The 42,204-nt window shown below is 68.8% G+C and carries 50 protein-coding genes; 23 read left to right on the top strand and 27 right to left on the bottom strand.

From position 1 onward, the window contains the following. Positions 1-38 precede the first annotated feature (38 nt). The 13 genes from acpS to rpoE form a co-directional block, all read right to left on the bottom strand. Positions 39-446, bottom strand: coding sequence for a holo-ACP synthase (acpS, locus tag PKE44_RS00655; protein WP_324547724.1), 408 nt, complete (start codon positions 444-446; stop codon positions 39-41). Continuing rightward, positions 443-1,201 (bottom strand): pyridoxine 5'-phosphate synthase, encoded by a 759-nt coding sequence (gene pdxJ / locus PKE44_RS00650; protein ID WP_324547723.1) that lies wholly within the window; start codon positions 1,199-1,201, stop codon positions 443-445. Before pdxJ ends, acpS begins: the two co-directional genes overlap by 4 nt. Beyond that, on the bottom strand, positions 1,198-1,953 hold the full coding sequence (gene recO, locus PKE44_RS00645) for a DNA repair protein RecO (RefSeq protein ID WP_324547722.1): 756 nt from the start codon (positions 1,951-1,953) through the stop codon (positions 1,198-1,200). The genes pdxJ and recO overlap by 4 nt, the downstream gene beginning before the upstream one ends. An 18-nt stretch (positions 1,954-1,971) precedes the next feature. Beyond that, positions 1,972-2,919 (bottom strand): GTPase Era, encoded by a 948-nt coding sequence (gene era, locus PKE44_RS00640; protein ID WP_324547721.1) that lies wholly within the window; start codon positions 2,917-2,919, stop codon positions 1,972-1,974. A 57-nt stretch (positions 2,920-2,976) separates the two neighbouring features. Continuing rightward, positions 2,977-3,669, bottom strand: a complete 693-nt coding sequence (rnc, locus tag PKE44_RS00635) for a ribonuclease III (protein ID WP_324547720.1) — start codon at positions 3,667-3,669, stop codon at positions 2,977-2,979. A gap of 13 nt (positions 3,670-3,682) precedes the next feature. After that, positions 3,683-4,045: a DUF4845 domain-containing protein gene (locus PKE44_RS00630; RefSeq protein ID WP_324547719.1), complete on the bottom strand. Its 363-nt coding sequence runs from the start codon at positions 4,043-4,045 to the stop codon at positions 3,683-3,685. A gap of 53 nt (positions 4,046-4,098) precedes the next feature. After that, on the bottom strand, positions 4,099-4,878 hold the full coding sequence (lepB, locus tag PKE44_RS00625; RefSeq protein ID WP_324547718.1) for a signal peptidase I: 780 nt from the start codon (positions 4,876-4,878) through the stop codon (positions 4,099-4,101). Between the two features lie 162 nt (positions 4,879-5,040). After that, positions 5,041-6,846 (bottom strand): translation elongation factor 4, encoded by a 1,806-nt coding sequence (gene lepA / locus PKE44_RS00620; protein WP_324547717.1) that lies wholly within the window; start codon positions 6,844-6,846, stop codon positions 5,041-5,043. Between the two features lie 72 nt (positions 6,847-6,918). Next, positions 6,919-8,280, bottom strand: coding sequence for a Do family serine endopeptidase (locus tag PKE44_RS00615; protein WP_324547716.1), 1,362 nt, complete (start codon positions 8,278-8,280; stop codon positions 6,919-6,921). A 138-nt stretch (positions 8,281-8,418) separates the two neighbouring features. Beyond that, on the bottom strand, positions 8,419-8,844 hold the full coding sequence (locus PKE44_RS00610) for a SoxR reducing system RseC family protein (protein WP_324547715.1): 426 nt from the start codon (positions 8,842-8,844) through the stop codon (positions 8,419-8,421). Then, positions 8,841-9,872: a MucB/RseB C-terminal domain-containing protein gene (locus PKE44_RS00605; RefSeq protein WP_324547714.1), complete on the bottom strand. Its 1,032-nt coding sequence runs from the start codon at positions 9,870-9,872 to the stop codon at positions 8,841-8,843. The genes PKE44_RS00610 and PKE44_RS00605 overlap by 4 nt, the downstream gene beginning before the upstream one ends. A 41-nt stretch (positions 9,873-9,913) precedes the next feature. Then, a complete protein-coding gene (locus PKE44_RS00600) occupies positions 9,914-10,453 on the bottom strand; it encodes a sigma-E factor negative regulatory protein (RefSeq protein WP_324547713.1) in 540 nt (179 codons plus the stop codon). 13 nt (positions 10,454-10,466) lie between these two features. Beyond that, positions 10,467-11,045, bottom strand: a complete 579-nt coding sequence (gene rpoE, locus PKE44_RS00595) for an RNA polymerase sigma factor RpoE (protein ID WP_324547712.1) — start codon at positions 11,043-11,045, stop codon at positions 10,467-10,469. A 204-nt stretch (positions 11,046-11,249) separates the two neighbouring features. On the opposite strand from rpoE, the gene nadB reads away from it, so the two are divergent. Beyond that, the gene (gene nadB, locus PKE44_RS00590; RefSeq protein ID WP_324547711.1) at positions 11,250-12,884 is read left to right on the top strand and encodes an L-aspartate oxidase; all 1,635 of its coding nucleotides are present in this window, start codon (positions 11,250-11,252) and stop codon (positions 12,882-12,884) included. Between the two features lie 17 nt (positions 12,885-12,901). Here nadB and PKE44_RS00585 read toward each other — a convergent pair whose 3' ends face one another. From PKE44_RS00585 to PKE44_RS00555, 7 genes are all read right to left on the bottom strand, one after another. Continuing rightward, positions 12,902-13,339 carry a protein YgfX gene (locus PKE44_RS00585; protein ID WP_324547710.1) on the bottom strand — a complete coding sequence of 146 codons (438 nt, stop codon included), beginning with the start codon at positions 13,337-13,339 and terminating at the stop codon, positions 12,902-12,904. Beyond that, positions 13,308-13,550, bottom strand: coding sequence for a succinate dehydrogenase assembly factor 2 (locus PKE44_RS00580; RefSeq protein ID WP_324547709.1), 243 nt, complete (start codon positions 13,548-13,550; stop codon positions 13,308-13,310). The genes PKE44_RS00585 and PKE44_RS00580 overlap by 32 nt, the downstream gene beginning before the upstream one ends. Positions 13,551-13,634: 84 nt before the next feature. After that, complete coding sequence (locus tag PKE44_RS00575) at positions 13,635-14,414, bottom strand: succinate dehydrogenase iron-sulfur subunit (RefSeq protein WP_324547708.1); 780 nt, start codon at positions 14,412-14,414, stop codon at positions 13,635-13,637. A 16-nt stretch (positions 14,415-14,430) separates the two neighbouring features. Then, entirely contained in the window at positions 14,431-16,221 is a 1,791-nt protein-coding gene (sdhA, locus tag PKE44_RS00570) for a succinate dehydrogenase flavoprotein subunit (RefSeq protein ID WP_324547707.1), read from the bottom strand. An 8-nt stretch (positions 16,222-16,229) separates the two neighbouring features. Beyond that, positions 16,230-16,619, bottom strand: coding sequence for a succinate dehydrogenase, hydrophobic membrane anchor protein (gene sdhD / locus PKE44_RS00565; RefSeq protein ID WP_324547706.1), 390 nt, complete (start codon positions 16,617-16,619; stop codon positions 16,230-16,232). A gap of 13 nt (positions 16,620-16,632) precedes the next feature. Beyond that, positions 16,633-17,010 (bottom strand): succinate dehydrogenase, cytochrome b556 subunit, encoded by a 378-nt coding sequence (gene sdhC / locus PKE44_RS00560; RefSeq protein ID WP_324547705.1) that lies wholly within the window; start codon positions 17,008-17,010, stop codon positions 16,633-16,635. A gap of 294 nt (positions 17,011-17,304) precedes the next feature. After that, complete coding sequence (locus PKE44_RS00555) at positions 17,305-17,493, bottom strand: succinate dehydrogenase assembly factor 4 (RefSeq protein ID WP_324547726.1); 189 nt, start codon at positions 17,491-17,493, stop codon at positions 17,305-17,307. A gap of 212 nt (positions 17,494-17,705) precedes the next feature. On the opposite strand from PKE44_RS00555, the gene PKE44_RS00550 reads away from it, so the two are divergent. Beyond that, positions 17,706-18,668 carry a folate-binding protein gene (locus tag PKE44_RS00550; RefSeq protein WP_324547704.1) on the top strand — a complete coding sequence of 321 codons (963 nt, stop codon included), beginning with the start codon at positions 17,706-17,708 and terminating at the stop codon, positions 18,666-18,668. A 605-nt stretch (positions 18,669-19,273) separates the two neighbouring features. Here PKE44_RS00550 and PKE44_RS00545 read toward each other — a convergent pair. Next, entirely contained in the window at positions 19,274-20,473 is a 1,200-nt protein-coding gene (locus PKE44_RS00545; protein ID WP_324547703.1) for a thiolase family protein, read from the bottom strand. A gap of 513 nt (positions 20,474-20,986) precedes the next feature. Between PKE44_RS00545 and nifV the strand changes: the two genes are divergently transcribed. The 14 genes from nifV to PKE44_RS00475 all read left to right on the top strand — a co-directional run bounded on the left by nifV (position 20,987) and on the right by PKE44_RS00475 (position 30,258). Continuing rightward, positions 20,987-22,141 carry a homocitrate synthase gene (gene nifV, locus PKE44_RS00540; RefSeq protein WP_324547702.1) on the top strand — a complete coding sequence of 385 codons (1,155 nt, stop codon included), beginning with the start codon at positions 20,987-20,989 and terminating at the stop codon, positions 22,139-22,141. A 60-nt stretch (positions 22,142-22,201) separates the two neighbouring features. Then, positions 22,202-22,969: a serine O-acetyltransferase gene (gene cysE, locus PKE44_RS00535; RefSeq protein WP_324547701.1), complete on the top strand. Its 768-nt coding sequence runs from the start codon at positions 22,202-22,204 to the stop codon at positions 22,967-22,969. An 11-nt stretch (positions 22,970-22,980) separates the two neighbouring features. Then, the gene (locus tag PKE44_RS00530) at positions 22,981-23,313 is read left to right on the top strand and encodes a nitrogenase-stabilizing/protective protein NifW (protein ID WP_324547700.1); all 333 of its coding nucleotides are present in this window, start codon (positions 22,981-22,983) and stop codon (positions 23,311-23,313) included. Positions 23,314-23,362: 49 nt separating this feature from the next. After that, positions 23,363-24,208, top strand: coding sequence for an electron transfer flavoprotein subunit beta/FixA family protein (locus PKE44_RS00525; protein WP_324547699.1), 846 nt, complete (start codon positions 23,363-23,365; stop codon positions 24,206-24,208). A gap of 27 nt (positions 24,209-24,235) precedes the next feature. Further along, positions 24,236-25,330, top strand: coding sequence for an electron transfer flavoprotein subunit alpha/FixB family protein (locus PKE44_RS00520; RefSeq protein ID WP_324547698.1), 1,095 nt, complete (start codon positions 24,236-24,238; stop codon positions 25,328-25,330). Positions 25,331-25,341: 11 nt separating this feature from the next. Continuing rightward, on the top strand, positions 25,342-26,637 hold the full coding sequence (locus tag PKE44_RS00515) for an FAD-dependent oxidoreductase (protein ID WP_324547697.1): 1,296 nt from the start codon (positions 25,342-25,344) through the stop codon (positions 26,635-26,637). Next, positions 26,634-26,921 carry a ferredoxin family protein gene (locus tag PKE44_RS00510; protein ID WP_324547696.1) on the top strand — a complete coding sequence of 96 codons (288 nt, stop codon included), beginning with the start codon at positions 26,634-26,636 and terminating at the stop codon, positions 26,919-26,921. Before PKE44_RS00515 ends, PKE44_RS00510 begins: the two co-directional genes overlap by 4 nt. A gap of 10 nt (positions 26,922-26,931) precedes the next feature. Next, positions 26,932-27,486, top strand: coding sequence for a hypothetical protein (locus PKE44_RS00505; RefSeq protein WP_324547695.1), 555 nt, complete (start codon positions 26,932-26,934; stop codon positions 27,484-27,486). A gap of 115 nt (positions 27,487-27,601) precedes the next feature. Beyond that, positions 27,602-28,060 (top strand): ferritin family protein, encoded by a 459-nt coding sequence (locus tag PKE44_RS00500; RefSeq protein ID WP_324547694.1) that lies wholly within the window; start codon positions 27,602-27,604, stop codon positions 28,058-28,060. Positions 28,061-28,175: 115 nt separating this feature from the next. Further along, complete coding sequence (locus PKE44_RS00495; protein WP_324547693.1) at positions 28,176-28,703, top strand: hypothetical protein; 528 nt, start codon at positions 28,176-28,178, stop codon at positions 28,701-28,703. 108 nt (positions 28,704-28,811) lie between these two features. Beyond that, the gene (locus tag PKE44_RS00490) at positions 28,812-29,126 is read left to right on the top strand and encodes a hypothetical protein (protein ID WP_324547692.1); all 315 of its coding nucleotides are present in this window, start codon (positions 28,812-28,814) and stop codon (positions 29,124-29,126) included. Between the two features lie 130 nt (positions 29,127-29,256). Further along, positions 29,257-29,526: a hypothetical protein gene (locus PKE44_RS00485; protein ID WP_324547691.1), complete on the top strand. Its 270-nt coding sequence runs from the start codon at positions 29,257-29,259 to the stop codon at positions 29,524-29,526. Positions 29,527-29,628: 102 nt separating this feature from the next. Further along, on the top strand, positions 29,629-29,913 hold the full coding sequence (locus PKE44_RS00480; protein WP_324547690.1) for a hypothetical protein: 285 nt from the start codon (positions 29,629-29,631) through the stop codon (positions 29,911-29,913). Positions 29,914-29,988: 75 nt separating this feature from the next. Next, complete coding sequence (locus PKE44_RS00475) at positions 29,989-30,258, top strand: hypothetical protein (protein WP_324547689.1); 270 nt, start codon at positions 29,989-29,991, stop codon at positions 30,256-30,258. A 232-nt stretch (positions 30,259-30,490) separates the two neighbouring features. Here PKE44_RS00475 and phaC read toward each other — a convergent pair whose 3' ends face one another. Both phaC and PKE44_RS00465 read right to left on the bottom strand, forming a co-directional pair. Continuing rightward, positions 30,491-32,299, bottom strand: coding sequence for a class I poly(R)-hydroxyalkanoic acid synthase (phaC, locus tag PKE44_RS00470; RefSeq protein ID WP_324547688.1), 1,809 nt, complete (start codon positions 32,297-32,299; stop codon positions 30,491-30,493). 196 nt (positions 32,300-32,495) lie between these two features. Continuing rightward, the gene (locus tag PKE44_RS00465) at positions 32,496-32,759 is read right to left on the bottom strand and encodes a hypothetical protein (RefSeq protein ID WP_324547687.1); all 264 of its coding nucleotides are present in this window, start codon (positions 32,757-32,759) and stop codon (positions 32,496-32,498) included. A 218-nt stretch (positions 32,760-32,977) separates the two neighbouring features. Here PKE44_RS00465 and PKE44_RS00460 point away from each other — a divergent pair, with 218 nt between their 5' ends. The 7 genes from PKE44_RS00460 (at position 32,978) to PKE44_RS00430 (ending at position 38,665) form a co-directional block, all read left to right on the top strand. Further along, positions 32,978-33,418 carry a MerR family DNA-binding transcriptional regulator gene (locus PKE44_RS00460; protein WP_324547686.1) on the top strand — a complete coding sequence of 147 codons (441 nt, stop codon included), beginning with the start codon at positions 32,978-32,980 and terminating at the stop codon, positions 33,416-33,418. Between the two features lie 178 nt (positions 33,419-33,596). Further along, positions 33,597-34,775, top strand: a complete 1,179-nt coding sequence (locus PKE44_RS00455; protein ID WP_324547725.1) for an isovaleryl-CoA dehydrogenase — start codon at positions 33,597-33,599, stop codon at positions 34,773-34,775. A 19-nt stretch (positions 34,776-34,794) separates the two neighbouring features. Next, positions 34,795-35,970: an acetyl-CoA C-acyltransferase gene (locus tag PKE44_RS00450; protein ID WP_324547685.1), complete on the top strand. Its 1,176-nt coding sequence runs from the start codon at positions 34,795-34,797 to the stop codon at positions 35,968-35,970. 114 nt (positions 35,971-36,084) lie between these two features. Next, positions 36,085-36,285: a DUF1289 domain-containing protein gene (locus tag PKE44_RS00445; protein WP_324547684.1), complete on the top strand. Its 201-nt coding sequence runs from the start codon at positions 36,085-36,087 to the stop codon at positions 36,283-36,285. Between the two features lie 10 nt (positions 36,286-36,295). Beyond that, the gene (locus PKE44_RS00440; RefSeq protein ID WP_324547683.1) at positions 36,296-36,898 is read left to right on the top strand and encodes a DUF2889 domain-containing protein; all 603 of its coding nucleotides are present in this window, start codon (positions 36,296-36,298) and stop codon (positions 36,896-36,898) included. Between the two features lie 109 nt (positions 36,899-37,007). After that, a complete protein-coding gene (locus tag PKE44_RS00435) occupies positions 37,008-38,012 on the top strand; it encodes a restriction endonuclease (protein WP_324547682.1) in 1,005 nt (334 codons plus the stop codon). A gap of 44 nt (positions 38,013-38,056) precedes the next feature. Beyond that, positions 38,057-38,665 carry a DUF924 family protein gene (locus PKE44_RS00430; RefSeq protein ID WP_324547681.1) on the top strand — a complete coding sequence of 203 codons (609 nt, stop codon included), beginning with the start codon at positions 38,057-38,059 and terminating at the stop codon, positions 38,663-38,665. A 446-nt stretch (positions 38,666-39,111) separates the two neighbouring features. On the opposite strand, the gene PKE44_RS00425 is transcribed toward PKE44_RS00430, so the two are convergent. From PKE44_RS00425 to PKE44_RS00410, 4 genes are all read right to left on the bottom strand, one after another. Continuing rightward, complete coding sequence (locus PKE44_RS00425; protein ID WP_324547680.1) at positions 39,112-39,786, bottom strand: flagellar basal body L-ring protein FlgH; 675 nt, start codon at positions 39,784-39,786, stop codon at positions 39,112-39,114. Positions 39,787-39,797: 11 nt separating this feature from the next. After that, positions 39,798-40,583: a flagellar basal-body rod protein FlgG gene (gene flgG, locus PKE44_RS00420; RefSeq protein WP_324547679.1), complete on the bottom strand. Its 786-nt coding sequence runs from the start codon at positions 40,581-40,583 to the stop codon at positions 39,798-39,800. A gap of 14 nt (positions 40,584-40,597) precedes the next feature. Continuing rightward, positions 40,598-41,332, bottom strand: coding sequence for a flagellar basal-body rod protein FlgF (flgF, locus tag PKE44_RS00415; protein WP_324547678.1), 735 nt, complete (start codon positions 41,330-41,332; stop codon positions 40,598-40,600). A gap of 45 nt (positions 41,333-41,377) precedes the next feature. Then, positions 41,378-42,204: flagellar hook-basal body complex protein (locus tag PKE44_RS00410; RefSeq protein ID WP_324547677.1), on the bottom strand; the 827-nt coding region annotated here is incomplete at its 5' end.

Here is a 42,204-nt window from a genome sequence, read left to right as displayed (position 1 = left end):
GCAGCGTCCGCGACGCCGCCGGCCGCCGCGAGCCTGGTTCAGGCCGGCGCGCGGCCGGGCGGGCCGGCGTCGCCCTCGACGATCACCACCGCCAGCGCGTATTCGCGCTCGTCGCTGATGCTGACGTGCGTGGCGCTGGCGCCGAGCGCCTGCAGGCGTGCGGCCGCAGCACCGCTGAGGATCAGGTGCGGGCAGCCGAGCGCGTCGTGGCCGAGGCCGACCTGCGCGAGCGTCAGGCCCTGCTGCACGCCGGTGCCGAGCGCCTTCAGCGCCGCCTCCTTGACCGCGAAGCGCTTGGCGAGCAGCCGTGCCGGGTGGCGGCTGGCGCGGTACTCGTCGAGCTCGTCGGCGGTCAGCACCTTCTCGGCGAAGCGTTCGCCGTGGCGGGCGATGATCTCCTCCATGCGCGCGACGCGCACGATGTCGGTGCCGAGCCCGAGGATCATCGGCCGGCGACCCTCGCGCGGGCCTCCAGCATCCGCTGCTTCATGTCGCGCACGGCCTGCGCGAGACCGTCGAACAGCGCCTGCGCGACGATGGCGTGACCGATGTTGAGCTCGTGCAGCTCGGGGATCGCCGCGATGGCGGCGACGTTGTGGTAGTGCAGGCCGTGGCCGGCGTTGACGACCAGACCGAGCGCATGCGCCTGCGCAGCGGCGGCGCGCAGGCGCGCGAGTTCGGTCGCGAGCTCGTCGGCGGTGGCGGCCTCGGCGTAGCGGCCGGTGTGCAGCTCGATCTTCGGCGCGCCGCTGCGCGCGGCGGCGTCGATCTGCTCCGGGTCGGCGTCGATGAACAGCGACACCGCGCAGCCGGCTTCGGCGAGCCGCTCGCAGGCCTCGCGCACGCGCGGGAAGCCGCCGGCGACATCCAGCCCGCCCTCGGTGGTCAGCTCCTGACGGCGCTCCGGCACGAGGCAGACATCGGCCGGGCGCAGGCGCGCGGCCAGCGCCAGCATCGGTGCGGTGACAGCCATCTCGAAGTTCATGCGCGTCTGCAGCACCTGCGCGATCAGCTCGACATCGCGATCCTGGATGTGGCGGCGGTCCTCGCGCAGGTGCAGCGTGATCGCGTCGGCACCGGCCTGTTCGGCGACCAGCGCCGCCTGCACCGGCTCCGGGTAGCGCGTACTGCCGCGCGCCTGGCGCAGCGTCGCGACGTGATCGATGTTGACGCCGAGCAGCAGCGGGGTCGGGGCGTTCACGCGGGTTTTCCTCCGGCGGGGGCGGCGAGGCTGCGGAAAGCGCGCGCGAGTTCGCGCGTGCGCACCGGCCGGCCGCCGAGACAGTGATCGATCAGCGAGCGCGTCAGCGTGCGCGCCTCGCGCAGCGTGTCGCGGTCCGGACAGGTGAATGATTCGGCACCGGCGGCGAGCGCGAGCAGCGTGCGGCCGCTGAGCTCGACGCCGCCGGCCGGCGCTTCGGCGAGGCCCGGCAGCCGCCGGGCGCCGGCATCGGGCCGGTAGTGATAGCGGGCATCGGCCTGCAGCGGCTCGCCGTCGGTATCGACCGCCAGCGCCGGTGCGTAGCCGAGCGCGGTGAGCAGCTCGCACTCGAACACGCGCAGCGCCGGTTCCGGGTCGGCAGGTTCGGCGAGCGCCACCAGCGCGGCGCGGTAATGGCCGAGCAGCAGCGGCTGCGGATCGTCGCGGGCGAGCAGCTTCAGCAGCAGTTCGTTCAGGTACAGGCCGGCGACGGCGCGCTCGCCGGCGAGCCAGAAGGCGGCACCGGCGGCCTCGGCGCTCGTGAGGGTCGCCAGTTCGCCGCGCCCGGCAAGCCCGACCAGCAGCGGCTGGAACGGCCGCAGCCAGCCGCGGCTGCGCGAACGCGGTCCGCGCGCGCCACGCGCCACCGCGCCGACCCGGCCGCGCGTCAGCGTCAGCAGTTCGAGCAGCAGGCTGGTGTCGCGGTACGGTCGCGTGTGCAGCACCCAGGCGGGTTCGAGTCCGGGAGACATCACGCCAGCCGCCCGGCTTCAGTCCTCCGACTCGTCGAAGCCGAGGCTGCGCAGGGCTTTTTCGTCGTCGGACCAGCCTTCGCGCACCTTGACCCAGGTCTCCAGGTGCACCTTGGCGTCGAACATCTCTTCCATGTCGAGGCGCGCCAGCCGCCCGGCTTCCTTGAGCGTGCCGCCCTTGTCGCCGATGACGATGGCCTTCTGGCCCTTGCGCTCGACCCAGATCACCGCCGAGATCCGGTGCAGCCGGCCCTCGACCTCGAACTTCTCGATCTCGACGGTCAGCGCATACGGCAGCTCGTCGGAGAGCACGCGCGTGAGCTTCTCGCGCACCAGCTCGGCGGCGAGGAAGCGCTTGCTGGCGGTGGTGATCTGGTCCTCGTCGAAGAAGAACGGATTGGCCGGCAAGTGCTTCGCGATCTCGGTTTCCAGCGCCGCGGCGTTCGTGCCCTTCTGGGCCGACAGCGGCACGATCGCCGCGAACGCGCGCTTTTCGGCCATCTGCTGCAGGAAGGGCAGCAGCTTCGGCTTGTCGGTGACGCGATCGACCTTGTTGACGGCGAGCAGCACCGGGCCGGCGTAGTCGGCGAGGCGTTCGAGCACGGCGGCATCCTCGTCGGTCCAGCGCAGCGCCTCGATCACGAACACCACGGCATCGACGTAGCCGAGCACGTTGCCGGCGGCGCGGTTCATGTAGCGGTTCATCGCCTTGCGCCCGTTCAGGTGCAGGCCCGGCGTATCCACATAAACGATCTGCGTGTCGGCGAGCGTCTGGATGCCGAGGATGGTGTGGCGCGTGGTCTGCGGCTTCGGCGAGGTGATGCTGAGCTTGAAGGCGAGCAGGCGGTTCAGCAGCGTCGACTTGCCGACGTTGGGCCGGCCGAGCAGCGCGACGTAGCCGGCACGGGTGTTCGGGGCATCGGCGTCGCTGTCCGGCGTTGCGGTCGGTTCGGTCGGTTCGGTCATGGTCACGGCATCCGGACGGGCGCCGCCGGCAGGGCGGCGCGACAGGGAAAGGAATGTTCAGTGGCCGCCAGCGGTGAGCGTCGCCAGCATGCGGCCGGCGGCTTCCTGTTCGGCCTTGCGCCGGCTCGTGCCGCTGGCGACGACGGCCGGCAGGCCGCTGCAGGTGCATTCGACCGTGAAGGTCTGCGCGTGCGCCTCGCCGCTGACCTCGACGATGCGGTAGGCCGGCAGCGGCTGCTGGCGGGCCTGCAGGTATTCCTGCAGCCGCGTCTTCGGGTCCTTGAGTTCGGACGGCGATGGCAGCGCATCGAGCCGCGGACCGAACAGCGCCAGCACGACGCGGCGGCAGGTTTCGAAGTCGCTGTCGAGGTAGATCGCGCCGATCAGCGCCTCGAAGGCATCGGCGAGGATCGAGGCGCGCCGGTAGCCGCCGCTCTTCAGTTCGCTGCCGCCGAGGGCGAGCGCATCGCCGAGCGCCAGCTCGCGCGCCAGTTCGGCGAGGGTCGCCTCGCGCACCAGCAGCGCGCGCAGCCGCGTCAGGTCGCCTTCGGGCGCACGCGGCAGGCGCTGGTACAGCGCCTCGCCGATCACGCAGCCGAGCAGCGCATCGCCGAGGAATTCGAGGCGCTCGTTGTTGCTGCCACCGGCCGAGCGGTGCGTCAGCGCCGCGTCGCGCAGCGCCGGGTCGCGGAAGCGGTGGCCGAGCGCCGGCTCAAGACGCGCAGCCGCGCTCGGCAGGCCGGTGTGCATGCCGGCGCCCGCCTCAGAGGCCGGAGGCAGAGGCGATCTTGACACGCTGTTCATGCGTGAAATGCGCAACCACGTCGAGGTTGTAGATCAGCGGCCGGCGGGTCTCGTATTCGATCGAGATCACCAGTTCGCCGGCATCCTTGGTGACCTTGACGTCGCTCGACTTGATCGCGTCGATGTCGTTGACGTCGAAGTGCCGCTGCAGGCGGTTGCGGATCTCGTACGCCGACATCCGCGCCAGATTGGCTTCCTGCTCGATGCCCTTCATCGCGCTGCTGACCGTCGCGTCCGCGATGTAGATCGGTGCGATCCGGAACACCATCAGCATGCAGAAGCCGATCACGCCGCAGATCAGCAGCACGGTGATCGGCGACATGCCGCGCTGGCCCGCCCGCAGCGCGCGGGCGCAGGGACGGGGCTGCTGCCTTCTCATTCGATCCTCCTGCCGATGCGGCCGCAGTGGCCGTTGCCGGTCACGCAATCCCAGTTCATCCAGATCATGAACGCCTTGCCGATCAGGTTCTCCGCCGGCAGGTAACCCCAGTAGCGGCTGTCGCGGCTGTTGTCGCGGTTGTCGCCCATCGCAAAATAGTGGCCCGGCGGCACGACGTACTCGCGCGCCCCGCTGTCGAGCATGCGCGGCGCCACCTGGATCAGGTGCTTCACGTCGCCGAGCTGTTCCTGGCGCGCCTCGAACCCCGGTTCGAGGTCGCTGACCGGGCCGGGCAGCTTCGTCTGCTCGACCGCCTGCCCGTTCACGAACAGCTGCTTGTCGCGATAGACCAGCCTGTCGCCGGGCAGGCCGACGATGCGCTTGATGAAGGCCGTCGACGGGTCTTCCGGATAGCGGAACACCGCCACGTCGCCGCGCTTCACCTCTCCGGTCGACAGGATCTCGGTGTTGCTGACCGGCAGGCGCAGGCCCCACGAGAACTTGCTGACCAGGATGAAGTCGCCGGCGCGCAGCGTCGGCAGCATCGAGCCGGACGGGATGCGGAAGGGCTCGACGATGAAGGAGCGCAGCAGCAGCACGACGACGATGACCGGGAAGAAGGATCGCGACCAGTCGACGTACCACGGCATCGGCCGCGGCCCGCCGACCCCGCCGGCGGCGGCCCGGGCCGGTGCCAGCTTCCAGACATCGAGGGCATAGACCAGACCGGTCACGAGTGCGGCGAGCACCAGCGCGGCAGCAAAATCGAAAGTCATCGAACCGGATTCCTCTTGCTTGCGGGCGTGGAGTCTGGCGCCGGGAGCGGCGGCTCATGCCGTCCCCGGCGGAAGGAAGCCACCGACGATTTCAGCCCCCTGCGCTCACCGCAGGGCGGTCGGGAAACGGGGGAAGGCCAGGCATGCCCGGTGCGGCCGGCATCACTTCTTGTCGACCTGCAGCACGGCGAGGAAGGCCTCCTGCGGGATGTCGACCTTGCCGACCGATTTCATGCGCTTCTTGCCTTCCTTCTGCTTTTCCAGAAGCTTGCGCTTGCGCGACACGTCGCCGCCATAGCACTTGGCCAGCACGTTCTTGCGCAGGGCCTTGACCGTCGAGCGCGCGATGATGTGGCTGCCGATCGCCGCCTGGATCGCGACCTCGAACATCTGGCGCGGGATCAGATCCTTCATCTTCTCGACCAGATCACGGCCGCGGTACGGCGCCTGCTCGCGATGCACGATGATCGCCAGCGCATCGACCTTCTCGCCGTTGATCAGCACGTCGAGCTTCACGAGCGGCTCGGCCTGGAAGCGCTCGAAGCTGTAGTCGAAGGACGCGAAGCCGCGCGACACCGACTTCAGCCGGTCGAAGAAATCCAGCACGACCTCCGACATCGGCAGTTCGAAGGACAGCTGCACCTGACCGCCGGCGGCGTAGTGGAGGTTGCGCTGCACGCCGCGCTTCTCGATGCACAGCGTGATGACGTTGCCGAGGTAGTCGGCCGGCACCAGGATGTTGGCGAGAATGATCGGCTCGCGGATCTCGTCGAGGTAGTTCGACGCCGGCAGCTTGTCGGGATTGTCGATGTAGGCGATCTCGCCGGCGGTGGTCAGCACCTCGTAGACCACGGTCGGCGCGGTGGTGATCAGGTCGAGGTCGTACTCGCGCTCCAGCCGTTCCTGGATGATCTCCATGTGCAGCATGCCGAGGAAGCCGCAGCGGAAGCCGAAGCCGAGCGCCTGCGAGGTCTCGGGCTCGTAGTGCAGCGAGGCGTCGTTCAGGCGCAGCTTCGCGAGCGCCTCGCGCAGGTCCTCGTACTGGTCGGATTCGATCGGGAACAGCCCGGCGAACACGCGCGGCTGCACCTTCTGGAAGCCGGGCAGCGCCGCCGCGGCCGGATTCTGCGCATCGGTGATCGTGTCGCCGACCGGCGCGCCGTCGATCTCCTTGATGTTGCCGATCACGAAGCCGACCTCGCCGGCGGCGAGCACCGGCTTGTCGAAGCGCTTGGGCGTGAACACGCCGACCTTGTCGACCTGGTAGACGCGATCGGACGACATCATCCGGATCTTCTGGCGCGGTGCGATGCGTCCGTCGACGACGCGCACCAGCGACACGACGCCGACGTAGGCATCGAACCAGGAATCGATGATCAGCGCCTTCAGCGGCGCATCGGGATCGCCCTTCGGGGCCGGGATGCGCTCGACGAGCTGTTCGAGCAGGTCGACGACGTTCAGGCCGGTCTTGGCCGACACGCGCACGGCGTCGGAAGCGTCGATGCCGATGATGTCGCCGATCTCGTCGATGACACGCTCGGGCTCGCACTGCGGCAGGTCGATCTTGTTCAGCACCGGCAGCACTTCGAGGCCCTGCTCGATCGCCGTGTAGCAGTTGGCGACCGACTGCGCCTCGACGCCCTGCGCGGCATCGACCACCAGCAGCGCGCCCTCGCAGGCGGCGAGCGAACGGCTGACCTCGTAGCTGAAGTCGACGTGACCGGGCGTGTCGATGAAGTTGAGCTGGTAGGTCTCGCCGTTGCGTGCGGTGTAATCGAGCGACACCGACTGCGCCTTGATCGTGATGCCGCGCTCGCGTTCGAGGTCCATCGAGTCGAGCACCTGCGCGGACATCTCGCGCTCCGACAGGCCGCCGCAGATCTGGATGATGCGGTCGGAGAGCGTGGACTTGCCGTGATCGATGTGGGCGATGATCGAGAAGTTGCGGATGTGATCCATCGAGGCCATGGGTGCGAAGGTTCCGGCGGGCCCGCGCAGGGACTGCGCAGGCGAAGGGAGAGCGGGCCGGCGCTTGCCGCGTCAGGGCACGCGCAGGGCCAGATAGGCGGGTCCGGAGCGGCGCAGCACCAGCAGCGCGATGGCACGGCCGGCCGGCAGGTCTTCGAGCGTGCGGTCGAAGGCATCCGGATCCCGAATCTGCGCGCCGTTGAGCATGCCGAGCACGTCGCCCTGGCGCAGGCCGGCACGGGCGGCACGGCTGTTGTCGACCTGCTCGACCAGCACGCCGCCGTCGGGAATGCCGAGCTGGCGGCGCAGCTCCGGCGGCACCGGCGCGACGCGCAGGCCCAGCCGGTCGAGCGGCCGCTCGGAGGTGACGACCGGCTCGGTGCTCGCGACCGGCGGCTCGTTGTCGGGCAGCGCCGCGATCTGCACCGCCAGCGTCTGCGGCTTGCCGCCGCGCATGATCGCGAGTTCGACGCGCCGGTCGACGCCGGTCGCGCCGACCAGCGGCGGCAGCGCCGTCGACAGGTCGATCTCGTGGCTGTCGAAGCGCGTGATCACGTCACCGGTGCGCAGGCCGGCCGCGGCCGCCGGACCGTCCGGGAACACGCGGCTGACCAGCGCGCCGCGCGGGCTCGCGAGCCCGAAGGATTCGGCCAGATCGCGGGTCAGCGGCTGCACCAGCACGCCGAGCCAGCCGCGGCTGACGTGACCGCTGTCACGCAGCTGGCGCGCCACGTCCATCGCCGTCTCGATCGGAATCGCGAACGACAGGCCCATGTAGCCGCCGGTCTGGCTGTAGATCTGCGAGTTGATGCCGATGACCTCGCCGCGCAGGTTGATCAGCGGTCCGCCGGAGTTGCCGGGGTTGATCGGCACGTCGGTCTGGATGTAGGCGACGTAGGGCTCGCTCGGCAGGCTGCGGCCCTTGGCACTGACGATGCCGGCGGTCACCGACTGCTCGAAGCCGAACGGCGAACCGATCGCGAGCACCCACTCGCCGACTTCCAGCGCATCGGCCCGCCCGACCGTGGCCGGCTGCAGGCCGTCGGCGTCGATCTTCAGCAGCGCGAGGTCGGTGCGCTCGTCGGTGCCGATCACGCGCGCCGGCAGTTCGCGCCGGTCCGGCAGGCGCACGACGATGTCCTCGGCATCGGCGATCACGTGGCGGTTGGTCAGCAGCCAGCCGTCGGCCGCGATCACGAGGCCGGTCCCGAGCGCATCGGCAGCGTCCGGAGAAGCGTCTTCGTCACCGTCATCGCTGTTGTCATCGGCCGCCGGCTCGGTCGCGGCCGCGAGCTTGCCGATCGAGCTGATGTTGACGACGGAACCGGCATTGCGCTTCACGAGTGCCGGAAAATCGGGCAATCCGGCCGCCAGTGCACCGGCACACCCCAGCAGCCACAGCACGCCCGCCAGAGCGCCCCGCCACACGACCATGCACGACTCCCGCCGTCACGACGAACCAGAACTGGACCCGCGAGCCGCGGGCCGGAAAGCGGCGAGTATACCTGCGCACTCCGGAGGACTGTGAATAGCCTTCCCGGCAGCTGCGGCGGGGATCAGGGGTCCCGGGATTCAGAGCCGGCGCAGGATGACCGGCTGGAAGCGCGGGTCCAGTGCCATGCGCCGGGCGCGCCGGCGCGTCCACAGCAGCGCGAGCAGCAGGCCGGCCATACCGCTCGCCGCGCTCGTGCCTTGCCCGAACGGCGAGCCGGCGAGCGCCCCGCCCAGCAGGCCGAGCAGCGGCACCAGGTACAGGATCGCCGATCCGGCGAGCAGTGCGCCTTCGGCCAGGCCGAGTTCGACGTGCTCGCCGCTGCGGTAATCGGCATCGGCGAGCGCGGCAACGACGTTGCGCCGCCCGCCGGTGACCTTGCCGATCGCAGCCGTGCCGCAGCCGGCCTGGGCCTGACAGCTGCCGCAGGCGCTGCGCCGCCGGGTTTCGACCAGCAGCCGGCCGTCGGCAGCCGGACCGAGCACGATGCCTTCCTCGACGATCAAGGCTTGGTTTCCGCCGTCTTGTCGGCCGTGCCCGCCGTGGTGGCCGTGCTGGTGACGGGCGCCGGTGCGAACTTCAGGCCCTGCGCGAACGCAGCCACCGTCGCCGCCGGCACCTCGCCGACCACGACCGCCTGGATGCCGTCGACGACCTTGCCCCAGGCGTTCATCGCGCCGATGCGCGACGGCCCTTCGAGCAGGCTGCGGCCCGGCGTCACGCGCTCGATGAACAGCGAGATCGTCGCCAGCCCGTCGCTGTAGACGACATGCTCGGTCGGGCGGCCATCGCTCTGGCGCTGGAAGCGGTTGTGCTGCACCTGCTCGAAGCCGGCCGGCGGGCTGGCGAGGCTCCACTGCGCGACCGGCGCCACCTCGGCGACCGTCGACACCGGGGTTTCGCCGCTGCCGGGATCGCCGGCCCCGGCCGCCTGCAGCTCGGCCGCACTCGGTGCGGGCGGCGCCACGTCCAGGAAGCGCAGGTCGGTGTACATCATCTGTTCGAGCGGCGCGCCGTCGGAGCCGACCAGCATCGTGCGCACGATCATGCCGGTGTTCTTTTCGAGCCACAGCCGCAGGCCGTAACGCAGACCGTCACGCGGCGTGACGGCAAGGATGCGGGCCTCGTGGCCGGCGACGCGGTCCTCGCCCTGCAGCCCGAAGGCGTAATGGCGTTCGAGGCGGTCGATGTCCTTCGGCAGACTGACCGGGAAGCTGGTCACGCGGCGACTCTTCAGCGTGATCTGCCCTTGCGGCAGCGAGCAGGTGAGGTCGCGATTGGCCAGCAGCACCTCGCGCTTCGGACCCGACAGCGAGTTCAGGCGCTGCCATTCGCCGGTGTCGGCCCGACCATGCGTGATGCGCATCGATTCAACGTGCGAGCCCTGCACGTACACGAAGGTGCCTTCGAAGTTCAGCCGCTCGACACCGCCGAGCGTACGCTCCAGCCACTGGCGCACCTCGCCGGCCGCCCGGGGCTGTCCGTCTTCCGCAGCCCCGGCGGTCGTCGCCACCAGCACCGGCAGCAGCAGCACCGCCGCGCAGGCGGCTCGCTTACATACTGTGCCGGCGCTGATCAACGCTCCTCCTCGTAACCGACCATACGGGCATACGGGATGACACCGCTCATCTGGTTCATCGTCGCCGATTCGTTGTGGCTCATCAGGAACTCGTTCAAACGCGCGTTGCGCTCCCAGTCGACCTGGGCGACCTGTCCGGCGGCTGCACCCGGCAGCTTCTCCGGCGTCTGCACGGCGACCGGCGCCCCCGCCTCGGGCTGCAGCGCCTGTTGCGGCGGCAGGCCGATCAGTGCGGCAGCCGCGATCGAGGCCGCCAGTGCCAGTCCGACGACCGGCCGCTTCCAGCCCCGGGTGGCGACGGCCGGCGCAACGACCGGCGCTTCCTCGGCGATCGCCGCCGATACCCGGGCGGTGAGGTCGAACGGCAGTTGTTCGGGCAGGTTGTTGCGCATCGCCTCGCCGATCAGGTGATAACGCGTCCAGCGCGCGGCGAGTTCCTCGTCGCGCTCCAGCCGGCGGACCAGCAGATCGAGCTCCTGGGAGTCGAGCTCACCGTCCGTCAGCGCCGAAAGCTGTTCAGCAGTCTTGTCCGTCATGTCTTCAGCCCTGCTAACCGTCCACCAGTGGACGAAGGTGTCTGTCGATGGCCTCGCGCGCGCGGAAGATGCGGGAGCGGACCGTACCGATCGGGCAGCCCATGGACTGCGCGATCTCCTCGTAGCTCATTCCTTCGATCTCGCGCAGCGTGATGGCCGTGCGCAGATCCTCGGGCAAAGCCTCGATCGCCCGGAAGATGGTTGCCTCGATCTCGTCCCTGAGCAGCAGCCTCTCCGGCGTGTCGATCTCCTTGAGCAGCGCAGCACTCTCGTACTGCTCGGCCTCGGTGGCATCGATGTCCGATCCGGGCGGTCTGCGCCCCTGGGCCACGAGGTAGTTCTTGGCAGTGTTGATCGCAATCCGGTACAGCCAGGTATAGAACGCACTGTCACCACGAAACCCGGACAGTGCGCGGTACGCCTTGATGAAAGCTTCCTGCGCGACGTCCAGCGCCTCCGTCTGGTCGTGAACGTAGCGGGTGACGAGCTTGACGATCTTGTACTGGTACTTGCTGACCAGGATGTCGAACGCACGCTTGTCCCCTTTCTGTACCCGAAGGACCAGTTCCTGATCTGCCACTGACTCGCCCATGCGGGCAAACCCCTTTGACCGTAAGGCATCGTCCGTGCGAGTCACCTGGTAGACCGCGTCAACGGCCCCGGGTTCGCACCGATACCGGGAAGTTGATTAAGATGATTTGAAGCAGCGGACGCCGGGATATAGCAGAAGACATGCCATGTCGCCCGGCTGGCGACGCGGCTCAAAGTACCCCACGCCCGAGGCCCCCTCAAGATCATGACCGGTCACTTTGCTTTCGACGTGCTGATCATCGGCAGCGGTGCCGCCGGCCTCAGCCTCGCCCTGAGACTCGCCGAACACGCAAAGGTTGCGGTACTCGCCAAGGGACCGCTGTCCGAAGGCAGCACCAACTACGCCCAGGGCGGCGTGTCGGCGGTGTTCGACGCCGCCGACTCGATCGAATCGCACATCCAGGACACGCTGATCGCCGGTGCCGACCTCTGCCACGAGGGTGCGGTGCGCTTCACGGTCGAGCACGGTCCGGCCTCGATCCGCTGGCTCAGCGAGCAGGGCGTGCCGTTCACGCTCGAAGCGCGCGACGACGGCTCGCGGGAATACCACCTGACGCGCGAGGGCGGCCACAGCCACCGGCGCGTCGTGCATGCCGCCGACGCCACCGGCCGTGCGATCCAGACCACGCTGGAGGAACGCGCCCGCGCCTGCCCGACGCTCAGGCTGTTCGAGAATCACGTCGCCGTCGATCTGGTGACGACCCGCAAGCTCGGACTGACCGACAACCGCTGCGTCGGCGCCTACGTGCTCGATCGCGACAGCGGCCGCATCGAGGTGATCGCCGCGCGCTTCGTGATCCTCGCGAGCGGCGGTGCGAGCCGCGTGTATCTGTATTCGAGCAATCCGGACGGCTCGACCGGCGACGGCATCGCGATGGCCTGGCGCGCCGGCTGCCGGATCGCGAACATGGAATTCATGCAGTTCCACCCGACCTGCCTGTACCACCCGGCGGCCAAGTCCTTCCTGATCACCGAGGCGGTGCGCGGCGAAGGCGGTCACCTGCTGCTGCCGGATGGCACGCGCTTCATGGAGCGCTTCGATCCGCGCCTCGAACTCGCTCCGCGCGACATCGTCGCGCGCGCGATCGACCACGAGATGAAGCGCCTCGGCGTGCCCTGCCTGTACCTCGACATCAGCCACAAGCCGGCGGCCTTCATCGAGGAGCACTTCCCGAACGTGCTCGCGACCTGCCTCGATTACGGCTTCGACATGCGCCGCGAACCGCTGCCGATCGTGCCGGCCGCGCACTACACCTGCGGCGGCGTCATGACCGACTTCGCCGGCCATACCGACCTGCCCGGCCTGTATGCGGTCGGCGAGGTCGCCTTCACCGGCCTGCACGGGGCCAACCGCATGGCGTCGAACTCGCTGCTCGAATGCCTGGTGTTCGCGGCCTCGGCCGGTCAGGACATCCTGACCCGGCTCGCCGACGTGCCGCCGCCGCCGCCGCTGCCGGACTGGGACGAGAGCCGCGTGACCGATTCCGACGAGGAGGTCGTCGTCTCGCACAACTGGCTGGAGCTGCGGCGCTTCATGTGGGATTACGTCGGCATCGTGCGCACCGACAAGCGCCTGGCGCGCGCCCGGCATCGCGTCGAACTGCTGCTGCGCGAGATCGACGAGTACTACGGGCACTTCCGCATCAGCGCCGACGTGATCGAGCTGCGCAACCTCGCGCAGGTCGCCGAGCTGATCATCCGCTGCGCGCTCGCCCGCCAGGAAAGCCGCGGCCTGCACTACACGCTCGATTACCCGGACACCGACACCGCCCACCCGCCGCGCGACACCGTGCTCGTACCCGGCAACTGGGCGCTGGCCGAGCGCATGCCGGGCTGGTGAACCGGCGCGGGCCCGTTTCAGGGCTCGACCGCGGTGTACAGCCGCAGCCGCACGCGCAGGCGGCGCAGCGCCTGCGTGTCGGCGGCGTCGGCTGCGATCAGCAGCGCCCGCGGCCACCAGCCGTCGCTGCCCGTCACGTAGCGCACGATCACCAGCCACGGATGCACGTACGCCGACACCGGCGTCAGTGCAATCCGGCTGCCGTCGTCCGCCACCAGCGTCCAGCCGCCGGCATCGGCGGCGAGCGCCCGCCACCGCGGCCGGCGGTAGCGATCGAGCTCGCGCCCGAACGACGCAAGCACGACGCCGGCCAGCCCCCAGGAGAGTCCGCCCGGCAGCCGGCAGACGCCGATCGCGAGCAGCGCCAGCGCGTGCAGCACCGCCTGCAGCAGCAGCAGCCGTGGCGAGCGGCCGATCGCGATCTCAAACGGCGGTGGCGGCCTTCGCGAGGACATCGGCCATGACCGGATCCTGCGGCTGCTCGCGGCCGGTGACCCAGCTCCAGAGCTGCGGATCCTGCACGTCGAGCAAGGCGATGAAGGCCTGTCGCTCGGCCTCCGGCGCTGCGTCGTAGTGGTGATCGAGGTAGCGCAGCATGACGATGTCGAGTTCCTTCATGCCGCGGCGGCAGCGCCAGTACAGCTTGGACTTCGGGGGATTTTCCACGGACGGATGACCTTGCGGATCGCGGAAATGCACAGGGCGGCCGTGTGCGGGCCGCCCTGCGGGTGAGACAACGCTACGCCGGGATCAGAGGCTGCGCTGCAACATCAGCTTCTTGATCTCGCCGATCGCCCTGGCCGGGTTCAGGCCCTTCGGGCAGGTGCGGGCGCAGTTCATGATCGTGTGGCAGCGGTACAGGCGGAACGGATCCTCGAGGTCATCGAGGCGCTCGCCGGTGAACTCGTCACGCGAATCGATGATCCAGCGGTAGGCCTGCAGCAGGATCGCCGGGCCGAGGTAGCGATCGCCGTTCCACCAGTAGCTCGGGCACGAGGTCGAGCAACTGGCGCACAGGATGCACTCGTACAGGCCGTCGAGCTTGGCGCGGTCTTCCTTGGACTGCAGGCGCTCGCGCTCCGGCGGCAGCGTGACGGTCTGCAGCCAGGGCTTGATCGACGCGTACTGCGCATAGAAGTGCGTCAGATCCGGCACGAGGTCCTTGATCACCGGCATGTGCGGCAGCGGGTAGATCTTGACGTTGCCTTCGACCTCGTCGATCGCCTTGATGCAGGCGAGCGTGTTCGTGCCGTCGATGTTCATCGCGCACGAACCGCAGATGCCTTCGCGGCAGGAGCGGCGGAAGGTCAGCGTCGGGTCGATCTCGTTCTTGATCTTGATCAGCGCGTCCAGAACCATCGGACCGCAGGCGTCGAGATCGATGTCGTAGGTGTCCAGCCGCGGGTTCTGGCCCGAGTCCGGATCCCAGCGATAGATCTGGAAACTGCGCACGCGCTTGGCGCCGGTCGGGGCGTGGTAGGTCTTGCCCGAACCGACGATCGAGTTGGCGGGAAGCTTGAATTCGGCCATCGTCTGTCGCCCTCTGTCAGTACGTGCGCTTCTTCGGCGCGATGTACTCGATCTCGTCCGTCAGCGTGTAGGTGTGCACCGGGCGATAATCGATGCGCACCTGCCCGCCGTCCTCGACGTAGGTCAGCGTGTGCTTCATCCACTCGCCGTCGTCGCGATCCGGGTAATCCTCGTGCGCGTGCGCACCGCGGCTTTCCTTGCGGTTCAGCGCCGAGGTCATCGTCACCAGCGCGCAGCCGAGCAGGTTCTGCAGCTCCAGGGTTTCGACCAGATCGGAGTTCCAGACCAGGCTGCGGTCGGCAACCTTCACGTCCGCGAAGCTGTTGTACAGCTCGGTGATCGCGGCCACGCCCTGCGCGAGCGAGGCGTCGGTGCGGAACACCGCGGCGTCGTTCTGCATCGTGCGCTGCATCGCGGCGCGGATCTGCGCGGTCGGCTTCGAGCCGCTGGCGTTGCGGATCTGGTCGAAGCGCTCGACCAGCGCATCGACGGTGCCGGCCTTCAGCGGCTTCTGCGGCGCACCGGCCTTGACCGTCTCGGCGCAGCGGTTGGCGGCGGCGCGGCCGAACACCACCAGGTCGAGCAGCGAGTTGGAGCCGAGGCGGTTGGCGCCGTGCACCGACACGCAGGCGGCCTCGCCGATCGCCATCAGGCCCTTGACCACGGCGTCCGGGTTGCCGTCGACGAGGTTGACGACCTCACCGTGATAGTTGGTCGGGATGCCGCCCATGTTGTAGTGCACGGTCGGCAGCACCGGGATCGGTTCCTTGGTCACGTCGACGCCGGCGAAGATGCGCGCGGTCTCGGCGATGCCCGGCAGGCGCTCGTGGATGACCTCGGGGCCGAGGTGCTCCAGGTGCAGGTGGATGTGATCCTTCAGCGGGCCGACGCCGCGGCCCTCGCGGATCTCGACGGTCATCGAGCGCGAGACCACGTCGCGCGAGGCGAGATCCTTGGCGTTCGGCGCGTAGCGCTCCATGAAGCGCTCGCCGTTGCCGTTGGTCAGGTAGCCGCCCTCGCCGCGGCAGCCTTCGGTCAGCAGGCAGCCGGCGCCGTAGATGCCGGTCGGGTGGAACTGCACGAACTCCATGTCCTGCAGCGGCAGGCCGGCGCGCAGCACCATGCCGTTGCCGTCGCCGGTGCAGGTGTGGGCGGAGGTCGCCGAGAAGTAGGCGCGGCCGTAACCGCCGGTGGCGAGCACGGTCTGCTGGCCGCGGAACACATGCAGCGTGCCCTCGGCGAGATCCCAGGCCAGCACGCCGCGGCACTCGCCGTCTTCCATCAGCAGGTCGAGCGCGAAGTATTCGATGAAGAACTCGGCGTTGTGGCGCAGCGACTGCTGGTACAGCGTATGCAGGATCGCGTGACCGGTGCGGTCGGCGGCCGCACAGGTGCGCTGGGCCTGACCCTCGCCGAAGTTCGTGGTCATGCCGCCGAACGGGCGCTGGTAGATCTTGCCTTCCTCGGTGCGCGAGAACGGCACGCCCTGGTGTTCGAGCTCGATGATCGCCGGGATCGCCTCGCGGCACATGTACTCGATCGCGTCCTGGTCACCGAGCCAGTCGGAGCCCTTGACCGTGTCGTACATGTGCCACTGCCAGGAGTCCGGCCCCATGTTGCCGAGCGCGGCCGAGATGCCGCCCTGCGCGGCGACCGTGTGCGAGCGGGTCGGGAAGACCTTGGTCAGGCAGGCGGTGCGCAGACCCTTCTGCGCCATGCCGAACGTGGCGCGCAGGCCGGCGCCGCCGGCACCGACCACGACCACGTCGTAGGTGTGTTCGATGATCTTGTAATCGGTCGTAGCCATGAAAATCCTTAGCCTCCGAAGGCGATCTTGAGGACGGAGATGACGGCGGTGGCACCGGCGACGATGACGACAAGATTCATCGCCAGCAGCGCACCGAGCTTCACCAGCTCCTCATGGACGTAGTCCTCGATCACCACCTGCAGGCCGAGCCGCGCGTGATAGAACATCGCCGTCAGCAGGACGACGAGCAGCGCGGTGTTGAACGGGCGCGAGACCCAGGCCTTCATCGTCGCGTGGTCGGCATGGGCGACCGACAGCAGCGATACCGCGAACCACAGCACCAGCGGCACCAGGATCACGGCGCTCAGGCGCTGCAGCCACCAGTGGTGGACACCGCTACGGGACGAACCGAGGCCGCGGACATGGGCCAGCGGCGTGCGCAGACTGCTCTTGCTCATCGTGTCTCCCCCCTCAGGTCACGATGATCCAGCAGACGAAGGTCAGCGCCGTCGCGGCGCCGAGAACCGTCTTGCCGGTCTTGTAAACGGTCGGAATGTCGAAGCCGTGGCCGGCGTCCCACAGCAGGTGCCGGATGCCGTTGCACAGGTGGTAGAACAGGGCCCAGGTCCAGCAGAACAGGAACAGCTGGCCGAGCATCGAACCGAGCACGTGCTGCGCACGCTCGAAGGCTTCAGGGCCGACGGCGGCGGCGGCCAGCCAGTAGACGATCAGCAGCGTTCCGATCGACAGCGCGACACCGGTGCCACGGTGCAGGATCGAGAGGACCGAGGTCATCTGCGGTTTGTAGACCTGAAGATGCGGCGACAGGGGCCGCTTGTCCGTTGCCATGTATGTCCACCTCGAGATGCGGGCTTGACGCTGGTTTATCGTTCTGTCCGGCCGTCTGGCGACGGCCGGCGATTTTGCCGGTGTCTAATGTGTCGATGGAACGCATTAGAGTCCGGCACCCCCTCGGCCTGCGGCCACCGTAATCCGGTCACTGAAGCGTCATTGCAACCGGAATCCGGGATAAGGAATTCGAATTTCGTGATTCTGAATTCCCGGACCGTCAAAGCCAAAAAACGCGCGCAATATCGCAAACCGCCGCCCGCCCGGGCAAGCATGGCAGCAGCGGAATGCGGTTCAGAAATCGATGCAGCGACCGTTCTTCTCCCAGTCGCCATAGCGGGTCGGTTCAGGGCCGGCGCGACCACCGTACTCGGTGGTGGTGGCGGGCGGCGGCGTTTCGTCGAGGCTGTCGGGATGCCCGGCAGGGGCGGCCGGCGGTACAGGTTCGACTGCCGGCGACGGCTCGTCGCACGTTACGCTCATATGTCCTTGATCTCCGCCGCAAAAGCTGTCGGCCGTCACGACCTGATTCCAGGATCACGGTCGCCGGTACGGGCTTTTTTTCGATGATCGCGCATTATGCGGACCGGGCAGTACGCTTGCAACGCAAGGGCGGCGCCACCCGGGCGCCGGGATGACGCCATCCCCGGCCCTCCGCGCCGCCTTCCCCTTCGCCGCCCGCCAGATCCCCGAAGATGACCGACGATACCGATCCGACTGCCGACACCTGCCTCCATCCCCTGCCCGCCCCCGGCCTGATCCGCGTGGCCGGTGCCGAGGCATCCGCCTTCCTGCAGGGCCAGCTGACGCAGGACGTGCGCCGCATCGACGCGACGACGACGCTGCGCGCCGCCTGCTGCAACCCGAAGGGCCGCGTGCTGGCGACGCTGCGGCTGTTCGCGCGCGATCAGGCGCTGTGGCTCTGGCTGCCGGCCGAGCGCGCGGCCGCGCTGGCACAGCGGCTGAAGATGTACGTGCTGCGCGCGAAGGTGGAACTGAGCGACGTGAGTCCGCAGTTCGCCGCCCTCGGCGTGAGCGGTGCAGGCGCCGGCGCACGGCTTGCCGGGGTACTGGGCGTGCCGGTGCCGGAGCAGGCGGACCGCGCGCTGACGCACGATGGCCTCACCGTGCTCGGCCTGCCCGCAGCGCCGCCGCGTCTGGCCGTGATCGGCGATCCGGCCCGCATCGACGCCCTGCAGCAGGCGCTGCTCGCAGCCGGAGCGCGTGCCGCCACGGCCGAAGACTGGGCGACGCTCGACATCGCCGCCGGCATCGCCGAGGTGCACGGTCCGCTGGTCGAAGCCTTCGTGCCGCAGATGCTGAACCTCGACCGCACCGACGGCATCAGCTTCAGCAAGGGCTGCTACACCGGCCAGGAGATCGTCGCGCGCGTGCATTACCTCGGCCAGATCAAGCAGCGGCTGTACCGGGCGCACGTCGATGCCCCCGCGGCACCGGCCGTGGCCGAGGCGCTGATCGCGGATCAGGCCGGCCCGAACGAGCAGGCCGGCCAGATCGTCAGCGTCGCCGCCGACCCTGCGGGCGGCTGGCAGATGCTGGCCGTCGTCACGACACAACTCGCCGCCCGGGACGCCGTCCGGCTCGCCGACGGCACGCCGCTGCGCCTGCAGCCGCTGCACGCCGGACAGGACACCTGACTCGGACGTTCCGCGCGCGGCCGGCCCGGGCCGGATTACGGAGGCGGTTCCATGGAGGTCATGGAGGCCTCCCGCACATCATTACGCCCGCACATCGCTGAAATCCTGCGGACAAGATGATTACGGCCCCGCCCCGGCAGCCTGGCGCGATGCTCATTCGCCACCATGGCGGCAACCGGAAATCCGGCTGATTCCGCAGGCCCTCATCTGCAGACGCGATCAGACGTTTGACGGCATAATCATCAACTTACAAAATATTAAGCTTGTAATTCCGCCGCCGCCCCGCTGAAACGGCCCGGTATTTCCGCAAGCGCCGATGGCAGGCGGAACCGGAAGCTGGCGTTTTACGGCATGCACTTTCCGGAAGATGTGCGCTGCACATTCCTTCCGGAAACAGGTATCGGAGTCGCCGGTGAATTCCACCGGAAGCCGGGATGGCTTCCGTGCCCGGCCGGCGCAGCCGTGCATCCCGAGAGTCAGTTGCCATGGGCGGCAGCCGCATGAAAACCGGGGGCCGGACCTGCACGGACCGGCCCCCGGGGTCGGGCAGATTCAGGCCTGCCGGGCGCACGGCCCGCCCTGCGGGCCCCGCCGCCGGCAGCGCCTCACGGCCGTTCCAGCGCCAGCGCGATGCCCTGACCGCCACCGATGCAGAGCGACACGATGCCGCGCTGCCCGCCGGTGCGCGCCAGCGCGTGCGCGAGGCGCACGATCAGGACCGCGCCGGTGGCGCCGATCGGGTGACCGTGGGCGATGGCGCCGCCATCGACGTTGAAGCGCGCCGGATCGATGTCGAGCTGCTGCTGCGCGACCAGCGCCACGGCCGCGAAGGCTTCGTTGACCTCGACGCGGTCGATCTCGCCGACCGACCAGCCGGTGCGCGTCAGCACCTTCCGGATCGCCGGCACCGGCCCGTAGCCGAACAGACCCGGTTCGACGCCGACCACAGCGCTCGCGCGCAGCACCAGCATCGGCGTCAGCCCGTGCGCATCGGCCCAGGCGCGCTTGCAGACCACCATCGCCGCCGCCGCGGCATTGACGCCGGGCGCGTTGCCGGCGGTGATCGTGCCACCGTCACGGAACGCCGGCCTGAGCTTCGCGAGCGATTCGAGCGTCGTTTCCGGGCGGTTGCCCTCGTCGGCGGCAAACAGCGCCGGACCCTTCTTCGTGCGGATCTCCAGCGGCTCGATCTCGGTGACGAAGTGGCCGGCGGCCTGCGCGGCCGCGAAGCGCTGCTGGCTGCGCGCGGCGAAGGCGTCCTGATCGGCGCGGCTCAGGCCGAACTTCGCGACCAGATCCTCGGTATGCCAGCCGGAGTGCTCGCCGGAGAAGGCATCGTTCAGGCCGTCGCGCAGCATCGCATCGATCGCCTGGGCGTTGCCCATGCGCGCGCCGTGGCGCATCGCCGGCAACAGATAAGGCGCGCGGTCCATGTTCTCGGTGCCGCCGGCGATCACGACCTCGGCCTGGCCGGCGAGGATTTCGGCCGCGGCACTGGCGAGCGCCTGCGCGCCGGAGCCGCAGACACGGTTGACGGTCAGCGCCGGCACGCCGACCGGCAGCCCGCCGCCGATCGCGGCCTGACGCGCGAGGTTCATGCCGTTGCCGGCCTGGATGACGTTGCCGAACACCACCGAGTCGACCTGCGCCGGATCGAGTCCGGCGCGGCGCAGGCTGGCGGCGATCACATGCGCGCCGAGCGCGGCGGCCGGCACGTCGACGAGGCTGCCGCCGAAGCGGCCGATGGCGGTGCGGACCGGGGCACAGACGACGATATCGTCGGAACGGGCGGATGACGAACTCATGGCACGGCACTCCTCAGGACCCGGCGGCCGGGTCGGTCAATGAGGCACGGCCGCTCGTGACGGCCGCACCGGGGGATGCGGGACTGACAGCGGATCGGTGAAGGCATCCGTCAGTCACTTTCATGTTGAAAGTAAGTTTGAGGTTCATCCCCTTCGCCAGCAAGCCGGTCGCGGACTGGCAGCGGTGCAGCGATCGCCGTGCCGGCAGGCTGGCGACCCGCCTCCGGTCGGCCCTGGGCCGGCGGCGATCACGGTCCGGCGGCCGGTGCGCAGCTCTGCATCTCGCCTGCCCGGAGCCCGACCGCTGCCCGCTGCGGGCAGCGGAACACGCTGCGCAGGCAGGCTGCCGATGCCACGGTCCCGAGCGTCGCAAACCCTACATTACCCACTGCTGCACTCGGCATTGTCGGCTGAACAAATCCGACACAGACCATCATATAGCTGTTTTTGAACGATTATTTTGTTGGCACGCCTGATGCTTAGGTCCTGCCCATGAACCGGAGGACCGGAACCATGGACCGCAGCATCCTGATCCACGACACCACCTTGCGCGACGGCGAGCAGACGGCCGGCGTGGCCTTCAACCGGGCCGAGAAGCTCGCGATCGCCGCCGCCCTCGATCTCGCCGGCGTGCAGGAACTGGAGATCGGCATCCCGGCGATGGGCGCCGAGGAGCAGGACGACATGCGCGCGATCGTCGGCCTCGGCCTGCAGACGACGCTGGTGGCCTGGTGCCGGATGAGCCGCAAGGACCTCGACGCGGCGCTGGCCACCGGGGTGCGCGCCGTGAACCTGTCGACGCCGGTCTCCGACACCCAGATCCAGCTCAAGCTCGGCCGCGACCGCCGCTGGGTGCTCGCGAACGTCGCGCAGATGGTGGCGATGGCGCGCGACGCCGGCTTCGACGACGTGCGCGTCGGCGGCGAGGATGCCTCGCGCGCCGATCCGGACTTCGTCGCCGAGATCGCCGCGACCGCGGCCGCGGCCGGTGCCCGGCGCTTCCGCTACGCCGACACGGTCGGCCTGCTCGAACCTTTCGGCACCTTCGAGCGCATCACCCGGCTGCGGGCGGCGACGGCGATCGAACTCGAAATCCACGCCCACGACGACCTGGGCCTCGCCACCGCCAACTCGCTGGCGGCGGTGCGTGCCGGGGCCGACTTCGTCAGCACCACGGTCAACGGCCTCGGCGAGCGCGCCGGCAACGCCCCGCTCGAAGAGGTCGCGACGGCGCTGTCGGTGCTGCACGGCCGCGACTGCGGCGTGCGCCTCGCGCAGCTGCCGGCGATCTCGCAGCTCGTCGCCGAAGCCTCGGGCCGGCCGGTGCCGGTCGGCAAGAGCGTGGTCGGCGATGCGGTGTTCACGCACGAATCCGGCATTCACGTCGACGGCCTGCTGAAGGACCCGCGCACCTATCAGGGCCTGGACCCGGCCCGTCTCGGTCGCCATCACCGGCTGGTGCTCGGCAAGCATTCGGGCACGGCCTCGGTGCGCCGCGCCTACGCCGAGCTCGGCCTGCGCCTGGCCGAGGACGAGGTGCAGCGCCTGCTCGGACGCATCCGCGTGCACGCCGGCAGCACCAAGCGCGCACCGACCGCCGACGAACTGCTCGGTTTCTGGCACGAGACCCGTGCGCCGCGGCCGTACGTGGCCGGCACGCTGAACTGATCAGGAGGCTTCGTGATGCGCGCTCCGTCCGATTCCCTGTCCGCCGCCGGTATCCCGACGATGACCCAGACCGTCCGCCCGGGCCTGCTCGCCCGCCTGCGCGAGGACGTGCTCGCCGTCCGTGCCCGTGATCCGGCCGCGCGCAGTGCCTTCGAGGTGCTGGCCACCTACCCCGGCCTGCACGCGCTGATCCTGCACCGCATCGCCAACGGGCTGTGGCGCCGCCAGTGGCGCTTCACGGCGCGGCTGCTCGCCGGCCTCGCCCGCGGGCTGACGCAGATCGACATCCACCCGGCGGCGACCATCGGCCGGCGCATGTTCATCGATCACGGCTGCGGCGTGGTGATCGGCGAGACCGCCGAGATCGGCGACGACGTGACGCTGTACCAGGGCGTGACGCTCGGCGGCACCAGTCTGTCGCGCGGCAAGCGCCACCCGACGCTCGGGGACGGCGTCACGGTCGGGGCCGGAGCCAAGGTGCTCGGCGCCATCGAGATCGGCGCCGGTGCGCGCGTCGGGGCGAATTCGGTCGTGATCCGCGACGTGCCGGCCGCGGCCACCGTCGTCGGCATCCCCGGTCGCGTCGTGCCGCGCGGCGACACGGCCCGGGCCGACGGCATCGACCTCGATCACCACCTGATGCCGGACCCGGTCGGCCGTGCGCTCGCCTGCCTGATCCAGCGCATCGACGACCTCGAAGCCCGGCTCGCCGCCGCCGGTCCGGCCATCCCCGGACTCGATCACCCGCATGCCTGCACCGACTGCGGCGATGCCTGCGATCAGGCCCGCCATGCCGCCGCCGCCCACCCCGCTGCCCTGCACTCCTGAGGAATCCATCCATGAGCACGCTGAGCGATCGTCTGCAGACCCTGTCGGCCGCCGATGAATTCTTCGAGCTGTTCAAGATCGACGTCGACCCGCACGTCGTGCACGTCAACCGCCTGCACATCCTCAAGCGCTTCCACGACTACCTGAAGCGCTCGCCGGTCCAGGCGGACCTCTCCGAAGCCGACGAATTCGCCGCCTACCGCGAGCGGCTGGTGCAGGCCTACCTCGATTTCACCGTGTCGGACGCGGTCACCGAGAAGGTCTTCAAGGTGTTCCGTCAGGCGCAGGGCCAGGGCTTCGTCGGTCTCGACCAGATCGAACGCATCGAACGACCTGCGACCTGATTTCCCCTTATCCACGACTGCCACGTACCCGACGAGCCGGAGGCCACCCATGCACATCGTCGTCTGCATCAAGCAGGTACCGGACAGCGCGCAGATCCGCGTGCACCCGGTCACCAACACCATCATGCGCCAGGGCGTCCCGGCCATCATCAACCCCTACGACCTGTTCTCGCTGGAAGAGGCGCTGCGGCTGAAGGACCAGTTCGGCGGCAAGGTGACGGTGATCACGATGGGTCCGCCGCAGGCCGAGGATGCGCTGCGCAAGGCCCTGTCCTTCGGCGCCGACGAGGCGATCCTGCTGACCGACCGCGCGTTTGCCGGTGCCGACACGCTGGCGACCTCGTGCGCGCTGGCCCAGGCCCTGCGCCAGATCGGCGAGAAGGAGCCGGTCGACCTGGTGTTCACCGGCAAGCAGACGATCGACGGCGACACCGCCCAGGTCGGCCCGGGAGTGGCCAAGCGCCTCGACCTGCAGCTGCTGACCTACGTCGCGAAGATCGACGAGCTCGACCTCGCAGGCCGCACGATCACCGTGCAGCGGCGCGCCGAGGGCGGCGTGCAGGTGCTCAAGACCCGCCTGCCGGCGCTGATCACGATGCTCGAAGGCACCAACGAGATGCGCTTCGCGACCATGACCGACATGTTCCGCGCCGCGCGCTCGCCGCTGACGGTCTGGAACAAGGACGACGCCGGCATCACCGACATCAGCAAGATCGGCCTGAAGGGCTCGCCGACCGTGGTCAGCAAGGTGTTCGCGCCGAAGCCGAAGTCGGTGCCGGCGCAGATGCTCGACATCGGCGGCAAGAGCCAGACCGAGATCGCCGACCTGATCATCGACACCCTGTCCGCGAAGCATGCGCCGCTGTACGGCGAGCTGTTCGACCGCGCGCTCTGAACCCCACGACTCCCGGAGATAGCCGACATGAGCGAAGCCCCGAAGCCGGCCGCCCCCGCAGCGCGCGGCCGCAAGAAACTCGAACTGGACCCGCGGCTGGCCGCGTACAAGGGTGTGTGGGTGTTCATCGAGCATGAACGCGGCACCGTGCACCCGGTGTCGTGGGAGCTGCTCGGCGAAGGCCGCAAGCTCGCCGACAAGCTCGGCGTGGAGCTCGCCGGCGTGCTGCTCGGCGGCCCCGGGGATCCGCTCGATGCCTTCGCCGCCACCGCCCACACCTATGGCGCCGACCTCGTCTACATCACCCGCAGCCCGGTGCTGGCCGGCTACCGCAACGAGCCGTACACGAAGGCGCTGACTGCGGTCGTCAACCAGTTCCAGCCCGAGATCCTGCTGCTCGGCGCCACCGTGCAGGGCCGTGACCTCGCCGGTTCCGTGGCGACGACGCTGGCGACCGGCCTGACCGCCGACTGCACCGAACTCGCGATCGATCCGGACAACCGCTCGCTCGCCGCGACCCGTCCGACCTTCGGCGGCTCGCTGCTCTGCACGATCCAGACGCTGAACTACCGGCCGCAGATGGCGACCGTGCGTCCGCGCGTGATGTCGATGCCGGCGCAGCAGCCCGAGCGCAGCGGCCGCGTGCTCGAGGCGCCGGTCGAGCTGGTCGAGGACGACATCATCGCCAAGCTGCTTTCGTACATCCCGGACGATGCCACCGACCAGGCGCAGCTCGCCTACGCCGACGTGATCGTTGCCGGCGGCCGCGGCCTCGGCAAGCCCGAGAACTTCAAGCTGCTCTGGGATCTGGCCGAGGTGCTCGGCGCCGAGGTCGGCGGCTCCCGGCCGGTGATCCAGAACGGCATCCTCAGTGCGGACCGCCAGGTCGGCCAGACCGGCAAGACCGTGCGCCCGAAGCTCTACATCGCCGCCGGCATCTCCGGCGCGATCCAGCACCGCGTCGGCATGGAAGCCTCCGACGTCATCATCGCCATCAACACGGACCCCAAGGCCCCGATCTTCGACTTCGCCACCTACGGCATCGTCGGTGATGCGGTGCAGATCCTCCCTGCCCTGACCGCAGCCTGCCGCGCCCGTCTGGCGATGAAGCGCGCCGGCTGAAGGAGACCGCCATGGAAAAATTCGACGTCATCGTGGTCGGGGCCGGCGCTGCCGGCAATGCCGCCACCTACACCCTGGCCAAGGCCGGCCTGAACGTGCTGCAGATCGAGCGCGGCGAGACCTCGGGCACCAAGAACGTGCAGGGCGCGATCCTGTACGCCGATGCGCTGGAGCGCATCATCCCGGACTTCCGCGACGACGCGCCGCTCGAACGCCACATCGTCGAGCAGCGCATCTGGATCATGGAGGACAAGTCGCACGTCGGTACGCACTACCGCTCCGACTCCTTCAATGAGGAACGGCCGAACCGCTACACGATCCTGCGCGCGCAGTTCGACAAGTGGTTCAGCGGCAAGGTCAGGGAGTCCGGCGCGCTGGTCATCAACGAGACCACGGTGCTGGAGCTGCTGAAGAATGACGCCGGCCGCATCGTCGGCGTGCGCACCGACCGCGTCGGCGGCGACATCTACGCCGATGCCGTGATCCTCGCCGATGGCGTCAACTCGCTGCTGGCCCGCAAGGCCGGGCTGCGCGAGGAGATCGAGGCGAAGAACGTCGCGCTCGCGGTCAAGGAAGTCCACTTCCTGCCGCAGGACGTGCTGGAGAGCCGCTTCAACATCCAGGAAGAGGAAGGCGTCGTCATCGAGATCGCCGGCACCATCACCCGCGGCATGGCCGGCACGGCCTTCCTGTACACCAACCGCGAGTCGGTCGCGATCGGCATCGGCTGCATGCTGGAGGACTTCAAGGGCTCGGGCGTGTCGCCGTACACGCTGCTCGAAGACCTGAAGAACCACCCGTCGATCAAGTCGCTGATCGCCGGCGGCGAGGTCAAGGAATACGCCGCGCACCTGATCCCCGAGGGCGGCTACAAGGCGCTGCCGAAGCTCGCCGGCGACGGCTGGCTGATGGTCGGCGACTCCGCCGGCTTCGTGAATGCCGTGCACCGCGAAGGCTCGAACCTGGCGATGACCAGCGGCCGCCTGGCCGCCGAGACGCTGATCGCGCTGAAGACCGCCGGCAAGCCGGCGACGGCCGCGAACCTGCAGGCCTACGTCGAGGCGCTCAACGACAGCTTCGTCATGAAGGACCTGCGCAAGTACCAGCACGTGCCGGCCCTGCTCGAAGAGAAGCAGTTCCTGACCACCTACCCGACCCTGCTCAACCGCGCCGCCGAAACCATGCTGCGCGTCGACGGTGTCGACAAGAAGACCAAGCAGCGCTCGGCGCTCGGCGCGTTCGTGCAGGACCGCTCGCTGTTCGGGCTGATGAAGGACACCTACAAGCTGTGGAGGGCATTCCGGTGAGCAAGGTCGAGGAAAAGCTGTTCCAGAACCGCTACCGCGTCGATGAAGGCCGCCCGCACATCCAGATCATCGATCAGGAGAAGTGCACGGAATGCGGTACCCAGGACTGCACGTATCTGTGCCCGGCCGCCTGCTACGCCAAGGCCGAGGACGGCCGGCATGTGGTGCTGACCACCGACGGCTGCCTGGAATGCGGCACCTGCCGGGTGATCTGCTCGGAGTTCCGCAACGTCGCCTGGGAATACCCGCGCGGCGGCTACGGCATCCTGTTCAAGTTCGGCTGAGGACAAGGCCATGCTGACCCCGTCCCTGCCGCTGCGTGCGGTCCCGCTCGCGGAGTACCCGTTCGGACTCGGCGTCACCGATGGCGCCGGCTTCCGGGCGCTGCGCGAGGCGGCAGCGGACGATGCCGCCTCGGTTGCCGGTGCCTACCTCGAACAGGCGGCGGCTGGCGTCGAGCCGGCCCGCCGCGAGTTCCTGCTCTGGAGCGCGCACGCGCTGGCACCGAATCATCTGCCCGTGTACTTCGCGCTGTACAAGTTCCTGTTCCACCAGAAGCGGCTGGTCGATGCCGAACGCGTGGCGCTGATGGCGCTCGGCGAGTCGGCCCGCCAGGGCGGCTTCCCGGTGCGCTGGAACGAACTGCGCCACTGGACCGCGGACTGGTCCGACGGCCCGGGCCGCTTCTATCTGTTCAGCCTGAAGGCGCTGGCCTTCATCCGGCTGCGGCTGCACGGCCTGAAGGCCGCCGGACCGCTGCTGGAGAAGCTGCACGAGCTGGATCCGCAGGACCAGGTCGGCGGCTCGGTGATCACCGATCTGGCCCGGGCCTGCAGCGCAGCGGGCTGAGCCGGACCACGAATCGAAACGCTGGACCGGTATCCTCACGCCCGGTCCCGCTTCCGTCGCCGGCCGATCCATGGCCGCGGCGACGCGCCTTTCCTACCCGACGGTGGAGTACTTCATGGACTGCATCAACCGTTTTCTCGCCCACGCGATCGCGCTCGAAGGCTCGGCCGCCGGGCGCTACGAAGACCTGGCCAACTCGATGAGCGCGCTCGGTGACGCCGAGGTCGCGGCCTTTTTCCGGCAGATGGCCGAGTTCGCCCGCATGCATCAGGCCGAGGCCATCGACCGCGCGGGGTTCCGCGATGTCGAGCAGCCGCCCGAGGACGGCTACGAATGGGGGCCGGGCGAAAGCCCCGAGGACGCCGCCTGGGCCGGCGTCGACAGCTTCCTCGACGTGACCGCGGCACTGGAACTCGCGCTCGAAGCCGAGCGCAGCAGCGAGGCCTTCTACCGGCGCGTCGCGCGCGAGACCTCGGATGCCGAGGTGCGCGGCTTCGCCGAATCCTTCGCCGAGGAGGAAGTCGGCCACGTCAACGCGCTGCTCGCCCGGCTGGAGCGGCGCGCGTCGGTCTGATCCCGCCCCGCGCACTCCGCCCCCGATCACCCCGGCCCCCGTGCCGGGGTTTTTCTTTGCATGCCCCGGCCGGGTCGCGGGCCGCGACCGGCCACTGCCGCCGCCGCGACATGCCGTGGCCGGCAGCGGCGATGGCCGGGAGCCCCGCAGCCGGCGAGGGAAAAACGGCTGCCATCCACTCAAAAAAATCCAGCCACATCAGCAACCTGATGAAATGAACACCGGCTTTTCCCCGGCTGGCATCACTCCTGCTCATACCGGTTCATCCCAGCCCGGACGCCCGAAGGCGCCGGCTGCGGACGCGGCAAGCCCGCCGCCATCCCATCCGCCTGCCCTGAAGTCCGAACCGGAGATGAGCACCATGAACCTGAACATCCGCACCCTGATCGCCACCGCCCTGATCAGCTTTGCCGCCGCCGGCAGCGTCAATGCGCTGGCCAGCGAAGCCGACAGCCTGCCGATGCCGTCCTGGAATCCTGAGCAGACGGTGTACGGCAGCCCGATCGGCCTGTCGCAGGCTCCGGCCGCGATGACCCGCTTCGAGGCACGCATGAGCGCGACCGGCAGCGGCCACGAGCTCTGCGCGGCACGCGTCGCGCTGAACCCGAACGCCGGGCGCAATGCATCCCTGCAGGCCTGCTGAACGGCTCCCGCAGCGGTTCACGCCGGCCGATGCGGGAACCTTTGCCGCGGCAGCGGCATCGGAGCAGGCGTTACCCGCCCGACGGACTGCCTCTGCGAGGTACCAATCATGCGAGGTTTCGCCCCTTCCCTGGCCCGCGCCGTCCTGCCCGCAGCCTTTGCGCTCGCGAGTGCCATCGGCAGCATCGCCCTCGCCGCCGGGCCTGCCGCCGTCCCGTCCCGCGACGCCGCGCTGCTCGCCCCGCAGCTGCCGCCGGCGCTGCGGGACACCGACCCCGCCCTGCCGACGCTGACGAGTCCGGACGCGGCTCCGGCGCGCCGGCCGGCGGCCGACAACGGTCGCGTCGGCGACGACACGACTTTCTGCAACGTGTTCCTGAACGAATCGGAGCGCGAGCGCAGCGGCGCAACCGGCTTCTGCTGAGCCCTGCCGGCGGCCGGCCGGAAAAATTTCCGCCCCGGCCGCATCCGCCGCGCTCCCTGCAGCGCATATCGCCCTGCAAGCCCCGGGAATCCAAGCCCCGCGAACCCACCCGAGAGACGAGAAAACCGCCATGAACCTCAAGACCGCCATCGCTGCCAGCCTGCTGACCCTTTCCGTCGCCACGATCGCCCATGCCGGCGAGCGCGATGCCTATCCGCAGCCGTCCTGGGATCCGAACACCAGCGATCACCTGCACCGCCCGGCCGCACCGCTCGGTGCCGCGAATGCCTCGATCGACGAGCGCATGCGTGCCACCGGCAGCAGCACCGACTTCTGCATCACCGAGCTGTATCCGCTGAATCCGCGCGGCGGCAACAACGGCCACGCCGGCATCTGCTGAACCGGTACCGGCGCTGTGGAGGTACCGCGAGCCGCTGCAGCGCCGGTTTCCGTTCCCCCGAGGCTCACGAGCCTTCCCCCCGAGGCAAACGAGGACTCCGACATGAACGTCAAGACCGCCATCGCCGCCAGCCTGCTGACCCTGTCCATCGCCGGTGCTGCCCATGCCATGGACCGTTACGACACCGGGTCACGGCCCGGCGCCTATCCGGAATATCCGTCCGAGACCGGCAACGGCATGCACCAGCGCGCCCCGGTCACACAGAGCGGCAGCCCCGGCTTTGACCAGCGCATGCGTGCCACCGGCAGCGGCTTCGATTACTGCCAGCAGGCGCTGTACCCGCTGGAGCCGAGCAGTGGCCGCAACGTGCTCGGCGGTACCTGCTGATCTGTATTCATGACGGCGCGGGCCCGAGTCGCCCGCGCCGGCCCTGCCGCCTGAAAGCCTCACGAGGACACTGCCATGAATCTGAAGACCGCCATCGCCGCCAGCCTGCTGACCCTTGCCGCCGCCACGGCTGCCCATGCCGGCGACAGTGACTCCTATCCGCGTCCGGACTGGAACCCGAACGCCAGCGACTACCTGTACAAGCAGCCGAACCCGTACGGGATGAGCACGGCTGCGTCGATCGATGAACGCATGCGCGCAACCGGCAGCGGGACGGAATTCTGCGTCGAGCCGTATGCGCTGAATCCGCGCGAAGGCAACAACAGCCACGCCGGCGTCTGCTGATCGCCCTGCCTGACTTCCTTTCTCCCGATCCGGGTTTTCCGTTCACGCGGAACCCGGATTTTTTTATGAACTGCATCCGATGCGTGCAGCGCGCCCAAAAAAATACCGCCGCTCCGGTTTAAGGAGGCGGCGGTTGCGGTGTGCCGGCGGCATCCGGTCTTATGAGCCGGCGGGCACCGTATGGCTGCGGGCGGTGGGACGGAGGCAGAACCTGAATCAGGCAGTCTGGAACTCAGCGCGCGAGCCGGCGCTTGACGTAGCTGCCCGGAGCCGGTTCTAGCACGGCGAGCGCACCATCGCCAGCGTGGCGTGCCGGTACGCGCGTCGCATCCTGCTGATCCAGCCAGGCATCCCAGTCCGGCCACCACGATCCGGCGGTCTGCGTGGCCGTGGCCAGCCACTCGTCGGCGTCGAGCTCCAGACGCGGACTGGTCAGATAGCCGTACTTCTTCGCGGCCGGCGGGTTGATGACACCGGCGATGTGGCCGGAACCGCCGAGCACGAAACGCACCGGCCCGCCGAAGAGGCGCGTGCCGGCATACGTGGATTTCCACGGCGCGATGTGGTCCTCGACCGCCGACAGGAAATACACCGGCGTGCGCACCTGACGCAGGTCGATCGGCCGGCCGCACAGCGTGATGCCGCCGGGCTCGCGCAGGCGGTTGTGCTGATACATGTTGCGCAGATAAAAACTGTGCATCGCCGCCGGCATGCGCGTCGAATCCGAGTTCCAGTACAGCAGGTCGAACGGAAACGGATCCTTGCCGAGCAGGTAGTTGTTGACCGCGAATGACCAGATCAGGTCATTGGCGCGCAGCATGTTGAAGGTCGACGCCATCTCGGCGCCGTCGAGATAGCCCTGCTTCTGCATGCGCCTCTCGATGGCATCGAGCTGCTGGTCGTCGATGAACACTTCCAGTTCGCCGGGCCGGGCGAAATCGAGCATGGTCGTGAACAGCGTGGTGCTGGCGATCGGCTGATGATCGCCGGCCGCATACCAGGCCGTGCTCGCCGACAGCAGCGTACCGCCGAGGCAGTAGCCGACGGCATTGACCTCGCGCTCGCCGGTCGCCCGTTCGATGGCCTGCAGCGCCGCCGTGATGCCGTGTTCGAGGTAATCGTCGAAACCGCGGGCCGCGTAGCTGGCATCCGGATTGACCCAGGAGATCACGAACACCGTGTTGCCCTGCGCGACGGCCCAGCGGATGAAGCTGTTCTTGTCGCGCAGGTCGAGGATGTAGAACTTGTTGATCCACGGCGGCACGATCAGCAGCGGCCGCCTGCGCACCGTGTCGCCGAGCGGCGCGTACTGGATCAGCTGCATCATGTCGTTCTGGAACACGACCGAGCCGGGCGTCGTCGCGATGTTGTCGCCGAGCGTGAAGGCGTCGAGGTCGGTCATGCGGATGCTGAGCCGGCCCTTGCCGCGCTCGATGTCGCGCATCAGGTTGCGCAGACCGCGCAGCAGGCTTTCGCCGCCGGTGCGGAAGATCTCGCGCAGCGCCTCGGGGTTGGTCAGCGCGAAGTTGGTCGGAGCGAGGGCGTCGATCAGCTGGCGCGTGTAGAACTCGACCTTGCGCGCGTGCTGCTCGTCGATGTCCTCGACGCCCTTCATGGTTTCCAGCAGCCAGCGGGCGCTCAGCAGATAGCTCTGCTTGATGTGATCGAAGACCGCGAATTCGGTCCAGGCCTCGTCCTTGAAGCGGCGGTCGCCGCGTTCGGGCTGGATGATCGGGCTGACGCGGGTGCCGGACAGCGCGCTGCAGGTCCTGGCCCACAGATCGAGGCTGTCGACCCACAGCGCCGTCTGCCGGTCGAGCAGCTTCAGCGGATCGCGCCACAGGCGCAGCGTCGCCTCGCCGAAGGCGCGACCGATGCCGAGTTCATCGCCGAGCCACTCCGGCACGCGCACCGGCTTGCGGATGCGCTCGCGGAACAGACTGCCGATCAGACGATCCCCGCTGGCGACGATGTCGTGCAGCGTCGAGGTGATCGCCAGCGGATCGGGAACCTGGATTTCGAATTTCTCGGCCACACCCATCTTCGCCCCTCCGGCAGGACCCGGCACGCTTGGCGTTTACGTAAACGCAAACGGCCGGGCATCGGGCAAGTAAACGCCAGCGGATGGGGCGATTCAAGACAACGGACCATGACAGCAGTCGCGCCACCGGCGGACGGTGGTGCGACTCGGGGCGACTCGGCAAAGATTCCGTTACAGGTAAGGACAGGCCGTGAGGTCAGTGCAGCACTTCGTGACCGGCTTCGAATTTCGCCAGCACCGCACGCAGATGCAGCGCGTGCAGTACGGCACCGTGCGCCTCGGCGTGACGGATGTCATCGAGCAGGATGCGGCGCATCAGCGGCACGCCCTCGGTCGTTTCGCAGAGGCAGCAGCCGAATTCGGCCGCGACGATTTCCGGTACATGCTCGTGTTCGGCAATGGCTTCGATCTCGTCTTCGGTCAGGCCCGCGAACCCGACACAATCGACATAAGACAACATGATGGCTCTCCCGACAAACGTGCTTTCCGGCTTCCTCCTCCCAAGCAAAGCACGCCGGCCGGACCTTGCAATGAAATGTTTCTATGCCCATCAGCAACTTGAAAGCAAACATCGGCCTGCCGGCCTGTTGCAGCCGGAGCCGGTCGATTGACGTATACGTCAATCTGTTTCACCTTCGCCCGCCATCCGATCCCCGCCCCAACCTCTGGAGAGCGAGCTTGAACACCGGCGACAAGACCGCGGGCACGACCTACACGATCAGTCAGCTCGCCCGGGAATTCGACGTGACGACGCGGGCCATCCGCTTCTACGAGGATCAGGGTCTGCTCATTCCGGAGCGCGTCGGCCGCCGGCGCATCTACGCCCGTCGCGACCGCACGCGCCTGAAGCTGATCCTGCGCGGCAAGCGTCTCGGCATGACGCTCGGCGAAACCCGGGAACTGTTTGATCTGTTTGACAGCTCGCGTGACGAGGCCCGTCAGCTCGAACGCTTCCTGCGCATCCTCGGTGAGCGCCGCGACATCCTCGTGCAGCAGCAGCGCGACATCGAGGCCGTGCTGCACGAGATCAACGCCGCCGCTGCCGAGTGCGAGCGCCTGCTCGCCGAACACGCCGAACCGTCGCCGCAGGACCCGGCCGGACCGACCGTCCCCGCCTGAACGGCCAGCGCCCTGCCCCCTGCCCCTGCGCCAGGCGGTCGACGTTCACGTCAACGTCACCTAGCCTGCCGGTGACTGCCCCGCCGGCCGGGCAGCCGGGCCTGCACCCTGATGCCTGCACGGCCCCGCCCCTGATCCGATCCCGCGCCGGCCCGGCCCGCTCCGGAGCACGACGATGATCGAACTGCCCTCCCTGAACTTCGCGCTCGGCGACACCATCGACGCCCTGCGCGACACGGTGCGCGCCTTCGCGCAGGCCGAGATCGCCCCGCGTGCCGCGGCGATCGATCGCGACAACCGCTTTCCGGCCGATCTCTGGCCCCGGCTCGGCGAACTCGGCCTGCTCGGCATCACCGCACCCGAGGACTTCGGCGGTGCCGGCATGGGCTATCTCGCGCACATGGTGGCGATGGAGGAAATCTCGCGTGCCTCGGCTGCCGTCGGCCTGTCCTACGGGGCGCATTCGAATCTCTGCGTGAACCAGATCCGCCGCAACGGCAGCGCGGCCCAGCAGGCCCGCTACCTGCCGAAGCTGATCAGCGGCGAGCACGTCGGCGCGCTGGCGATGAGCGAACCCGGTGCCGGCTCCGACGTGCTGGCAATGAGCCTGCGCGCCGAGCGCCGCGGCGATCACTTCGTGCTGAACGGCGCGAAGATGTGGATCACCAACGGCGGCGATGCCGACACGCTGATCGTCTATGCGAAGACCGACCCGGATGCCGGCGCGCGCGGCCTCACGGCCTTCATCCTCGAGAAGGACATGCCGGGCTTCCGCCATGGCCCGCACCTCGACAAGCTCGGCATGCGCGGTTCGAACACCTATCCGCTGTTCTTCAACGACTGCGAGCTGCCCGTAGACAACGTGCTCGGCGGCGTCGGCAACGGTGTGCGGGTGCTGATGTCCGGACTCGATTACGAACGCGCGGTGCTCGCCGCCGGACCGCTCGGCATCATGCAGGCCTGCATGGACGTGGCCGTGCCCTACCTGCACGAGCGCCGCCAGTTCGGTCAGGCGATCGGCGAGTTCCAGCTGATGCAGGGCAAGATCGCCGATCTGTACACGACGCTGTCGGCCTGCCGCGCCTACGTCTACGCGCTCGGCCAGGCGCTCGACCGCCTCGGTGACCAGCACGTGCGCTCGCTGCGCAAGGATGCCGCCGGCGCGATCCTCTACGCCGCCGAGAAAGCCACCTGGATGGCCGGCGAAACCATCCAGATCCTCGGCGGCAACGGCTATGTCAACGACTACCCGGCCGGGCGGCTGTGGCGCGACGCCAAGCTCTACGAGATCGGCGCCGGCACCTCGGAGATCCGCCGCATGCTGATCGGCCGCGAACTGTTCGAAGAAACCGCCTGAACCGCGCCCGGCCCTCACCGTGAAGGACCCGGTCGTCATCGTCGGCCAGGCACGCACCGCGCTCGGCGAATTCCGCGGCGCGCTGTCGGCGCTGGGCGCTCCCGCACTCGGTGCCGTGGCGATCCGCGCCGCCGTCACGCGGGCCGGCGTCGACGCGCAGGCCATCGATGCCGTGTTCATGGGCTGCGTGCTGAGCGCCGGCCTCGGTCAGGCGCCCGCCCGGCAGGCGGCGATCGCAGCCGGCCTGCCGTGGTCGGTGCCGTGCACGACGGTCAACAAGGTCTGCGGCTCGGGCATGCAGGCCGTGATGCTCGCGCACGACGGCCTGCTCGCCGGCAGCCTGCAGCGGGCGGTCGCAGGCGGCATGGAATCGATGAGCAACGCGCCCTACCTGCTGCCGAAGGCACGCACCGGCCTGCAGCTCGGCCACGGGCAACTGCTCGATCACCTGTTCACCGACGGCCTCGAAGACCCGTTCGAACCCGGCCGGCGGATGGGCGAATACGCCGAGGACTGCGCCGCGGCGATCGGCTGCCCGCGCGAGGATCAGGATGCCTGGGCGCTCGAATCGCTGCGCCGCGCCCGCGCGGCGATCGACGAGGGTGCCTTCGCCGGCGAGATCAGCGGCTGTGCCGTGCCGGAGCGGGGCGGCGGGACCTGGGTCGATGTCGATCAGCATCCGCTGCACGCACGGGCCGAACGCATCGCCCGGCTGCCGCCGGTGTTCCGCGCCGATGGCAGCGTCACCGCCGGCAACGCCAGCGCCATCGCCGACGGGGCGGCTGCGCTGGTGCTGATGCGCGCCAGCGCGGCGGCGAACCTCGGGCTGCCGGTGCTCGCCCGCATCCGCGGCCACGCCACGCAGGCACAGCGCGGCTGGACGGACGCGCCGGCCGCGGCCGTGCGCAAGCTCTGCGCGGCCATCGGCTGGCGCATCGCCGACGTGGATCTCTGGGAGATCAATGAAGCCTTTGCCGTGATCGCCATCGCGGCGCTGCGCGAACTCGGCCTCGCGCACGCGCAGGTCAACGTCCACGGCGGTGCCTGCGCGCTCGGCCACCCGATCGGCTGCAGCGGTGCGCGCCTGCTGGTGACGCTGATCGCGGCGCTGCAGCGGCACGGACTCAGGCGCGGCATCGCGACGCTGTGCATCGGCGGTGGCGAGGCGACCGCCGTCGCCGTCGAGCGGGGCTGAGTCAGGCGCACGCGCCGGTATCCCGGCAGTTCACCGTGACATATGGCTGCTGATGCTGCAGTGCAGTAGCATCGACCGTCCGTGCCATCCCTGACTGTACCGCCGCCTGCCGCCATGACGTATGCGATCGAAGACCCCGCCTCGCCGTGCATCGGCATCTGCCAGATGAACGATGCCGGTCTCTGCCTGGGCTGTTTCCGGACCCTCGACGAGATCGAACACTGGTGGGATTACGACCCGAAGCAGAAATGGACCGTGATCGCGATGGCCGAGGACCGGCAGGCGCGTTACCTCGACGGCGAAACCGACGACTGAGGCCCCCCGCATGCCGCTCTCCCCGCCCGCCCCGCGTCAGCTCTCGCACACCCGCACCGTCACCTGCCGCGGCTATGAACGCGAGGACGGGCTCTGGGACATCGAAGGCCACATGACCGACGTGAAGACCTACGCCTTCCCGAACCGCGACCGCGGCGGCGAGATCAAGGCAGGCGAACCGGTCCACGGCATGTGGCTGCGCATCACGATCGACGATCACCTGCTCGTGCACGCCGCCGAGTCCTGGACCGAATATTCGCCGTTCAACATCTGTCCCGAGATCAACGACGCCTACGGCCGGCTGGTGGGGCTGCGCATCGGCCCGGGCTGGAAGAAGCACCTGAAGGAGCGCCTCGGCGGCACGCAGGGCTGCACGCACCTGACCGAACTGCTCGGGCCGATGGCGACGACGGCCTTCCAGACCGTGTTCAAGCGCCAGCAGAAGTCGAAGGAGGAAATGCGGACGCTGCGCCGGCCGCCGGCACTGCTCGACACCTGCCATGGCTGGTCGGCGGCAGGTCCGGTCGTCGCCTGGCTGATGCCGCAGTTTCACCGGCCACGCCCGCTCGCCGCCGAAACGGAAGCCGACGGCATCGGCCATGCCGATCGCTGAAGCGCGCGGCATCAGCAAGCTTTACACTCGTCAAATCTTGATTCGTCATGACTGACATGGCAGTTTGCTTCGGTGTCGCCAAGGCACCGACCTGCAAGGGAATTGCGCCATGTCCCGTCGACTCTCCCCCTTCGAGCGCCTGCTGCTGCTGATCGGCTGCAGCGTGGCCGTGCTGGCCCTGGGCCTGTCGCTGCCGTTCGCGGACGCCCGCCACGCCGGCATCGCGCTGCTGCGCGCCCTGCTGCTCGGCGGTTTCGCCAGCGCCATCACGCTCGGTCTCGGTCTCGGTCTGATGGTCTGGCAGGAGCGGCGCGCCCGCGAGGAATGGCATCTGCGCCGCGTGCAGCTGCGCGCCCGCGCCACCTACGCCACGCACGGCAGCGCACCGGAAGCCACGGTCGTGCCGGCCCCACCACCGGCTGCCAGCGACACCCCGGCAGACACCAGAACGGCAAGCCCTGTCGCCCCCGGCAGCGCAGCGGTCTGGACGACCGGACTGCTCGCGGCACTCGACTGGCGTCGCTTCGAGGAACTCTGCGCCGGTTACTTCCGGCTGCGGGGCTATCGCACCGAACAGCGGCCGCCCGGCAGTGATGGCGGCATCCACATCGAGCTGTACCGGCCCGACACCGGTGATCGCCTGCTCGGCATCCTGCTCTGCCGCGCCTGCGGCAATGGCGGCTGCACCGGCATCCGCGAACTGCGGGAGCTGTACGGCATGATGACGGCCGAAGCGGCTGCGCTTGGCCTGTATGTCAGCCGCAGCGGTTACAGCGCCGAGGCCGTGGCCTTCGCGCAGGGCAAGCCCCTGCGGCTGCTCGACCCGTCCGGTCTGGTCGCACTGCTGCGGAAACTGCCGGCCGAAGCCAGCGCCGCGCTGTACGCCGAAATCGTCCGGGATGACTACGCGACGCCGAGCTGCCCGCAGTGCGGCGACAAGATGCTGCTGCGCACGCTCACCAGCGGGCCCCGCGCCGGCACCCGCTTCTGGGGCTGCCGGCATTACCCCGACTGTCGCGGACTGATGCCGCTGCGCGCCGAAAACGTCACGGTCGCCGTGCCGGTGCATGCCTTCGCGGAGCCCGGCCGTCCCCCCCGGGCTGCCGCTTCCTGAGCGGCGATCCATACTGACGGGCCCGTGTCCGACGCGAGCCCGCCATGCTGCCCGACGAAGCCGCCGAACTGCTGGATTTCTGGTTTGGCCCCCTGCCCGATGCCGGCAGCCTGGATCCCGTGCGCGCAGCGCACTGGTTTCTCGATGGCCGCGCATGGGACACGCCGATCCGCACGCGTTTCGGTGCGCTGATCGAACGCGCCGCCCGCGGCGAACTCGACGACTGGCCGGCGTCGCCGCGCGGGCGTCTGGCGCTGATCCTGCTGCTCGATCAATGTCCGCGGCATGTGTACCGCGCCACGGCCGCGGCCTTCGCCAGCGATCGACTCGCGCAGGCTCAGGCCCTGACCGGCATCGTGCGCGGCGATGACCTCGCCCTGCACCCGGTCGAGCGCCTGTTCCATTACCTGCCGCTCGAACACGCCGAGGACGCCGTGCTGCAGGCCGCCTCGGTCGCCGCCTTCACCCGGCTGCACGCTGAAACCCCGCCGGCGCTGCAGCAGCAGAGCGCCGGCTGGCTCGATTACGCCGAACGCCACCGGGCCGTGATCGAACGCTTTGGCCGCTTTCCGGATCTCAATGCGCTGCTCGGCCGGCAGACGACGGCGGCCGAACAGGACTTTCTTGCCAGCCCCGGAAGTTCCTTTCTCTGAACCGGCGCGCGAAATTCCCGGCGCGTGCAGGGCTCCTGCACTTCGATTGACCCAGATCAATATCCGGGGCTGGCACGGTGGCGGAACAGGATTAAGCTGTTCGTCAGTCAGGCAAGGAAATGTATGGAGGCACTATCGAAGGCCAGATTCGCGGTGATGCTGAACAGGCCCTCATCCTACGGTGAATCCGGTAACGCCCTTCACTGTTCCGACCGGCGCAGACCGTTGCAGATACGAGCCTGGATCATTCCGGATACTGTTTGCCATCAAAACCCTGAGCGCCCCCGCTTCCCTGATCCGGAACGGGGGCGCGGTGTTTTTGGAGCCTGACCGGCGAATCCGGATCACCGGACCCGCCGGAATCGGGTTTTCCGGCCCGGACGGGGTCGTTCTTCGAAACCGCCCGGCCCGCTCCCGGAAATCCGCTGCGTCAGCCGCGCGTCGCGTCAGATCGGGAAGAACGCGTGGATCAGGAAGCGCGTCAGCCAGCCGGCGGTATTGGCATCGGCGACCGCGCCCTTGCCGGCGTAGGTGATCTGCGCATCGGCGACCTGGCCGGAGGCGATCGAATTGTCGGCGGCAATGTCATCGGGCCGGACCACGCCCTGCACGATCACGAATTCGTCGCCCTGGTTCAGCGTGACCTTCTTTTCGCCGCGAATCTGCAGGTTGCCGTTCGGATAAACCTCGGTGACCACCGCGGTGATCGTGCCGGTGATGCTGTTGGACTGATCGGCACTGCCCGAACCCTCGAAATCGCGTTCGCTGCTCAGATCGATCTCGGCTTTCGGATACACCTTGCCGAACAGCACCGCCGGTGCCGCGACCGAGGCATTCGAGGATTTGTCGAGCTTGGTATCGGCCTTCTTCGAGGCATTGGTGCGTTCGGCGAGCCGGATCGTGATCACGTCGCCGATGCGCCGGGCCGTGCGCGATTCGAACAGGCGCAGATCGGTGCCGGCGCGGTAGATCGAACCATCGGCGACGCGCGGGCGTGCCTGCGGCACCGTCGTCATCACCGTCGGCATGACCGGCCTGAATTCGTGATCGAGCGGCAGCGTCGTGCAGGCGGTGCTCAGGGCGGCCACGAGCACGAGGCCGAGGCGCAGACAGGGATTCATCGCGGCGGACCTCAGACGTTCTGGTTCAGGTACTGCAGCATCTGGTCGGTGGTCTGGATGGCCTTGGAGTTGACCTCGTAGGCGCGCTGCGTCTCGATCATGCTGACCAGTTCCTCGGCGACGTTGACGTTCGAGCTCTCCAGCATGTGCTGCTGCAGCGCCCCGAGACCGTTGGTGCGCGGATCACCGAGCTGGGCCGCACCGCTCGCGCCGCTTTCGAGGAACAGGTTCTCGCCGATCGGCTGCAGGCCGGCCGGATTCAGGAAGTCAGCGATCTGCAGGTTACCGATCTGCTGCGGCGCGATCTGGCCGGCGAGCGTGACGCTGACCACACCGTCGGAACCCACCGTCAGGCTCTGCGCGCCGTTCGGCACCGTCAGGTTCGGCAGCAGCGGATAGCCTTCGGAGGTGACGATCTGGCCCTGGTCGTTGATCTGGAACGAACCGTCGCGGGTATAGGCCGTCGTGCCGTCCGGCAGCTGGATCTGGAAGAAGCCGCGGCCGTTGATGGCCACGTCGAGGGCGTTGTCGGTGTTGATGACGTTGCCCTGCGTATGCATCTTTTCGGTGGCCACCACGCGCACGCCGGTACCGAGCATCAGGCCCGAGGGCAGCGTCGTGTTCTGCGAGGTCTGGCCGCCGACCTGGCGGACGTTCTGGTACAGCAGGTCCTCGAACACCGCGCGGCTCTTCTTGAAGCCGGTGGTGTTGACGTTGGCGAGGTTGTTGGCGATCACGTCCATGCGCGTCTGCTGGGCATCGAGCCCGGTCTTGGCGACCCAGAGGGCGGGATTCATGGCATCGGCTCCTGTCAGCTCAGGCTCATCAGGCGATCGGTGCTGCGCGCGGCGTCATCGGCCGCCGACATCAGCTTCACCTGGGTTTCGTAGCGCCGTGCCAGCTCGATCATCGAGACCAGCGCATGCGCGGTGTTGACGTTGCTGCCTTCGAGTGCGCCGGGCACGAGCTGCACCGAGGCATCCGGCGCGGCGGCGGCGCCGGACTTGCTGCGCAGCAGACCGTCAGCCCCCTTCATCAGGTCATTGGCCGCGGGCCTGACCAGCTTGATGCGATCGAGCGCGACGACGTTGGTCTCGCCGCTCGGCAGGATGCTGATCGTGCCGTCGCCGGCGATGTCGAGCTTGTCGACCGGCGGGATCACGATCGGCCCGCGTTCGCCGAGCAGCACGTGACCGTCGGCCGTCATCAGCCGGCCACCGCCATCGATGCGCAGGTTGCCGGCGCGCGTGTAGGCCTCGCCGCCGCGGCCGTCGTCGATCGCCAGATAGCCGTCGGTCTTCAGCGCCACGTCGAGATCACGCCCGGTGGTCTCGATGCCGCCGGCCGTGAAATCGACGCCACTGCGCTCGGCCATCGCATAGACGCGCGTCGGCAGGCCGTCGCCGATGACCGGCTGGCTGCGCATCGTGGCCAGGTCCTGCCGGAAGCCGGTCGTCGCGGCATTGGCGAGGTTGTTGCTGACCACGGTCTGCGCCCGCAGGATCTGCTGCGCACCGTTCATCGCGACGTAAAGCATGCGGTCCATGGGAGGCTCTCCGGACGGCGGGACAGGCGGGTGGCAAGCTGGCTATCAGCGGATCTGCAGCAGCGTCTGCGTCAGCTGGTCGGCGGTCTGGATCACCTGCGCGTTCGCCTGGAAGTTGCGCTGCGCCTGGATCATGTTGACGAGCTGATCGCTCATCTCGACGTTCGAACCTTCCAGCGCACCGCCGCGGATCATGCCGAGTCGCGCCGAACCAGGCGGTCCGGAGATTGCTTGTCCGGAGGACGAGGTTTCGGCCCAAGCGGTATCGCCGACCGGTGATAGACCTTGAACGTTACGGAAGTTGAATAGCGCCACCTGTCCAAGCACTTTCGACTGGCCGTTGGTGTAGCGACCGAACATGATGCCGCTGTCGCTGACGTTGACGCCGACCAGCGTGCCGGAGGCATAGCCGTCCTGAACGAGGTTGTTGGTGCTCGACTGGCCGCCAAACTGCGTCGCGGTCAGGAAATCGAGCGACAGCTGCAGTGGCTCGGTAGCGCTGGTCGGCTTGCCGAGCACACCCTCAACAGCCTGCACTTGGATCGAGATGTCACGCGCCGTCAGTTGCGAGACCACGCTCTGGTCGAGCAGGCCGTGATCGTCGAAGGTCAGATTCATCGAGCCTGATGGTGATGCGGCTGTTGGGTCGAAGTTGATGGCCGGAATCAGCGGATTGCTAGCCGAGACCGGCTGGGCTGGATCGGTCGGCACCTGATAGACACCGTCAAGCGTCCCGTACACGGTCCAGTCGCTCTGCGTGTTGCCACTGGTACCGCTCAGCGGGTTCTTGACGAAGTAGGTCGACAGCGTATGCGAGCCGCCGAGGCTGTCGTAAATGGTTGCCGAGGTCGTGTAGTTGTAGGTCTTGGGAT

Origin of the sequence: Plasticicumulans sp. (genome assembly GCF_035331805.1) — a bacterium.
GTDB lineage: Bacteria > Pseudomonadota > Gammaproteobacteria > Competibacterales > Competibacteraceae > Plasticicumulans.
Note: the sequence above shows the minus strand (reverse complement) of the source record. Positions and strands in the feature narration are given on the sequence as shown.

Coding starts and splice junctions, on each gene's coding strand:
- acpS (WP_324547724.1), bottom strand. CDS start 446: ATGATCCTCGGGCTCGGCACCGACATCGTGCGCGTCGCGCGCATGGAG.
- recO (WP_324547722.1), bottom strand. CDS start 1,953: ATGTCTCCCGGACTCGAACCCGCCTGGGTGCTGCACACGCGACCGTAC.
- era (WP_324547721.1), bottom strand. CDS start 2,919: ATGACCGAACCGACCGAACCGACCGCAACGCCGGACAGCGACGCCGAT.
- rnc (WP_324547720.1), bottom strand. CDS start 3,669: ATGCACACCGGCCTGCCGAGCGCGGCTGCGCGTCTTGAGCCGGCGCTC.
- PKE44_RS00630 (WP_324547719.1), bottom strand. CDS start 4,045: ATGTCGCCGATCACCGTGCTGCTGATCTGCGGCGTGATCGGCTTCTGC.
- lepB (WP_324547718.1), bottom strand. CDS start 4,878: ATGACTTTCGATTTTGCTGCCGCGCTGGTGCTCGCCGCACTCGTGACC.
- lepA (WP_324547717.1), bottom strand. CDS start 6,846: ATGGCCTCGATGGATCACATCCGCAACTTCTCGATCATCGCCCACATC.
- PKE44_RS00615 (WP_324547716.1), bottom strand. CDS start 8,280: ATGGTCGTGTGGCGGGGCGCTCTGGCGGGCGTGCTGTGGCTGCTGGGG.
- PKE44_RS00600 (WP_324547713.1), bottom strand. CDS start 10,453: ATGACGGACAAGACTGCTGAACAGCTTTCGGCGCTGACGGACGGTGAG.
- rpoE (WP_324547712.1), bottom strand. CDS start 11,045: ATGGGCGAGTCAGTGGCAGATCAGGAACTGGTCCTTCGGGTACAGAAA.
- nadB (WP_324547711.1), top strand. CDS start 11,250: ATGACCGGTCACTTTGCTTTCGACGTGCTGATCATCGGCAGCGGTGCC.
- PKE44_RS00585 (WP_324547710.1), bottom strand. CDS start 13,339: ATGTCCTCGCGAAGGCCGCCACCGCCGTTTGAGATCGCGATCGGCCGC.
- PKE44_RS00575 (WP_324547708.1), bottom strand. CDS start 14,414: ATGGCCGAATTCAAGCTTCCCGCCAACTCGATCGTCGGTTCGGGCAAG.
- sdhA (WP_324547707.1), bottom strand. CDS start 16,221: ATGGCTACGACCGATTACAAGATCATCGAACACACCTACGACGTGGTC.
- sdhD (WP_324547706.1), bottom strand. CDS start 16,619: ATGAGCAAGAGCAGTCTGCGCACGCCGCTGGCCCATGTCCGCGGCCTC.
- sdhC (WP_324547705.1), bottom strand. CDS start 17,010: ATGGCAACGGACAAGCGGCCCCTGTCGCCGCATCTTCAGGTCTACAAA.
- PKE44_RS00555 (WP_324547726.1), bottom strand. CDS start 17,493: ATGAGCGTAACGTGCGACGAGCCGTCGCCGGCAGTCGAACCTGTACCG.
- PKE44_RS00550 (WP_324547704.1), top strand. CDS start 17,706: ATGACCGACGATACCGATCCGACTGCCGACACCTGCCTCCATCCCCTG.
- PKE44_RS00545 (WP_324547703.1), bottom strand. CDS start 20,473: ATGAGTTCGTCATCCGCCCGTTCCGACGATATCGTCGTCTGTGCCCCG.
- nifV (WP_324547702.1), top strand. CDS start 20,987: ATGGACCGCAGCATCCTGATCCACGACACCACCTTGCGCGACGGCGAG.
- cysE (WP_324547701.1), top strand. CDS start 22,202: ATGACCCAGACCGTCCGCCCGGGCCTGCTCGCCCGCCTGCGCGAGGAC.
- PKE44_RS00530 (WP_324547700.1), top strand. CDS start 22,981: ATGAGCACGCTGAGCGATCGTCTGCAGACCCTGTCGGCCGCCGATGAA.
- PKE44_RS00525 (WP_324547699.1), top strand. CDS start 23,363: ATGCACATCGTCGTCTGCATCAAGCAGGTACCGGACAGCGCGCAGATC.
- PKE44_RS00520 (WP_324547698.1), top strand. CDS start 24,236: ATGAGCGAAGCCCCGAAGCCGGCCGCCCCCGCAGCGCGCGGCCGCAAG.
- PKE44_RS00515 (WP_324547697.1), top strand. CDS start 25,342: ATGGAAAAATTCGACGTCATCGTGGTCGGGGCCGGCGCTGCCGGCAAT.
- PKE44_RS00505 (WP_324547695.1), top strand. CDS start 26,932: ATGCTGACCCCGTCCCTGCCGCTGCGTGCGGTCCCGCTCGCGGAGTAC.
- PKE44_RS00500 (WP_324547694.1), top strand. CDS start 27,602: ATGGACTGCATCAACCGTTTTCTCGCCCACGCGATCGCGCTCGAAGGC.
- PKE44_RS00490 (WP_324547692.1), top strand. CDS start 28,812: ATGCGAGGTTTCGCCCCTTCCCTGGCCCGCGCCGTCCTGCCCGCAGCC.
- PKE44_RS00485 (WP_324547691.1), top strand. CDS start 29,257: ATGAACCTCAAGACCGCCATCGCTGCCAGCCTGCTGACCCTTTCCGTC.
- PKE44_RS00480 (WP_324547690.1), top strand. CDS start 29,629: ATGAACGTCAAGACCGCCATCGCCGCCAGCCTGCTGACCCTGTCCATC.
- PKE44_RS00475 (WP_324547689.1), top strand. CDS start 29,989: ATGAATCTGAAGACCGCCATCGCCGCCAGCCTGCTGACCCTTGCCGCC.
- phaC (WP_324547688.1), bottom strand. CDS start 32,299: ATGGGTGTGGCCGAGAAATTCGAAATCCAGGTTCCCGATCCGCTGGCG.
- PKE44_RS00465 (WP_324547687.1), bottom strand. CDS start 32,759: ATGTTGTCTTATGTCGATTGTGTCGGGTTCGCGGGCCTGACCGAAGAC.
- PKE44_RS00445 (WP_324547684.1), top strand. CDS start 36,085: ATGACGTATGCGATCGAAGACCCCGCCTCGCCGTGCATCGGCATCTGC.
- PKE44_RS00440 (WP_324547683.1), top strand. CDS start 36,296: ATGCCGCTCTCCCCGCCCGCCCCGCGTCAGCTCTCGCACACCCGCACC.
- PKE44_RS00435 (WP_324547682.1), top strand. CDS start 37,008: ATGTCCCGTCGACTCTCCCCCTTCGAGCGCCTGCTGCTGCTGATCGGC.
- PKE44_RS00430 (WP_324547681.1), top strand. CDS start 38,057: ATGCTGCCCGACGAAGCCGCCGAACTGCTGGATTTCTGGTTTGGCCCC.
- PKE44_RS00425 (WP_324547680.1), bottom strand. CDS start 39,786: ATGAATCCCTGTCTGCGCCTCGGCCTCGTGCTCGTGGCCGCCCTGAGC.
- flgG (WP_324547679.1), bottom strand. CDS start 40,583: ATGAATCCCGCCCTCTGGGTCGCCAAGACCGGGCTCGATGCCCAGCAG.
- flgF (WP_324547678.1), bottom strand. CDS start 41,332: ATGGACCGCATGCTTTACGTCGCGATGAACGGTGCGCAGCAGATCCTG.